The organism is Paenibacillus sp. sgz302148 (assembly GCF_056120465.1).
In genome coordinates this window covers 57,672-115,342 of the sequence record NZ_JBVYOJ010000017.1, presented here as the reverse complement: position 1 = coordinate 115,342, position 57,671 = coordinate 57,672, and the positions used below count along the sequence as shown (strand labels likewise).

General features: G+C 55.1%; 45 protein-coding genes and 2 pseudogenes (1 of these 47 only partly in view). 33 read left to right on the top strand and 14 right to left on the bottom strand.

The features are described from left to right. Window positions 1-436: 436 nt before the first annotated feature. From AC0LWM_RS23535 to AC0LWM_RS23465, 15 genes are all read left to right on the top strand, one after another. Window positions 437-1,312, top strand: a complete 876-nt coding sequence (locus tag AC0LWM_RS23535; RefSeq protein ID WP_474677441.1) for a MurR/RpiR family transcriptional regulator — start codon at window positions 437-439, stop codon at window positions 1,310-1,312. Between the two features lie 13 nt (window positions 1,313-1,325). After that, on the top strand, window positions 1,326-2,003 hold the full coding sequence (locus AC0LWM_RS23530; RefSeq protein WP_474677440.1) for an N-acetylmannosamine-6-phosphate 2-epimerase: 678 nt from the start codon (window positions 1,326-1,328) through the stop codon (window positions 2,001-2,003). A gap of 40 nt (window positions 2,004-2,043) precedes the next feature. Beyond that, entirely contained in the window at window positions 2,044-3,027 is a 984-nt protein-coding gene (locus AC0LWM_RS23525; RefSeq protein WP_474677439.1) for an N-acetylglucosamine kinase, read from the top strand. Beyond that, window positions 3,024-3,779, top strand: a complete 756-nt coding sequence (locus tag AC0LWM_RS23520) for a sugar isomerase domain-containing protein (protein ID WP_474677438.1) — start codon at window positions 3,024-3,026, stop codon at window positions 3,777-3,779. The genes AC0LWM_RS23525 and AC0LWM_RS23520 overlap by 4 nt, the downstream gene beginning before the upstream one ends. A 98-nt stretch (window positions 3,780-3,877) precedes the next feature. After that, the gene (locus AC0LWM_RS23515; protein WP_474677437.1) at window positions 3,878-4,927 is read left to right on the top strand and encodes a hypothetical protein; all 1,050 of its coding nucleotides are present in this window, start codon (window positions 3,878-3,880) and stop codon (window positions 4,925-4,927) included. Between the two features lie 48 nt (window positions 4,928-4,975). Further along, window positions 4,976-6,445 (top strand): ABC transporter substrate-binding protein, encoded by a 1,470-nt coding sequence (locus AC0LWM_RS23510; RefSeq protein WP_474677501.1) that lies wholly within the window; start codon window positions 4,976-4,978, stop codon window positions 6,443-6,445. A gap of 124 nt (window positions 6,446-6,569) precedes the next feature. Continuing rightward, window positions 6,570-7,673 carry an ABC transporter ATP-binding protein gene (locus tag AC0LWM_RS23505; protein WP_474677436.1) on the top strand — a complete coding sequence of 368 codons (1,104 nt, stop codon included), beginning with the start codon at window positions 6,570-6,572 and terminating at the stop codon, window positions 7,671-7,673. A gap of 32 nt (window positions 7,674-7,705) precedes the next feature. After that, window positions 7,706-10,552 carry an extracellular solute-binding protein gene (locus tag AC0LWM_RS23500; RefSeq protein WP_474677435.1) on the top strand — a complete coding sequence of 949 codons (2,847 nt, stop codon included), beginning with the start codon at window positions 7,706-7,708 and terminating at the stop codon, window positions 10,550-10,552. After that, window positions 10,549-11,523, top strand: coding sequence for a carbohydrate ABC transporter permease (locus AC0LWM_RS23495; protein WP_474677434.1), 975 nt, complete (start codon window positions 10,549-10,551; stop codon window positions 11,521-11,523). Before AC0LWM_RS23500 ends, AC0LWM_RS23495 begins: the two co-directional genes overlap by 4 nt. A 5-nt stretch (window positions 11,524-11,528) precedes the next feature. After that, window positions 11,529-12,404, top strand: a complete 876-nt coding sequence (locus tag AC0LWM_RS23490; RefSeq protein WP_474677433.1) for a carbohydrate ABC transporter permease — start codon at window positions 11,529-11,531, stop codon at window positions 12,402-12,404. Window positions 12,405-12,426: 22 nt separating this feature from the next. Then, complete coding sequence (locus AC0LWM_RS23485; RefSeq protein WP_474677432.1) at window positions 12,427-13,866, top strand: SMP-30/gluconolactonase/LRE family protein; 1,440 nt, start codon at window positions 12,427-12,429, stop codon at window positions 13,864-13,866. Then, the gene (locus tag AC0LWM_RS23480; protein WP_474677431.1) at window positions 13,863-14,489 is read left to right on the top strand and encodes a YIP1 family protein; all 627 of its coding nucleotides are present in this window, start codon (window positions 13,863-13,865) and stop codon (window positions 14,487-14,489) included. Before AC0LWM_RS23485 ends, AC0LWM_RS23480 begins: the two co-directional genes overlap by 4 nt. Continuing rightward, window positions 14,482-16,794, top strand: a complete 2,313-nt coding sequence (locus AC0LWM_RS23475; RefSeq protein ID WP_474677430.1) for a DUF5696 domain-containing protein — start codon at window positions 14,482-14,484, stop codon at window positions 16,792-16,794. The genes AC0LWM_RS23480 and AC0LWM_RS23475 overlap by 8 nt, the downstream gene beginning before the upstream one ends. Further along, window positions 16,784-17,689 carry a carbohydrate ABC transporter permease gene (locus AC0LWM_RS23470; RefSeq protein WP_474677429.1) on the top strand — a complete coding sequence of 302 codons (906 nt, stop codon included), beginning with the start codon at window positions 16,784-16,786 and terminating at the stop codon, window positions 17,687-17,689. Before AC0LWM_RS23475 ends, AC0LWM_RS23470 begins: the two co-directional genes overlap by 11 nt. Before the next feature lie 13 nt (window positions 17,690-17,702). Beyond that, window positions 17,703-18,698 (top strand): carbohydrate ABC transporter permease, encoded by a 996-nt coding sequence (locus AC0LWM_RS23465; protein ID WP_474677428.1) that lies wholly within the window; start codon window positions 17,703-17,705, stop codon window positions 18,696-18,698. Between the two features lie 142 nt (window positions 18,699-18,840). On the opposite strand, the gene AC0LWM_RS23460 is transcribed toward AC0LWM_RS23465, so the two are convergent. Next, the gene (locus AC0LWM_RS23460) at window positions 18,841-19,641 is read right to left on the bottom strand and encodes a hypothetical protein (RefSeq protein WP_474677427.1); all 801 of its coding nucleotides are present in this window, start codon (window positions 19,639-19,641) and stop codon (window positions 18,841-18,843) included. Window positions 19,642-19,841: 200 nt separating this feature from the next. On the opposite strand from AC0LWM_RS23460, the gene AC0LWM_RS23455 reads away from it, so the two are divergent. After that, window positions 19,842-20,474, top strand: coding sequence for a hypothetical protein (locus AC0LWM_RS23455; protein ID WP_474677426.1), 633 nt, complete (start codon window positions 19,842-19,844; stop codon window positions 20,472-20,474). Between the two features lie 506 nt (window positions 20,475-20,980). On the opposite strand, the gene AC0LWM_RS23450 is transcribed toward AC0LWM_RS23455, so the two are convergent. Next, window positions 20,981-21,514 carry a DinB family protein gene (locus tag AC0LWM_RS23450; protein ID WP_474677425.1) on the bottom strand — a complete coding sequence of 178 codons (534 nt, stop codon included), beginning with the start codon at window positions 21,512-21,514 and terminating at the stop codon, window positions 20,981-20,983. A gap of 348 nt (window positions 21,515-21,862) precedes the next feature. On the opposite strand from AC0LWM_RS23450, the gene AC0LWM_RS23445 reads away from it, so the two are divergent. From AC0LWM_RS23445 to AC0LWM_RS23425, 5 genes are all read left to right on the top strand, one after another. After that, on the top strand, window positions 21,863-23,611 hold the full coding sequence (locus tag AC0LWM_RS23445; RefSeq protein WP_474677424.1) for a sensor histidine kinase: 1,749 nt from the start codon (window positions 21,863-21,865) through the stop codon (window positions 23,609-23,611). A 4-nt stretch (window positions 23,612-23,615) separates the two neighbouring features. Continuing rightward, on the top strand, window positions 23,616-25,253 hold the full coding sequence (locus AC0LWM_RS23440) for a response regulator transcription factor (protein WP_474677423.1): 1,638 nt from the start codon (window positions 23,616-23,618) through the stop codon (window positions 25,251-25,253). A 151-nt stretch (window positions 25,254-25,404) separates the two neighbouring features. Beyond that, the gene (locus AC0LWM_RS23435) at window positions 25,405-27,105 is read left to right on the top strand and encodes an extracellular solute-binding protein (protein ID WP_474677422.1); all 1,701 of its coding nucleotides are present in this window, start codon (window positions 25,405-25,407) and stop codon (window positions 27,103-27,105) included. A 76-nt stretch (window positions 27,106-27,181) separates the two neighbouring features. Next, window positions 27,182-28,081 carry an ABC transporter permease gene (locus tag AC0LWM_RS23430; RefSeq protein ID WP_474677421.1) on the top strand — a complete coding sequence of 300 codons (900 nt, stop codon included), beginning with the start codon at window positions 27,182-27,184 and terminating at the stop codon, window positions 28,079-28,081. Between the two features lie 15 nt (window positions 28,082-28,096). Beyond that, window positions 28,097-28,978 (top strand): carbohydrate ABC transporter permease, encoded by an 882-nt coding sequence (locus AC0LWM_RS23425; RefSeq protein ID WP_474677420.1) that lies wholly within the window; start codon window positions 28,097-28,099, stop codon window positions 28,976-28,978. 88 nt (window positions 28,979-29,066) lie between these two features. On the opposite strand, the gene AC0LWM_RS23420 is transcribed toward AC0LWM_RS23425, so the two are convergent. The 4 genes from AC0LWM_RS23420 to AC0LWM_RS23405 form a co-directional block, all read right to left on the bottom strand. Further along, complete coding sequence (locus AC0LWM_RS23420; protein WP_474677419.1) at window positions 29,067-29,981, bottom strand: helix-turn-helix transcriptional regulator; 915 nt, start codon at window positions 29,979-29,981, stop codon at window positions 29,067-29,069. 230 nt (window positions 29,982-30,211) lie between these two features. Beyond that, window positions 30,212-30,757 (bottom strand): PadR family transcriptional regulator, encoded by a 546-nt coding sequence (locus AC0LWM_RS23415; RefSeq protein WP_474677418.1) that lies wholly within the window; start codon window positions 30,755-30,757, stop codon window positions 30,212-30,214. Between the two features lie 37 nt (window positions 30,758-30,794). Further along, on the bottom strand, window positions 30,795-32,267 hold the full coding sequence (locus AC0LWM_RS23410; RefSeq protein WP_474677417.1) for an MDR family MFS transporter: 1,473 nt from the start codon (window positions 32,265-32,267) through the stop codon (window positions 30,795-30,797). A 106-nt stretch (window positions 32,268-32,373) separates the two neighbouring features. Then, on the bottom strand, window positions 32,374-34,560 hold the full coding sequence (locus tag AC0LWM_RS23405; RefSeq protein WP_474677416.1) for a LuxR C-terminal-related transcriptional regulator: 2,187 nt from the start codon (window positions 34,558-34,560) through the stop codon (window positions 32,374-32,376). 133 nt (window positions 34,561-34,693) lie between these two features. Here AC0LWM_RS23405 and ilvB point away from each other — a divergent pair, with 133 nt between their 5' ends. The 7 genes and pseudogenes from ilvB to AC0LWM_RS23370 all read left to right on the top strand — a co-directional run bounded on the left by ilvB (window position 34,694) and on the right by AC0LWM_RS23370 (window position 42,061). Then, on the top strand, window positions 34,694-36,433 hold the full coding sequence (ilvB, locus tag AC0LWM_RS23400; protein ID WP_474677500.1) for a biosynthetic-type acetolactate synthase large subunit: 1,740 nt from the start codon (window positions 34,694-34,696) through the stop codon (window positions 36,431-36,433). Then, entirely contained in the window at window positions 36,430-36,906 is a 477-nt protein-coding gene (ilvN, locus tag AC0LWM_RS23395; protein WP_474677415.1) for an acetolactate synthase small subunit, read from the top strand. The genes ilvB and ilvN overlap by 4 nt, the downstream gene beginning before the upstream one ends. Before the next feature lie 240 nt (window positions 36,907-37,146). Continuing rightward, a complete protein-coding gene (gene cysK, locus AC0LWM_RS23390) occupies window positions 37,147-38,082 on the top strand; it encodes a cysteine synthase A (protein WP_474677414.1) in 936 nt (311 codons plus the stop codon). Between the two features lie 272 nt (window positions 38,083-38,354). Then, window positions 38,355-38,813 (top strand): annotated as a pseudogene (locus tag AC0LWM_RS23385) (hypothetical protein); the annotation flags it as partial. Window positions 38,814-39,482: 669 nt separating this feature from the next. Next, on the top strand, window positions 39,483-40,154 hold the full coding sequence (locus AC0LWM_RS23380) for an HAD family hydrolase (protein WP_474677413.1): 672 nt from the start codon (window positions 39,483-39,485) through the stop codon (window positions 40,152-40,154). A 425-nt stretch (window positions 40,155-40,579) separates the two neighbouring features. Next, a pseudogene (locus AC0LWM_RS23375) lies at window positions 40,580-41,299 on the top strand (DUF3900 domain-containing protein); the annotation flags it as partial. Then, entirely contained in the window at window positions 41,276-42,061 is a 786-nt protein-coding gene (locus AC0LWM_RS23370; protein ID WP_474677499.1) for a DUF3900 domain-containing protein, read from the top strand. The pseudogene AC0LWM_RS23375 and the gene AC0LWM_RS23370, both read left to right, overlap by 24 nt. Before the next feature lie 129 nt (window positions 42,062-42,190). Here AC0LWM_RS23370 and AC0LWM_RS23365 read toward each other — a convergent pair whose 3' ends face one another. After that, the gene (locus AC0LWM_RS23365) at window positions 42,191-43,003 is read right to left on the bottom strand and encodes an alpha/beta hydrolase family protein (protein ID WP_474677412.1); all 813 of its coding nucleotides are present in this window, start codon (window positions 43,001-43,003) and stop codon (window positions 42,191-42,193) included. 147 nt (window positions 43,004-43,150) lie between these two features. Here AC0LWM_RS23365 and AC0LWM_RS23360 point away from each other — a divergent pair, with 147 nt between their 5' ends. Continuing rightward, window positions 43,151-43,315, top strand: coding sequence for a hypothetical protein (locus AC0LWM_RS23360; protein WP_474677411.1), 165 nt, complete (start codon window positions 43,151-43,153; stop codon window positions 43,313-43,315). 147 nt (window positions 43,316-43,462) lie between these two features. Then, on the top strand, window positions 43,463-45,577 hold the full coding sequence (locus AC0LWM_RS23355) for an arginine--tRNA ligase (protein WP_474677410.1): 2,115 nt from the start codon (window positions 43,463-43,465) through the stop codon (window positions 45,575-45,577). Window positions 45,578-46,082: 505 nt separating this feature from the next. Here the strand turns inward: AC0LWM_RS23355 and AC0LWM_RS23350 are convergent. The 3 genes from AC0LWM_RS23350 to AC0LWM_RS23340 all read right to left on the bottom strand — a co-directional run bounded on the left by AC0LWM_RS23350 (window position 46,083) and on the right by AC0LWM_RS23340 (window position 50,795). Then, on the bottom strand, window positions 46,083-49,334 hold the full coding sequence (locus AC0LWM_RS23350; RefSeq protein WP_474677409.1) for an ATP-binding protein: 3,252 nt from the start codon (window positions 49,332-49,334) through the stop codon (window positions 46,083-46,085). Continuing rightward, the gene (locus AC0LWM_RS23345; protein ID WP_474677408.1) at window positions 49,331-50,005 is read right to left on the bottom strand and encodes a response regulator; all 675 of its coding nucleotides are present in this window, start codon (window positions 50,003-50,005) and stop codon (window positions 49,331-49,333) included. The genes AC0LWM_RS23350 and AC0LWM_RS23345 overlap by 4 nt, the downstream gene beginning before the upstream one ends. Window positions 50,006-50,132: 127 nt before the next feature. Continuing rightward, the gene (locus tag AC0LWM_RS23340) at window positions 50,133-50,795 is read right to left on the bottom strand and encodes a response regulator (protein WP_474677407.1); all 663 of its coding nucleotides are present in this window, start codon (window positions 50,793-50,795) and stop codon (window positions 50,133-50,135) included. A 205-nt stretch (window positions 50,796-51,000) separates the two neighbouring features. Between AC0LWM_RS23340 and AC0LWM_RS23335 the strand changes: the two genes are divergently transcribed. Beyond that, on the top strand, window positions 51,001-52,140 hold the full coding sequence (locus tag AC0LWM_RS23335) for an HD-GYP domain-containing protein (protein WP_474677406.1): 1,140 nt from the start codon (window positions 51,001-51,003) through the stop codon (window positions 52,138-52,140). Continuing rightward, window positions 52,128-52,586: a hypothetical protein gene (locus AC0LWM_RS23330; RefSeq protein WP_474677405.1), complete on the top strand. Its 459-nt coding sequence runs from the start codon at window positions 52,128-52,130 to the stop codon at window positions 52,584-52,586. The genes AC0LWM_RS23335 and AC0LWM_RS23330 overlap by 13 nt, the downstream gene beginning before the upstream one ends. Before the next feature lie 13 nt (window positions 52,587-52,599). On the opposite strand, the gene AC0LWM_RS23325 is transcribed toward AC0LWM_RS23330, so the two are convergent. Both AC0LWM_RS23325 and AC0LWM_RS23320 read right to left on the bottom strand, forming a co-directional pair. Beyond that, a complete protein-coding gene (locus AC0LWM_RS23325; protein ID WP_474677404.1) occupies window positions 52,600-53,559 on the bottom strand; it encodes a helix-turn-helix transcriptional regulator in 960 nt (319 codons plus the stop codon). A gap of 136 nt (window positions 53,560-53,695) precedes the next feature. After that, window positions 53,696-54,067 carry a hypothetical protein gene (locus AC0LWM_RS23320; protein WP_474677403.1) on the bottom strand — a complete coding sequence of 124 codons (372 nt, stop codon included), beginning with the start codon at window positions 54,065-54,067 and terminating at the stop codon, window positions 53,696-53,698. A gap of 242 nt (window positions 54,068-54,309) precedes the next feature. Between AC0LWM_RS23320 and AC0LWM_RS23315 the strand changes: the two genes are divergently transcribed. Then, window positions 54,310-55,182, top strand: a complete 873-nt coding sequence (locus tag AC0LWM_RS23315; protein ID WP_474677402.1) for an SDR family oxidoreductase — start codon at window positions 54,310-54,312, stop codon at window positions 55,180-55,182. A 922-nt stretch (window positions 55,183-56,104) separates the two neighbouring features. Here the strand turns inward: AC0LWM_RS23315 and AC0LWM_RS23310 are convergent. Together AC0LWM_RS23310 and AC0LWM_RS23305 are read right to left on the bottom strand one after the other, a co-directional pair. Continuing rightward, window positions 56,105-56,332 carry a hypothetical protein gene (locus tag AC0LWM_RS23310; RefSeq protein WP_474677401.1) on the bottom strand — a complete coding sequence of 76 codons (228 nt, stop codon included), beginning with the start codon at window positions 56,330-56,332 and terminating at the stop codon, window positions 56,105-56,107. A 13-nt stretch (window positions 56,333-56,345) separates the two neighbouring features. Next, window positions 56,346-57,671, bottom strand: partial view of an ATPase domain-containing protein gene (locus tag AC0LWM_RS23305; protein WP_474677400.1) — the 3' portion only. 96 nt of this gene lie beyond the right edge of the window; 1,326 of the gene's 1,422 nt are visible here — the last part of the coding sequence; its start codon lies off the right edge, out of view; it ends in the stop codon at window positions 56,346-56,348.

Sequence of the window (57,671 nt, the reverse complement as noted above, 5' to 3'; positions counted from 1 at the left end):
AACCTGCCTCGGTGCAAACCCCGAACCCCGTAGTTTAAAAGCCCTTTAAGCGCCCTTAATGCCCTTTTAGCCCTTTATTTCCGGAACCCGTTCGATTTGGCGAAGTAAATTAACGGCTTTGACGAAGAGTGGCGAGGTAGACAGATTTATAGACAGATTCTAGCAGCACGCGGTGTGAAAATGTGATAGACCATCGTCCTGCGACGTTATCCTGCTCGCTGGGAGCAGCGAGCGGTGCGCAAGCGAGAGATTCTAGCGGCGAAGAAACCCTAGCGATAGATGGTTTTTCGCTTTTTTTTGCGCGGAAAGGGCGATGTCCGAAAGTTGTCGAAAAAATATTTTTCACGAATAAAAATATAGAAAAAAATTTCTTGCATAAAACAAACCCCATCCTTATAATGGAATTAACTTCACCTAGGTAGGAAGGATCTCACATATGACCGACAAAATGATCAAAGAAATCGAGATCGCGTCAAGCGATTCGACGCTATTCTCAAAAATTCAAAGCACTTATGGCAGCTTGAGCGCAACGGAGAAGCGCATCGCTGACTTCGTGCTCAATTCTCCGGAGAAGATTGTGTACGCTTCCGTCACGCAGGTGGCAGAGGAGTTGGAAATCGCGCAATCGTCCGTCACGCGGTTTTGCCGCACGATCGGTTTTCGCGGATTTCAGGAATTGAAAATTCGTCTTGCGCAGCATTTGGAGCGAATGAATCCGGCGAACGACGAGTCCGAGCAAGAGATGAGCTTGCCGAAGAAGATGGCGCAAATCTCGGCGAACAGCGTCATGGATGCCTCGATGAGCATCGATCACGAATCGCTCGAGCAAGCGGTGGAACGGATCGCCGCCGCCCGCAAAATCATCCTGTTCGGACTCGGCGAATCGGGGCCGATGGCGCAGCTTTTGAAGATTAAGCTGATGGGACTCGGCCTTACGGTGGATGCGCACGTTGACGTCCATCTGCAATCGATCTCGGCCGCTCATGTCGACGAGCGTGATGTCGTGATCGGCATTTCGCAGCAGGGAAGCACGAAGGATATCGTCGCCGCACTGCGCGCCGCGCGGGCGAACGGGGCGAAGACCGTATGCATCACCGGGCAGGGCAAGTCTCCGATCAGCGAAGTGTCGGATATCCGGCTCGTCTGCGTGCAGCGCGGCATCTCCAACATCGTGGAGAGCTTCAAGAGCAAAGCGTCGATCTTGTATGTCATCGAGCTGTTGACCGTGACGCTTTCGCTTCATTTGATGAAGCAGACGGAAGGGTCGAAAATTTGGCGCACGACCGAATCGATTTTAGACAAATTGTACTAGGAGCGAAAAGCGGATGATTGCATCGCTGAAAAATAAGCTGATCGTGTCCTGCCAAGCGTGGGCAGGCACTCCGTTCTACGGCGACCCGGGTTTGATGCGGGCGATGGCGGAATGCGCCCTGATGGGCGGCGCAGGAGGAATCCGGGCGAACGGCCCGGACGATATTCGCGAAATTAAGAAAACGGTTCCGCTCGCGATGATCGGGATTTACAAACTGCCCGACAAGCGCGGCGTCAAGATCATTACGCCGGATTTCGAAAGCGCGAGGCAATTGGTTGACGCCGGCTCGGACATCGTGGCGATCGACGCCACGTTCGAAGCGAGGCAGGACGAAAGCGAGCTGCACGAGCTGATTCAGGCGATTCGAGCGGACCTTGGCGTACCGGTCATGGCGGATATATCCAATGTGGAGGAAGCGGTTCGCGCCGAGAGGCTTGGCGCCGATCTCGTCGCGACAACGATGGCCGGCTATACACTGAATACGGCTAACACCAAGACGAAAGGACCTGACCTTGATCTGATCGAACAGCTTGTTCGAACGGTCCGCGTGCCGGTCGTCGGGGAGGGTCGGTTCTCCAGGCCGGAGGAAGCGCATGAAGCGATTCGCGTCAGAGGCGCGCATAGCGTCGTCGTCGGCACTTCGATAACGGCCCCGTGGGAAGTGGCGGCTCGTTTCGTGCGGGCCATCTGAAAATATAAGAAAGTCATTGTCTGCGAAGTGGAGGAAACGTATGGTTTTACTTGGCATAGACGGGGGACAAACTTCGACGAAAACATGTCTATATGATCAACAGAGCGGCACCTGTGTCGTTGCCGACGGACCGCCGATCGACCATATGCTGACGCTGAACGGACAGATCAAGTCGAAGCAAGGCATCCAACAGGCGCTGCAAGCGCTGCTCGGGCGGACGACGCTGCCGCGCAAGGTCGAGATGGCGTTCGTCAGCATCAGCGGCGTGCATAAAGAACATGAGGATATGATCAAGAACTGGATTCAGGAATGCATTTACGTCGAGCGCATCGTCATTGAGGGAGACGTCAAGGCCAACTTGGCAGGCGCATCCGCGGGGCGGAACGACGGCGTGTTGATTATAGCGGGGGGTGGTAGCATAGGGTATTGCTCCGTCGGAGAAAGCGAATTTGTCGCGGGGGGATACGGGCATATTCTTGGAGATGAAGGAAGCGCTTACTGGATTGGCATCGCAGCTATTAAGGCGGGCATCCGGCACAGCGACAAACGCGGTCCGTCGACGGTTTTGCACGACCGCGTGCTCCGTTATTACGGAGAAACGTCCTTTTGGGGCATCAAGAAACGAATTCATGCCGACAAAATCGGCCGGGAAGACATCGCGGACGCCGCACGGCTTGTAGACGAAGCCGCTTCCGAAGGCGATGCCGTCGCGCAGTCGATTTTGCACCAAGCCGGCGTGGAGCTGGGGCAGCTAGCCATTTCAGTGCTGAAGCAGCTGGAGTCATCCGGTCTTCGCTCCGAAGTCAGCCACGTCTATCCGACCGGGGGCGTTTTTCAATCGGCGCAATGGGTACGTCTTAGCATGGCGGAAACGCTGCGGGACTATGACCCGGCGGTCGAGGTTCGTCTGCCTCTGTACCCGCCGATCGTCGGTACGCTGTTTCTTGCAGTCCGGGAGCTCGGGTGCGAGATCGACGGGGAACAATTGAAGAAGGCATGGAACGAAGGGGGGCAAGCAGGATGAGTATCGGAAATATCGGAACAGAAACGATTTTCGAAGCGATCAAGGGCATTGTGTCCCAAGTGGAGAAAAGTCAGACCGGGAACATGAAGACGGCGGGCAGTCGTTTGGCCGACAGCTTGCTTGAAGGCGGCATCATTCATGTGTTCGGTGCCGGGCATTCCCGGGCGTTCGGGATGGAAATGTGCGGCCGTGCGGGCGGTCTTGCGCCGATGAAACTGATCGGCCTTGAGGATGTCGCCGCCGCGTCCGTAGGGCAAGGGCTCAACTTAGTGGAGCTGGAGCGGGATCCGAACACGGCGCACCGATTGATGGAGCTGCACGACATGCGGCCGGAGGACGCCTTGATCATCGTATCGAATTCGGGACGCAACGGTTCGTCCGTCGAGTTGGCGCTTGAATGCAAGCGGCGCGGCATACCGGTCGTGGCCGTCACGTCGATGGCGCATTCGGGGCAGACGGACAGCCGCCATCCTAGCGGCAAGAAGTTGTATGAAATCGCCGACGTTGTCATCGACAACTGTTGTCCGTACGGCGACGTTCTGCTCGATATCCCGCAACTGCAGGAGAAAACCGGCTCCGCCTCCAGCGTTGTCGGGGCGATGATCGCGCAATCGCTGACCGCGGAAATTATCGGACGCTTCATCCAAGCGGAACGTACGCCGCCGGTATACATTAGCGCCAACGTAGACGGAGGCGACGAGCACAACCGCAAAATCGTGCAGGCGTACGCGCATCGCAGAATCACGTATTAACCACAACCCGCCAGCGTAAGTTTGCCATCGAATGCCGTTAAGGCACGAGCGAATCGAACCGTTCGATCATGGCTGCTTACGGCAAAGGAGGCATGTGCATGGGGAACAATAAAAGTCCTGACGTCGGGCCGAAGTCGGTAGCATATATCGATATCGTGCACCGGGAAGCCGCCTGGATCGCGAGCCTGCAATTTGAAAGCGGTGCCATTCCGAACTACGGCGAGCCGCTCCCGAATTATGACGGAGCATATAAAGTCGTCCCGTATTTCGCGCATTTCGGCTTGCTCGGGCTGCTCGAAGTGCCGGAGCACGCGCCGGTCGTCCGCAAGTACATGAACTGGTACTTCGCGCGCTTGAACCGGACGGCGACGGACACGGTGCCCGCCGGCTCCGTTTTCGACATCGCTATCGCGGCGGATCGGCACACGGAAACGCCAACCGGGGACTTCGACTCGACCGACTCGTACGCCTCGACGTTTCTGAACGTGCTTCGCAAATACGCCGAGAAGACAGGCGATACGGCCTACTTGCAGGCGCGCCGAAGCGATATCGAGCTGATCGCGGGCGCAATGCTCGCGACGAAGCAGGCTGACGGATTGACGTGGGCGAAGCCGGACCATAAGGTGAAGTATTTGATGGACAATGCCGAGGTGTACGAAGGACTGGCCGACATGGAATGGATCTGCGAAGCCATATTCGGCGACGCGGTCTCGGCGGCCGTATACCGGAGGCATAAGGAAGACGTATACGCGGGCATCGAAAACGAGCTGTGGAGCGAATCCAGGCAGGCGTACGCTTATGCGAAGATGGAGGACGGCACGCGGATCTACCCGGATTGGAACCGCTTCTATCCCGACGCGCCGGCGCAGCTGTTCCCGATCTGGACCGGGATGCTGGATCCTTCGGGCGAGCGGGCGCGGAAGCTGTACGAGACCTTCAACGCGCATCACCCGGGCTGGCCGCAGCTGGACAAGGGCGACGCCTTTCCGTGGGCGATCATCGCGTATACGGCGGCGCTTATGGGCGATCGCGCGCGGGTTGACGAGTTCCTCCGTGCAGTCCGTACCGCTTATATCGATAACGGCCATCCGTGGCCGTGGTATGTGATGGAAAGCGGCTGTACGATGCTTGCTGCTACTTCCGAATAAAGGAAATTACCGTTTATTTTCACCAAATAGGAGGGGTAATTCTTGAAAATGAGAAGATGGTTTTCCGTAACGATAAGTTTGGTACTGGCCGCGACTTTGTTCGCCGGCTGCAGTGGCGGTGGCTCTTCGAGCTCGAACGGCGATACGCCGAAGCAATCGGGCAGCGATACGCCGCAATCGTCCGGAGGCGACGATACGAAGAAGCCGGAAGGGACGACGGACGCGCCAAAAACCGTGGATGACGGGCTGATCCCCGACGTCAAAGGCGAGCTGTCGATCCTGGTCGTGCAAGATCATATGAATGCGGCTGATCCGGATCAAGGCGGCATCTACGATTATTTTAAAGAATTCTACCCAGATCTAAAGATCAAGCAGCAGGACATCAAGCACGAGGAGTATGCGCCGGAAACGCTGACGAAAGCGATCGCCGCAGGGGATACGCCCGATGTGTTCGTGACCGTGCCTGGAGACATTCCGGAGTTGTTCGACAAGAAATATATCGAACCGCTTGACGACTTGTTGAAAGCGGATCCGCAATACATGGACACGTTGAACCCGGCCGCCCTGAACATGAACAAATACAACGGGAAAACGTACGGCATTACATGGATGACGCTGCCGCAGACGTGGATGATCAACACCGACCTGTTCGAAAAAATGGGCGTGCCCGTTCCGACCGACGACTGGACGATCGACGACTTCATCGATATCAATAAAAAAATGGTCGACAAAGCAAACGGGATTACCGGCTCCATGCCGAATGTGCAAGACCCTTGGGTATTGTTTTCCTGGCTCGAGGCCTACGGCGTGAAAGGGGTTAAAGAGGTTGACGGGAAAACCGTATCCAACTTCGCCGATGATCCGAACGCAATCAAAGCGCTGGAGAAGTGGATCGAATATACATCCAAGAGCAACATCGGCCTCACGGGCGACGAGCTGGCCAAGTTCGGCCTGACCGATACGTGGTCCGCCTTCTGGACCAAAGGGCATGTCGGCATGGTGCCGTGGTCGCTCTGGGGACAGCCGTACAACGTCGACACGAAAGTGAATCAATTTAACTGGACGGTTGTTAGACCTCCTCAAGGACCGGGTGGCCGAGCTGCGATTGCATACGGCATTTCGTTCGGGATCTTCCCGACGTCTCAGAAACAAGATTTGGCGATGAAATATATCAAGATTATGACAAGCAAGCATTTCTACGAGCATGCCCATAGCAAGGATCCGAAGACCGGCAGAGTAAATCCGCTCACGTTAAGCCCAAGCGAACCGATTTTCCCGATTGGCATTCCGGCCATCAACGAGAAGTTCCAAACGACGCCGGAAAACCAGTCGGCGCTGGACGGATTCGTCCGCGCGATGCAGGATGCCAAGCTGGCCGACTACGGCGGCTTCGGGCAGACGGCGCTGAATGAATTAACGGCGAAGCTGCCGGACGTCGTGGCGGGTAAGGTGCAAATCGCCGACATGCTGAAGCAACTGGATCAAACGATGAACACGAAATATTACAGCACTAGATAACGGCAGAATACGCCCGAGTTTGTTCGCGGCAGTGGATCGCATGACGGTCCGCTGCCCGCGGACGGCGGCAACGCCGCGCAAGAAGCCGCGGCATCGCCCAAACACGTGCAAAGGGGAGAGAACGTTGGCGAGAGTCGTATTGAAAAACTTATGGAAAAGTTATCCCGGAGCGAAAAATGTCGCACCAGCGGTGCAGGATTTCCAGCTGGACATCGCCGACCGGGAATTCGTCGCTTTGATCGGGCCTTCGGGCTGCGGCAAATCGACGACGCTCCGCATGATCGCCGGGCTGGAGAGCGTCACCAGCGGCGAAATATATATTGACGAAGAGCTCGTCAACGATTTATCGCCCAAAAAGCGGAATATCTCAATGGTCTTTCAGAATTACGCGCTTTATCCGAGCCTCAGTAATTTCGAAAATATCGCCTTCGCGCTGCGGGTCGGCCGGGCGCAGAAATATATCATTGAAGAAAGCGTCAAGCGCACCGCCCGAAAGCTGGAAATCGACCATTTGCTGGATCGTTATCCGCGCGAGGTGTCGGGCGGACAACGGCAGCGGGTGGCGCTCGGACGCGCGATCGTTCGCGACCCCCGGGTGTTTTTGATGGACGAACCACTTTCTAATTTGGACGCCAAAATGCGCGTGCAGATGCGGCTCGAAATCATCAAGCTGCACCGTTCCCTGCATGCGACGACGATATACGTCACCCACGACCAAATCGAAGCGATGACGATGGCGGACCGGATCGTCATTATGAATAAAGGCGTGATCCAACAGGTGGGAACGCCAGAGGAGATTTACAACTATCCTGCCAACACGTTCGTCGGCGGGTTCATCGGCAATCCGCCGATGAATTTCATCAATGGGACGATCGAGCATGGGGATGTGTTCAGCAACAAAACGATGGGGCTCCAAATTCCGCGCGAAATGGGATTACGCCTGCAGGAGTTAAATGTCCACTCGGTGATCGGCGGCATACGGCCCGAGCAGCTGACGATCGAAAGCGGCGCAAGCCAGGTAGCGGACAATTCGTTCGTAGGCACCGTCGACGTGACGGAGCTGATCGGCGCCGACCGGCATGTTCACGTCGATCTCGGCAAAACCGGCAGCGTCGTCGTCCGGACCGGGGCCGAAACCCGTTTCCGCGAAGGAGACACCGTCACCGTCAGGGCGAACATGGATAAGTTTCTGTTCTTCGACCCGAATACAGGGGTCCGCATCCAATAGCGCATCGGTTTCATCGAAACGGAGTGAGAAGGTTGATCGATTATAGAAGAGCGATAGCCGTTGTTTGCATCCTCGCACTCGGTTTGGTGCTGCCGCTCCGGTCCATCGCGCTGTCGGCGCAGGGTGACCCGGAGAACAAAGCGTATCAAGCCAAGATCGGCGAACTTACGCAAGCGGGGGCGGCCGATACGGCGAATCAATCCGTCGAAGTTGCGGGAGCCGGGTATGCGCGCCTATCAGGGGACGGCATACGTGCGGGCGACTTCGAAGGGAAGAAGGACGTGCTCGTCTGGGAGAACGCATCGGGCCAAGTGGACTACGAGATTTCGATTCCCGAGACGGGATTCTACAACATCTACGTGGAGTATATGGACGCGGGCGCGTACCCCGAGGCGTTGGAGCGGGGGCTGACCGTCAACGGCGAACCGCCTTATGCGGGAATCGATACGTTCGTGCTCGGGCAGCATTACCGGTACGATGCGTACCCGTTCGCTTCGGATGCCGACGGGAATGAAAAGCGCCCTCAGCAGCTTGCCGTGAAAGCATGGTATACGGAGCCGATCATGGACAAAACGGGGATGACAAGCGCTCCGCTCAAATTTTACATGAAGCAGGGGACGAACCGGATTTCGCTTACCGGTGCGAGGGGGGCTCTCGCAATCGGCAAAATCATTGCGAAATCGCCCGAGCACATTCCAAGTTATGCCGAGTACGAAGCAAGCATAAAGTCCGGAAATGCCAATGCAAACGCCCCGACCGGCTTCCTTCAGACGGTTGAAGGGGAAAATCCGGCCGAGATTTCATCCCCGGGCATTCAATTGTTCAGCATTTCCGAGGCCGGCATCAGCCCGGAAACTTACGGGAAACGCAAGTACAACGCCATCGGCGGCTTGTCCTGGCGATGGCCGCAGCAGTGGGTGGAATGGCAGATCGACGTGCCCGAGGACGGGACGTATCAGATCGGCATCAAATACGAGCAAGCCGACAACAACGCGCTCAGCTCCTACAGAACCGTCGAAATCGACGGCAAAGTTCCTTTTGCGGAAATGGCCAGCGTCGCCTTTCCTTACAGTACGTCCTGGCAAAATAAAATTCTGGGGGACGAGAAGCCGTACGGATTTCGCCTTGCCAAGGGCAAGCACCGGATTCGGCTGACCGTTACGTCGGAGCCTTACACGGACGTGTATCAGTCGTTATGGCGGACGTCCGAGGCGATCAGCAAGCTTGACGTCGAAATCAAGAAAATAACCGGGGTCACAAGCAGCAAGCAAATCGATCTGTTCAAACGGTACGACTTGAACAAATATATGCCGGACCTGGATAAGCAGCTCAACGAACTGGCAGGCGGCATCAGAGAGCAAATCGCAAGTTTGTCCCGTCTGACAGGCTCCGCCGAAAGCGGCTTCGACGTGCTCCTCGCGGAGGCGGAACGGCTCGAAGACTATGCGGAACGGCTGGACGACATTCCGAAGAGCGTCGACTCGCTCACCCGCGTCGAAGCGAACGTTGCGAATTTCGCCGCAAGCCTGGCGTTCCAGCCGCTGCTGGTCGATACCGTCATGGTGAAAAGCACTGAAGCGAGCTTCCCGAGCGCGGGTGCCGGCTTCTGGCAGGCGCTTGGATTTTTCTTCAAAAGCTTCTTCGCTTCTTTCACGAACGATTACGACACGAAACAAGGGGCGGAAGGCACGATCGAAGTTTGGGTGCAGCGCAACCGCGATTACGTCGATTTGATGCAGCAATACGCGAATGAATATTTTACGCCGTTAACCGGCTACAAGGTCAACGTGAACTACATTCCGGGGCCGGACGTGCTCGTCCTGGCGAATGCCGCCGGCAAGCAGCCCGACGTCGTAACCGGGATCGGAATAGATACGCCCTTTAACTTCGCGCTGCGCAACGCGGTCGTCAATATGAACGAATATCCGGAATACACGGAGTTAAGCAAGCAGGTCCCGCCGGGCACGCTCATTCCGTTCCGCTATAACGGCGGCGATTACGCGCTTCCCGAGGAAGCGACGATGAACATGATGTATTACCGGGAGGACGTGCTGAACCAATACCGCATCCCGGTGCCGCAAACGTGGGAGGACGTCAAAAAGATCATTCCTTCGCTGCAGCAGAATAACTTGAATTTCTGGGCGCCGCAAGGCGACTGGCTGACGTTCTTCTATCAGAACGGCGTCGACATTTATACGAAGGACGGCTCGGACGTCGGTTTCGATACGCCGCAAGGGTTCGCCGCTTTTAAATATATGACCGACCTGTACGTGAAATACAATCTGCCTCAGGTCATCACGAGCTTCTACCAGCATTTCCGGCAAGGGGACGTTCCGATCGGCATTTCCAGCATTAGCGATTACGTCTTGCTCAAGCTCGCGGCTCCCGAATTGTCCACCGCATGGAAGATCGCTCCGATTCCGGGTACGACGGACGGCAGCGGGACGAACGTCAGGTGGCACGGCGGCGACGTGCGAGGGGTCATGATGATGAAAACGACGCAGGAGCGGCAGGACAAGGCTTGGGCATTCGTCAAATGGTGGATGTCGACGGAGACGCAGGCGCAGTTCGCAAGCGACCTCGAAAACAATTACGGCATCGAGTTCCGCTGGTATTCCGCGAATCCGGAAGTCGTGAAGCGGACGCCATGGGAGCCGCAGGACAAAGCGGTGATTCTGGATATGCTCAAATGGTTCAAGGGCGTTCCATACGTGCCGGGAGGCTCTTACATGACCGGGCGGGAGCTGGCGAACGCGTGGACCGGCACGGTCATCGACAAGGGCAATTACCGCGAGAGGCTGGAACAGGCGCTAAGCAGCATTCGGCGGGAGATAGCAAGGTATAGGCGGGAATACGGACTGTCGGGGGGATCACAATGAACGGCGCAACGGAAACAGTCGCAGGCGCGATCGGTACGCAGCCGCGCAAGCGAAGCGGCAAAGCCGCCTACATCTGGCGAGAGATGAAACGGAACAAACTGGCCTATCTTTTTCTGGCCCCGTTTCTGATCTGCTTCGTCTTGTTTATCGTGCTGCCGGTATTGTCTGCGACGCTGCTCGCCTTTACGCGGTATAACTCGATCGAGGCACCGGTATTCGTCGGCTTGCACAATTTTAAAGTCATGTTCACGGAAGACATCATTCTTATGAAGCACGTCATCGCCAACACGTTCAAATTCGCCGTGTTCGTCGGACCGGCCGGCTATGCGCTGCAATTTCTGATGGCTTGGCTCATCTTGCAAATTCCGAAACGGCTGCGGTCCATCTTTACGATGGCCATCTACGTTCCTTCCATCGCCGGGGGCGTCATGATGTCGGTTGTATGGGTTATCGCCTTCAGCGGCGACCGGTACGGTTATTTGAACCAATTGCTGCTTTACATGGGCTTTATCGATACGCCGATCGCGTTCACCCAGTCGAGCGGATATTTGATGGGCGTCATGATTTTCGTGACGCTGTGGAGCAGCATGGGGGTCGGCTTCCTGTCGCTGCAGGCGGGGATGATGACTGTCGACCCGCAGCTGTACGAGGCCGGGAAGATGGACGGCATCCGCAATAAAATTCAAGAGGTGTGGTATATTACGATTCCGGCGATGAAGCCGCAAATGCTGTTTTCGGCCATTATGGGCATCGTCGGCGCGCTGAAGGCGGGCGGCATCGGCGTCCAATTGTCGGGCTCGAACCCGACCCCGAATTATGCCGGCCAGCTGCTGCAGAACCATATCGAGGACTTCGGTTTTATCCGGTTCGAGCTTGGCTACGCGACGGCGCTTTCGTTCATGCTGCTGATCCTCATGTACGTCATCAACCGGGCATGTTTCCGGCTGCTTGGCACGAAGGAGGATGAATAAAGGCCATGCTATTGATGAAAAAAAGGGCACGCAAACTGGATCCGTTTACGGTATCAAGCGGGGTAAGGCTGCTGTTCGTCGCCTTCTACGCCTTGATCTCCGTCGCGCCGATCGTATATATCGTCAACACGGCGTTTAAGCCTTTGCCGGAATTGTTTTTGTTTCCGCCTTCGTTTTTCGTGAAGCACGCTTCGCTCAGCAATTTTTACGATCTGCTGTTTGCGCTGAAGCTGTCGATATTGCCGTTTTCGAGATATTTGTTCAACAGCCTGGTCGTAACGGCCGTCACGATCGTACTAGCCGTGTTGATCAGCACCATGGGGGCTTATTCGCTGTCCCGCATGCGGTTTCCGGGGAAGGATTGGATTTTCGGCGGCATTATTATTTCGCTGATGTTCTCGCCGGAGGCGGTTCGCATTTCCCGCTATTTGATCGTCACGAAGCTCGGGCTCATGAATTCGTATGCCGGCCACATTTTACCGCACCTAGCGCTTCCGGTCTGCATCTTTCTTATCAAGCAGTTCATGGACCAGATTCCAAGCAGCTTAAGCGAAGCGGCTAAAATCGACGGGGCGAGCGAGTGGCGCGTATTCGCCTCGATCATCGTGCCGAACGTCAAGCCGGCGATCGGAACCGCCGCCATTCTGACGTTCCAGGCGGTATGGGGCGACACGGAAACGTCGACCTATTTCATGACGGACGAGGCGATGAAGACGCTCCCTTATTTCATCCAGACGCTCACCGGCGGGCTGACGACGGTCGTCGCCAGGCAGGGAGCGGCGGCGGCGGCAGGGCTGCTGCTGTTCATCCCGAATTTGATCATCTTCGTCATTTTGCAGAAGTCGATGATCAATACGCTCGTGAACTCGGGAATCAAATAAGGCCATACGGGGGGAAGCCAAATTGCATACTAAATGGATTGCCGCTTCGGTGCTCGCCGCCGTCTTATGGTTATCGTGCTGGAACGGCCACGCGGCCGCATATGTCCCTTACCATTCTTTTGGGTATTTCGACGGTAAGCCTTACCGCGTCCAGTCACTTTATGCGCCGGAACGCGTCATCGGCGACCAGCTGTTCGCGGAGGCGAACGGCGTCCGGGAAAGCGTGCCCGGGCTGAACGGCCCGACCGGCTTATTCATCGATAACGACGATTACGTCTATGTCTCCGATACGATGAACAACCGGGTCGTGAAGATGGACGATCGCGGCTTGCTCGTCCGCGAGTTCGGGGCCGGGGCGGAGGAGAAGGCGAAGCTGAACGCGCCGGAAGGGATTTACGTCGCTGCAAACGGGGACGTGTACGTTTGCGATACGGGCAACAATCGGATCGCCGTGTACAACCGGGATGGCGAGTGGATCGACGAGATCGTCAAGCCGGACGCCGTCAGCCTGAAGGACGTGACGTTCATCCCGTCAAGAGTGTCGATGGACATTCGGGGATTCCTGTATATTGTCGCGAAAGGCGTCAACGAAGGGCTGATCGTCATTTCGCCCGACAAAAGCTTTGACGGATTTTTCGGCTCCAACAAGGTCCATCTTACGCCGCTCGACCGGCTGAAGCGATTGTTCTACACCGACGAGCAGATGAGGGCGTCGGCGGCGGGAGCGGCCAGCGTGTCCGACGTCTTCATCGACCGGGAGGGCTTCGTCTATACGACGACGATCAGCGCCGCAACGGAACAAATCAAAAAATACAATGTCGGCGGCGAGAACCTGTTCGCGGGGAAAAGCATGCAGGTCACGGATTCGCTTGCGCAGAGCGGCTCCTATTCGGGGGTTACGGTTGACAGCCTCGGCAACATCTATGGCATGGACGCCGGAGCAGGAAGAGTGTACCAGTTCGACGCGAACGGAACGCCGGTGTTCTCCTTCGGCCGCAAGCTGGACGACACCCGGCTCAGAGTCGGCATTTTCGGCGATCCGGTCAGCATCAAGGCGAATTCGAAGGGATATTTGTTCGTAACCGACCGGTTGTTTAACGGCGTACAGGTGTTTCGCCCGACCGAATTTTTGCAGAAGATTCATCAGGCGGATGAGTTGTTTAACGAGGGCCAGTACAAGGAAGCGATGACAAGCAGCGAGGCGGTGCTGAAGAGCAACGTGTTCTACTACAAAGCGCATTACATCATCGGCAAAGCGCTCTATCGGCAAGGGGAGTGGGAACCATCAATGGAGAGGTTCAAGCTGGTCTATGATACCGACGATTATTCCGATTCGTTCTGGGAATGGAGAATCCGCTGGGTTCAGGACTATTTCGGCTATGTGGTTGCCGCATTTGCCGTGGGGGCCGTCGCTCTTCTGATCGCGGGCAAACTGAAACGAAGGCGGGGGAGCGCGTCATGAGAAGATTAGGGGAACAGCTGGCCTATACGTGGACGTTTTTGCGACATCCGATCGACGGTTTCTACGATTTGCGATTCGCGGGCAAAGGCAGCGTCCTATCCGCATCGGTCGTACTCGCGCTGTATTATGTATGCCGTATTCTGAAGCTTGCGTGGACGCATTTCGTGTTTAATCCGTTCGGGCTTCGCGGTACCTCGCCGTTGCAGGAATTGTTTGTCGCCTTGCTGCCGGTTCTGATCTGGGTGCTGGCCAATTATCTCGTCAGCTGCATCACGAAAGGGCAGGGCACGTTCAAGGCCGTTTACATTTCGACCGCGTATTCGCTGCTGCCGTTCATTTATTTCGCAGTTCCGGTTGCGATCGCGTCGAACGTATTCTCGAAGGCGGAAGGGACGATTTACGGTTTCTTCGATTATGCCATCTGGGCGTGGATCGCCATCCTGTTCTACATTCAGGTGAAAGAGGTACATGGCTTCGAAGTGACGGAGACATTCGCCAACATCCTGTGGATGCTGTTCGCCGGCGTCGCGATCATCGCCTTTGCCCTCGCGCTGTTCGGCATCGTCGTCCAATCGGTCAATTTTGCGGTTTCGTTCTTGAGGGAGGCGATCGGTTATGTCTAGAAGCGCGTTGCTCCGCAAAGCGAAAATCGTAGGCGTCCTGGCGGCCGTCGTTGCGGTCCTGTTCGCCGTCAGGCTGCTGATCGTGGGCTCGTCCCAAATCGCTGTCTCCGAGGAGGCGGCCGAAGAGGCCGTACATGCCCAAGTAACGAACGATACGTTGAGCCGAATCGAAGGAAGCGGTCTCGTCAGAGCGGCAGAAAACGAGAAGCTCGCGTTGTCGATCGATACGAAGGACGGCAACATCGAGGTGCTCGATAAGGCGGGCCAGTCGGTTTGGCGCAGCAGGCCAACGACGGAGGAAGTAGAGCGGGACACGTCCAACAACTTGTGGAAAAACAATTTGCAGTCGCCGATTATCGTTGAATACGTCAAAGATTACAGCGAAACGATCCCGACCTACGCCAATGTGTTCACGCAAAATACGAAAGTGAGCATTTTCCGGCTGGAGAACGGAGCGAGAGCCTTTTACGATTTCGAGAGCCTCGGCATCCAGATCGCCGTCGATTATTATTTGCGCGAGGATCATCTGGAAGTGGACGTCCCTCGGTACATGATCCGGGAACCGGACGATGCGAAGGCCGCCGCAGGACAATCGGGCGCGGGTGCCGCGGGGGCTGCCGGAAAGACGAGGAAGATCGTCGGCTACAACGTGCTGCCTTTTTTCGGCGCCGCGCAGAAAAACAGCGTGCCGCAAGGCTATTTGATGGTGCCGGACGGTCCAGGGGCGTTGATCCGGTTCGACGGGCATAAGAAGTATAACCTTGCTTTTAGCGGCAGGGTATACGGGAGCGATTTATCTTACTCCAACAAGTTCGACTCCTCTTTACGTGCCGATTTGTCTCAATCGATGGTGTTTTACCCGGCATTTGGGATCAACCGAGGCGCCTCCTCCATGTTCGCCGTTATCCATAGCGGGGAAAGCGCGGCGGAAATTATCGGCAATCCGGCCGGCGTCAACACCAGCTTTTATAGCGCTTATCCGCATTTTATTTATCGGGAGAAATACAAGAAGCTGACCGACCTGACGGGAGCAGGGGTTTATCTGTACACCGAGTTTCCGGTCGGCGTTTCGGGCAACATCCGCTATTATTTCATGAACGGCACGAAGTCGAATTATGCCGGCATGGCTGAAGCGTACCGGAACTATTTGATGGGCGAGAAAGGACTCGCCCGCCTGTCGGAGCGCAAAGGCGATTTACCCCTCGAACTCCGAATTATGGGCGGAGCTGAAGCGGACGGCTTCCTGAAGCCCAGCTTCGTTCCGATGACGACGTTCAATCAAGCGGCGGAGATGCTCGGTTATTTCCGCGACAATGGCGTTCGCAGTATGACGGCTGTGTACGAAGGCTGGGCCAAAGGGGGAATCTCGGTGGAATATCCGAACCGGTTCCCCGCGGAGGAAAGCTTGGGAGGCATGTCTGGGCTGAAGAGCCTGGCAGATCTGGCGCGTCAGTCCGGCTACCGGCTGCTGCTGGAAGACGACAATATGCTGGCGCGAACGGGCAAGGGCATCTCGGAGCGCAGCGACATCGTGCGCAACATTTTGAATGCTCCGCTCGATATCGGCGACGGGAAGCGCGAGCAGGTGCTGAATGCGGCGGCCATTGCGCGGACGTTGGACGATAGCATCCCCCGGTATCGGGAGCTGAATGTGGACGGGATCGCGGAATACGGGCTGAATCTCCTGAACTCGGATTTTAACGCATCGCACCCGATGAACCGGGAGCAGACGAAACGGAGCTACGCATCCTTCATCTCGAGGATGGTCCACGAGCTCGGGACCGTCAGACTGTCGCGAGGGATGGCTTACCAACTGACGAGCGGGGTTTCCGTCGAGGACATCGCCGCCGACTACAGCTTCTCGCCGATTGTGGACGAAACCGTCCCGTTTTATCCAATGGCGCTGCACGGGCTTGTCGATTACGTTTCGATCCCGTATAACCTGATGGATGAACCGGATAAAGAGCTGCTCAAGGCGATCGAGTACGGGGCCAATGTCAGCTTCAAAGTGACGGCGGAGCCGACAGAGCGGCTCAAAGATGTGGCAACGAAACTATACAGCTCGGAGTTCGAGGTATGGAAGCAAGATATTTTGCGGCTGTACGGCAAAGTGAAGGATGCGCTCGGCGGCGTATCGGATGCGTTCATCACGGCGCATGAGCAGTTGGCCCGGGATGTGTACCTCACGGCCTACGATAACGGCACTAGGGTTGTATGCAATTATTCGGACGCACCTTACGATTATGAAGGGAAATCCGCTAAGCCTATGGATTTTATCGTCGTGAAAGGAGGGGATGGCGATTAAGAAGCTGACCATCGAAACGAAGCAAAAGCTGCAGGGCCTCGGGTTCATGTCGATATGGATCGTCGGCTTGCTGCTATTCTGGGTATACCCGCTTATTTATTCGTTCGTTATGAGCATGAACAAAATCGCCATCCAGGCCGAAGATTTAATCTGGACGTTCGTCGGTTTCGCCAACTATGGCCAAATCCTCCTGAAGGACACCGCGTTCTGGGACCAGTGGATTCCGTATTTCATGAAATCGGTCGTCATGATCCCGATCATCATTTTGTTCTCGATCATCTCGGCGCTGTTCTTGAATCAGAAATTTCCGGGACGCTCGTTTTTCCGCGCCGTGTTTTTCCTGCCGGTGCTGTTCACGACGGGAGGGGTCATCATGAACCTGCTCGCGGCGAACACGGGAGGCGGGGCGGCGGCCGGCATGTCGAACACGATGACGCTGCAATTTTTGCAGGATCCGAACCTGCTGTCGTTCATCCATTCGTATTTCGATCCGAAAATTGCCGGCACCGTCACGGACATTCTGAATTCATTCGTCATTATCCTATGGTATTCCGGCGTACAGACGGTACTGCTGCTGGCGGGGCTGCAGAGCATTTCGCCCACCGTGTACGAAGCGGCGTCGATCGACGGAGCCAACGGTTGGGAGACGTTGTGGAAGATCACGCTGCCCGGCCTCGTTCCTTTTATCCTGATTGTCGCCGTCTATTCCGTCGTCGATCAGTTTACGATGCCTTCCAATCCGATCATGGGGATGATCCAGCGCAATATGTACGAAGGTACGCGGGGCATGGGCTACGCCAGCGCGATCGGATGGCTGTACGTCACGTTCGTCATGCTGATCCTGGGTGTCATCTTCCTCATTTTCCGCAAAGCGTTCGTTCAGAGAGAAAGGTAAGGAGGTGTCCGACATGAATATAATCCAGAAAATCCGGCACACCGTGACGAATGCGGCGATACGGAAAGGAAGGGTCCAGTACAAAGCGAAGGCCGTCATCCTCGGCACGAACAAAGAAAAGCAGGGGCTGCTGAAGTATGCCTTGATCTATTTCGTCCTGATCAGCCTGGCCTTGATTTATATCGCGCCGATGGTATCGATGCTGAGCACCTCGCTCAAGACGTTCTCGGATTTGATCGACCCGACGACCAAATGGATTCCGAAAAGCTTGAACTTGATCAATTTCAAATTCGCGTTCGACGCGCTCAAGATCGCCGTTACGTTTCACGACGACTTCAGCCTGTGGGACAACTTGCGCAGGTCGACCCTTTTTAATACGTTGTCCATCGTCGTTCCCTCGGCCATATTCCAGATGTTCTCGTGCGCCATCGCGGGGTATGCGTTCGGCCGGATGAAGTTTCCCGGGCAAAAGCTGTTTTTCGCCCTGCTCATCCTGACGTTTGTCATTCCGCCGCAAACGCTCATGATCCCGCTCATCTGGACGTACAAATCGTACGGCCTGCTCAATTCGCCGTTTGCGTTCGTCGGGCCCGCACTGTTCGGCCATGGCCTTAAGGGTGCCTTGTTCGTCTTCATGTATATGCAATATTTCAAGAAGTTCCCGAAGGAGCTTGAGGAAGCGGCGATCATCGACGGCGTCGGCGTCGTCAAAATGTTCTGGAAGATCATGTTCCCGCTTGCGAAGCCGGCCATCATCGTCGTGCTGCTATTCTCCATCGTGTTCCACTGGAACGAAAGTGTCCTGACGACCTACTTCTACCCGAAGCTGCAGACGCTGCCGATCATCGCGGGCGCGCTTCAGCCGGAGGGCGACTCGACGCAGCAGCTGTTCCTGCTGCCGGTCAAGATGGCCGCGGGCATTATCGAGCTTGCGCCGCTGCTCATTTTGTACATGTTCACGCAGCGCTGGTTCACGGAAAGCATCGAGCGGACCGGGCTTGTGGAGTGACGTGAAGCCGGTGGGACTAGCTGAACCGTGAATCCGAGGCATCATTTACGAGCGAAAAAGCGAATAGGGTTGTTAGAATGAAAAAGAGAAAAGGGATCGCGTCCGAAGACGCGATCTCTTTTCTCTTTTTGGGCTTCCCCTGCTACTGCTTCTGGATCTTCCCGGGGTTGTTGATTTTGTAAGCGACAGGATGCTTGGTCAGCTTTTTCGCCACGATCTTGCCTTCGAACATGATCGTGTCGCCGATTGCGAGCTCCAGCTTCTTGAGCGTCGCGCTGTGGCTGGACCATGCTAAGCCGACCTCGATCGCCGGATCTTCGATAGCAACGGCCTCGTAAATAATAACCTCGTCGTCCGTGTCGGAGAAGTTGTTCGGCACCGTCGTGAACTCTTGGACGGTTGCGGTCATTTTTACTTTTTCCTCGGGGAGTTCGAGCTTTTTCGCTTTTTCTTTGGTCGCCTTCGTTTTGGCCGGCTTTTCGGCCTTGGGCTCGTCCGGTTCGGCTGCTTCCACGGCTTTCGCAGGCTCTACAACCTCCGCAGGGGCAGCCTCTGCCGCTTGCTTCTGCGGTTCACTTGCCACTGTGTCAGGCGCCACGGCCTTCGGAGCATCCGTCTCCGTGGCAGTGTTCGCATCGGCCGGGGCTGTCTCGTCGGCTTCCGCCGTGGCGCGCTGCCCGTAATTGGCCGCTTGCATCTCCTTCAAATACGAAGGGTGGATGCAGTGACGCTGCTTGTTGTCGAACTCGATGACGGCCGTCATTTTGTCGACGTAACCTACGATGCTGCAGGCGACGTTTACGCCGTGCCCTTTGTAGAAATAAGTTTTTGTTTTGGTCGCTTTCTCGGACAGCAAACCCCATTCTTTGCATTTGTCGAGCTGTTCCGCCTCGTTCTCGAAGGCGATGTATGTGTTAGGTTCAATGATGAATGCGTAATCCATAGCTTCTCCACCTTTTGCTTCAACTTGGTTTCAATTTAGTTTCAATTGATTAGCGTTCTACCCGCTTGTCTTCGGTTTCCTACAAGTATTTTATCATTATTTCGCATATTTTGCGGTTTCTTTCACAATCCCGAATCAAAATATTTCTACAGTGGAACATATTGGAGGCATTCCGCGTCTTGTACGATGAGGTGGTTGAGATGGCAGAGTTGAGAAGAATACGCCCAGTCTTGCTAGGCATAGGATTCGTATTGCTGTTCGTTGCATTTTTCACGATAAAATCGCCGGTGGCTCACGCATGTTCCTGTGCTATGCCTCCTACGGCGAAGGAGGAGCTGGAGCGGAAAAGCGCGATTTTTAAAGGGAAGGTTACCGGCATCAATATGCCTGAGACGGGCGAGTTCATTTCGAGCGCCGATCTGGTCGCGATAACGTTCCAGGTCGATCAAGTATGGAAAGGCGCGCTTGATGAAGAAACGACGATCTATACGGCAAGGAATTCGGAGAGTTGCGGTTACGTGGGGTTCCAGGAAAACAAGGAGTACGTCGTATTTGCCTATAAAAGCGAGGACAAGCTACAAACCGGCATGTGTGAGCTCACGAAGCCGGCGTCGTCGGCCGGGGAGGAGTTGATTGCTCTCGGCAAAGGATATGCGCCGACGGCAGTGACCGTCAAGAACAAGGCAGCGCCGCTGTCCGGTGAAGGCGCTTCGGGGCAGGAAGTACCAGTGAATGGGAGTTCTGACGTTTATCTGATCGCGGGTGCATGCTTCGCGTTACTTGTTCTAGGTGGGGTTGTGTTGGCTGTGCGGAAGAGTAGGAACGGAAAGTAGGTTCGGGGAGTAGGAATGGAAAGTAAAGTTATAACTAGAAATTGTTGCAAAAAAATACAACAATGCCGAGCTATTGCGTTGCGTGATAAGGGAATGTTGTATGGCGTACAGCAATTTCGCCCGTGAAGGGCCGTTTGCAGCGAAATTGTTGTAGTTGCTGCAACAATAACGATTTGCCGCCATACAACAATATGGTATCAATAACGGGTAACAGAGCTGATTAGAGAACCTTAAAATGACAGGATGGGGCAATGCGATGGTGAAAACAAGTTGTTTGCACATCTTGCATATCTGACTGATTACCCTGAAATAAGGAACAGCCGTCTTCTGCAAGAAGGCGGCCGTTCTTCTGTTCTCGTAGAAGGGCAAACGCTTGGCAGCAGCATCTTCGGAACAGGCGATGCCCCTCTCAATGCGATGCTATCGTAAATGTGCACCTTTCTTCGCCCAAGCTTCGCTAAGCGGTCGGCATAAATGCCGCTACATGCCAGCTCTCTGCGTTTTCGTTAAACAGTCGGGGCTTCTTCCGCAGCGTCCTGCGCAGCGCCTCGATACCAGAACAACGCGTAGTCCGTCATCGTCGAGGAGTGGCCCAGTTGGCGAAGGATTGCTCCCACGTGGCCGCGGTGGTATGCTCCGTGTGTCGCAATCTGCATGACCATTTCCGCAAATGAAGTATCGCGGACACCAGCGTAAGGATTATCCAGCACGATCACCTCCTCCAGATCAAGCCGACCGAGCAATGCCTTGCCCCGCTTAGCTAGCTCACCGTACAGCGCTTCAAGCTCTTCAAGGCTCATGGCCTCCATCTCCTGCAAAAACGAGCGCGCGAAGGCCAACGCATCGTTCATGCTTTTACCCTCCAAAATTTCCATCCAACTGTGATCGACAAAATAAATGTGCGCCATCGCTTGAGACACGGAGGAAAACACGCTCTGCACCTCTTGATGATAAAGCTCCCGCGGCAGCGCTTTTAAGTGGTTAAAAAGGGTTTGGTTAGCCCAGGCATGGTAATTGTACATCGTCATCGCATTTGACATATGGATCGTCTCCTTTGTTTTACATCTCGTATTGGTTTATGAATCCATTATAAAAAAAGAAGTATGACAGCAGCGTGTCATACTTCGGGGCAGCATCTTCAATTTTTTTATAACGGACTGCCTCTCGGATCGAAGCGGTATCGTACCCGACAAGCTGCGGCGTTTCGGCCAACAGCTGCTTGTACTGATCAGAAGTCATGAGAAGACAAGAATTGTAATGAATATGCAATAGAGGTGGCAAGAGAAACGAGAGGAAACGCAAAGTGCCTTATCGAAAATAAAGAGTTATCATCTTCAGTCGATACAAAGGATGTGTTCACCATGCGGTTCCTGGAGGGCTTACGAAGCATGAAAATTTTCCCTAAGATGATTCTGATGTTTCTGATCGCAATCGTACCCTTGTTCGTCGTCAGCTTGCAGTTCAACCGTCTTGGCATGGATAGCTTACGCAAAGAAATATGGAGCTCTATGGAGGCGCGGGTTCGTTTCAATATCGGCTCGCTCGAAGCTGAGATGGCCCGGCTTATTCGGCTGCATACGCAGTATGCGCTTGACAACGACGTGACCAAGTTGAGTATGATTTCGTCGATTTTGCCTTATTATGAGGTCATGCTGATGCAAAAGCGGGTTCAGAACAAGCTCTGGATCATGGAAACCTCCAGTCTCTACATTTCGGAAGCCAGGGCGTACATTCCGTTAATCGGAAAAACGCTACTGCCTTTGACCGATGAAGCGGCCATGACGGAAGCGGAAGTGAAGGAACTGCAGGATCTGAACAGAAAACAGCTATCGCCGATAGTCTACTGGCAGGGGAAGCTGCTGCTGAACACCATATATCCCGATCCTTCTTCTTATACGACCAAACCGCCCCTCTATATTTTGCAGTCTGAGATGGACCAGCGCGGCTTGCAATCCTTTCTGCGGCAGATGGCGGGCGACAACGGCGGGGGTTCTTTGTTATTTAATGACAATCAGGATTGGATGCTGAGGAGCAATCCGGGAAATGCGACGATAGATGAACGAGTCCAATACTTCGTGAAAACACTCCCGATAGATCGGAATTTCGGCAAAGGCATCTTGAAGGAGGACAATCAATCCTATTACGTCACTTACGAGAGATCGGAACTGCTGAATATGACCCTGGCGTTATATATCCCGGAAGAGCAGGTACTTGGACCGCTGCACAAATACCGGGTCTGGTTCCGGGTCTTGTCCGGTGTGGCACTGGCCGTAGTCATCGGCTTCTCCTATTGGATATTCCGTTCGATCCACTCTCCGCTGCGCAGCATGGTGCGGGCCTTCCGCAAGGTGGAGAAAGGCGATCTGACCGTGGCTATCGCCCATCGGAACTACGATGAATTCCAGTATTTATACCGCCAATTCAATATCATGGTCAGCCGGCTGCAGCAATCGGTGCAGGATGTGTACGAATCGAAGATCATGGCCCAGCAGTCGGAACTGAAGCAGCTCCAGTCGCAGATCAATCCGCATTTTCTATACAACACGTATTATATGGTTCATCGCATGGCGTGTGCTCATGATGTTGATAATGTTGCTAAGGCGACGAAGTATTTGGGAGACTATTTTATATATATTACACGAAATTCTTCAGACTCGGCATTGCTGGATGAGGAGTGGAACCATACGGTCGCTTATTTGGAAATTCAGCAGTTGCGATTCCAAAATCGGATCGAGGCGAGCATTTCCTGTCAGTCCACCCGGCTTAGATCTGTACGCATTCCCCGGCTCATTCTCCAGCCTATCGTGGAAAACGCCTATCAGCATGGGCTTCAGTCCAAGAAGTCGGGCGGCATGATCGCCTTGTCCATCCAAGATTCGGAGGAAGAAGGGGCTATCATCATTTCCGTTGAAGAGAACGGGGAAGGCTTGGCCGACGAAGAACTGCAGAGTCTGCAGCAGAAGCTGGAGAGCGTCATGGAAGGCTCGTTCGAGAAGACGGGAATGATGAACGTGCATCAGCGTCTCCGTCTTAAATTCGGAGAGCCTTGGGGCATGAGGGTATCCAAAAGCGCTTTGGGCGGTTTGAAGATCTCCTTGTATATTCCTTTAGGCAAATCAACGAACATGGAGGATTGAGGCTATGCGTCGAATCTTAATTGTAGATGACGAGTTGTTTATTCTGAACGGCCTGAGCGGAATCATGAAGGAAGCCGATTTCGTCGATCTGGAAGTGTGCAAGGCTTCCTCGGCCGACGAAGCGATCGAATGGCTGCATAGAGCCACGATTGATATCGTGTTGACGGATATATGCATGCCGGGCATGGACGGGCTTGAGTTGCAGCAACATATTATCAGGCAATGGCCGAGATGCAAAGTGATCTTTCTAACGGGACATGACGAGTTCTCTTATATCAAGGAAGCGATTCATCATCGGGCCGTAGATTATATTCTGAAGACGGAGGGCGACGAAGCGGTGTTGGGTGCAGTTCGCAGGGCGCTAGGCGAGCTCGACAGCGAGATGGAGAGAGAAGCCCAGCTCGAGCAGGCGCAGAGCAGGCTGCAAGTCGCGCTGCCATCGCTGCAGAACGAATTCCTGACCGAATTGCTGCAGGGCGAATTTCCGATGGGAAGGCGGCTGCAGGAGCAATTCGACGCTTTGAATTTGCAACTCACGGATAGCCGCCCGGTGCTGCTGCTGCTGGCTCGTGTCGATGAATGGCTAGCTTACGGCACCGCGGACAAGGCGTTGCTGCTTTTCGCTGTGCAGAATATCGCGGATGAATACTTACACGACGCCGTGGCGACCCAATCCTTCGTCTACGAGAAGACGCGGATTGCCTGGCTTATCCAACCGATGGGGGAATCGCAAAGAGAAGAGGAGCTTCCCCGGCTGATTCGATTCGTACACGGCACGGCGGAAAGAATCCAACAGACCTGCAAGGAACTGCTGAAGCTGAAAGTATCCTTTGCTGCATCGAGCGCATTCTGCACCTGGTCGCTTGTTTCTAACCGGCATGATGCGCTTAGACGGGCGATGCGCAGAAGTTTCGGAGCGGGCTATGAGCTGCTGATGACCGAACAATCGGCCGAGGAACTTCTTGATAACGCGCCTGTCGAATGGCAGATGAAGCGGGTATGCAAGCTGACCGATGAATTGGGGCTGTTGCTGGAGAGCGGACAACGGGAAGTGTTCAGGCACAAGCTGGCTGAGCTGATGAACGATGAGCTGCTTATCGGCGATGCCGACCTTCGTCTTGCGGCGGCATACCGACTGCTCTCCATGTTCATGACTTTTCTAGCCAATGAAGGCTTGCTTAAGCCGCTGCTCGGCAGTAGAAACATGGATAGTCTGCTTAAGCTTGAGACGCATGTTAGCTGGGAGCAGACGATGCTGCTGTTTGCCGAGCTGGGCGAGACCGTTTTTCTGAGAAAAGACGGCATTTCGAAGCAGTACGGTAAAAGTCTCGTTCACCGGCTCAGGCAATATATCGACGCAAATTTGTCCGGTGATCTGTCGGTTATACGGCTAGGGGAGGTCGTTTCTCTTAACGCTTCTTACTTGTCCCGATTGTACAAGCAGCTTACCGGCGAGAGCCTGTCAGACACCATTATGTCGACCCGGTTATCCACCGCGAGCAGAAAGCTCAGAGAGACGAACGACAAGGTGCAGGACATCGCAGCGCAAGTCGGCTTCGAATCGGCGGCTTATTTTAACCGTTTTTTTAAGAAAGCAAGCGGCCTTACTCCACAGGAATACCGCGAGCAATCCCGCATGTAACTTCTTGCACAGTGACCGTCCTTGTTATCCTCAAGTTGTAATGAGAAGTCAATAATAGTCGAAATCATCTAATAGTGTCTTCTGCGATTCGAATTTATACTCAAAACAAGAAGAGATATCTTCTGAAAATTTCACTAGGGGGAACCATCGCATGAAGAATTTGAGAGCGGTTGCATCAAGCATTGCAGTTATCATGCTGCTTGCCGCCGTACTGTCGGCATGCATTTCGAACAAGGGAAACAATGAGACGAGCCCAAACACCGGTTCGTCGTCGACTGCATCGACCGAGTCAAGCCCGTCGGCCAACGAGCTGGCCGGAGCGATCGATCCGCTCGGTAAGTACGATCCACCGATTGAAGTAACGGTTATTCGTCCGTACGATGAGAACGTCAAATACGCCGAAGGCGAATCCGCTACCGATAATCTATGGACTCGTCTATATGAAGAGAAACTCGGCATCAAGATTAAATATAACTGGACGCTGCAAGGCCCGATCGACCAATACTATCAGAAGCTGAACGTTGCGATTGCGAGCAACGACTTGGCTGATATCGTGACTGTCAACAGCAACGAGTTGAAGCAGCTTGTGGAAGCGGGCCAACTGGCGGATCTGACCGAAACTTACGACAAGTATGCTTCGGATTTCACGAAGAAAGTGTTTGCGGACGACGGCGGCACTGCGATTAGCTCCGCGACTTTTGGTGGGAAATTGTTTGCCCTTCCGCGTATCGGCTCCGACATCGACGAGGTTCCTCTCTTGTGGGTACGCGCTGATTGGTTGAAGAAGCTGAATCTGCCTGAACCGAAGACGATAGCGGACGTGCTGGCGATCTCCGAAGCTTTCGCGACCCAGGACCCTGACGGCAATAACAAAGCCGACACCTACGGCCTTGGCCTCTCAAAAGATTTGAACGGTGGCTTTCCCGGCTTTGAAGGTTTTCTGAACGGTTATCACGCATATTACAACGCATGGTTAAAGGACGCGTCCGGACAATTGGTGAACAGCAACATCCAGCCGGAGATGAAAGCGGCCTTGGCCGATCTGCAGAAGATGTACAGCGGTAAGCAAATTGACAAGGAATTCGGCACGAAGGACAGTGGCAAAGTCGCGGAAGCGGTCACAGGCGGTAAGCTCGGCATGTACTACGGCGCGATGTGGACACCGATCTGGCCGATCCAGGACGGCAAAAATCTCGATCCGAACATGGAATGGAAGCCGTTCTTGCTACCTTCCATTGATGGCAAACCGGCTAAAGGCCAAGTTCCTTTTACCGTTTCGCAGTATTATGTCGTGAAGAAGGGCGCAAAAAATCCAGAAGCGGCAATCAAGCTGATGAATTTCTGGTTCGACGCCAACTACCTGCAGCCTCCTCAACCGCCGAATAGCAAATATGACGGCGTTGAGACTTTCAAATATGTTATTCTGTCTGGCTCGCCAGTTACGGAAAACATGGATGTGTACAAGAAAGCGACCAAGCTGATTGAGGCGAACGACGTCGAAGCGATGAAGACGGCCAGAGAAGGCCAGATTAAAGAGGTTTCCAAATATTTGGAAGGTGATCAGAAGAACTGGGGCTACTACAGAGTATTCGGCCCTGAGGGCAGCTACGCGGTGATCGAGCAGTTGGTGCAGCAAGACCGCATCCAGCGCAGCGAGTTTTTCGGACCTGCTACGCCGACGATGGGTGAAAAAGGGAGCACGCTCGATACCCTCCTGAAAGAAACGTTCACGAAAATCATCATGGGCGCGGCGTCGATCGACGAATTCGACAAGTTCGTGGAAAATTGGAAGAAGCTCGGCGGAGATCAAATTACGAAGGAAGTTAACGAGTGGGCCGCTTCAAGAAAATAATAGACTAAGAACGAGGAGTAAGGAGAAGTATCCTTCATTGCTTCTCCTTCTTCTTTTCTCAAGGATGTGGATAAACATGCTGTCTAAAAAGTCAATTCGGGAAATTCCGCTACATTTAATGCTGTTGCCGGGGCTTCTGCTAGTGCTCGTATACAGCTACGTACCCTTGTTCGGCTTATCGATGGCGTTTATTAAATTTTTGCCTGGGCGTCCCTATTTCGATAATCCTTGGGTAGGGCTCGATCATTTCAAGTATGTATGGGAAATGCCGAATTCCTTGCGTGTGCTGGGAAATACGTTCTATATTGCGGCGCTCAAAATTGTGGTGGGGCAAATCGTGCCGATCATTGTCGCGCTGCTGCTGAACGAGCTTTCCAAAGATTGGCTGAGGCGGGGCGTGCAAACGCTTATCTATTTGCCCCATTTTCTATCGTGGATTATTCTGGGCGGCATTCTGATTGATATATTGTCTCCTTCTCAAGGCATTGTTAACCAGATTCTTAAATCCTTGGGGTTAGAGCCGATCTATTTCCTGGGCGACAACCGTTGGTTCCCGTTCACAATCGTCATTACGGATGTGTGGAAGGAATTCGGATTTAATACGATTGTGTACTTGGCTGCTTTGACCGCGATCAATCCTTCACTCTACGAAGCGGCGCTCATCGATGGTGCAAGCCGCTGGAAGCAAACGTTGCACGTTACATTGCCAGGCATACTGCCGATTATTATTTTGCTCGCAACGCTCAGCTTAGGAAACGTTCTGAATGCCGGGTTCGATCAAGTATTCAATTTATATAGTCCCTCAGTTTACGAAAGCGGCGATATTATCGATACGCTTGTGTATCGAACGGGCCTGGAGCAGGCCCAATACAGCGTCGCGACGGCTATCGGGCTGTTCAAGTCTCTCGTATCGTTCGTTATGATTTCGCTGTCATATTTTCTGGCTTATCGCCTCGCAAATTATAGAATTTTCTAGATTGGAGGTTTCGGCATGATTCGAACAAGCGGAACCTATCGCATTTTTAATGTGTTGAACATCATGTTTTTATCCGCTTTGGGGTTGGTCTGCATTTTCCCGCTCGTACATGTGCTTGCCCTATCCTTCAGCAATAATAGCGCCGCTGCTGCTGGGCTGGTGAAGCTGTGGCCGGTAGGGTTCACGACAAGCTCCTATGAATTTATTTTGAGGAAACCGGCATTTCTGCAATCGATCGTTATGACCGTTGAGCGGGTAATTCTCGGTTCTTTCGTGAACCTGCTGCTTACGATGCTTATCGCGTATCCGTTGTCCAAGGAAGTTGCCGCTTTCCGTTATCGCACGGTATATGCCTGGATATTCGTATTTACCATTCTTTTTAACGGCGGACTGATTCCGTGGTATATGACGATTAAATGGACAGGCATTATGGATACGGTGTGGGCGCTCGTTCTTCCCGGAGCCGTCCCGGTGTTTAACGTCATTTTGCTGCTCAACTTTTTTCGCGGACTTCCGAAGGAGATGGAGGAGTCCGCTTCAATCGACGGAGCAAGCCATTGGACCATTTTGTGGAAAATATATGTGCCCTTGTCGCTTCCGGCTATTGCGACGATCTCTCTCTTTACCATCGTCGGCCATTGGAATTCATGGTTTGACGGGTTGATTCTGATGAAATCGCCGGAACACTTTCCGTTGTCCACCTATTTGCAGACGATTCTCGTAAACATGGATCTCACTTCAATGTCGGGCAAAGATTATGAAATCTTGCGCGAGGTATCGGATCGGACAGCCAAAGCGGCACAAATTTTCCTCGGAGCGCTGCCAATCATTGCCGTATATCCGTTCTTGCAGCGGTTTTTCGTGAAAGGAATCGTACTGGGCAGTGTGAAGGGATAAGAAGCTTGAGGCCAATACAATCGATTCGCGAAATAAAAAGATTGTTTACAGGGTAGCTGCTTTAACGGTATTGATCGCGGCCTGCAAATTATACTTCGGCGTACCTTCTTAACATTTTTTCAAGCTTCTCCTTCATCGCCGTTCGGAGCTCGACAGGCTCCACAACCTCGACGCCTTCACCCAAGCTAAGCAGCACGGACTTCAGCCACGCGGCCCGCGCGGGATGTGGGACATGCAGGGTGAGCAGCAGCGAGCCGTCATCGTTGTAGCTTTTGTCCGCGCCGTAGAATTGGTCCATCGCGATGGCAAGCGCATTCGGCGAAACGTGCAGCACGACCTTCTCCGGCTCCGCTTGCCGGTAGCCTTCGCGTGTGCGTTCTTCACGTTCCGCAGCATGATTGCGGTGGTACCGTTCCTCGGTCAACGCCAGATTGTCCATCCGCGATATCCGAAATTCGCGGTAATCCTTGCGCGTCCGGCAAAAGCCGAACACGTACCACGTGGCGTATTTGTACATGAGCCGGACCGGCTCGATGCTGCGGTTCAGCCGCTCGTTCTTGGCGCTGACGTATTCGAAAGCGACGACGCGGCGCTGCTGAATGCCCGCACGCAGCAAACGCAGCGATTCGTTGTGCGGCCGCCAGCCGGCCATGTCCATCGAAACGCTCGGCGTGTCGTCAGGCTGAATCGTCTGCAGCTTCTGGATCGTCTCCATCGCGCGTTCGTCCTCGAATACGGTCGACATGCTGTGCAGCACGGTGATGAGCGAGCCGACATCATAAGAGCCGAGCAGGCTCCGATCCATTTTGTATTCCTCGATAATGCCGTAGCCGCCGTGTACGCCTTGGTGCGAAACAACGGGAATGCCCGCCGCGCAAATGACGTCGATGTCCCGGTAAATCGTCCGCTGGGAAACGTTGTACCTTTCAGCCAAAGCGGACGCTGACAGCACCTCGTTGTTCAGCAGCATATAAATCATCGAAATGAGCCGTTCCAGCTTCATTCAAGCACCTCACGGGGAAATATTTATCCGTTTACTTATTCGTCTCGTTAAATATCAACATTCCTAATCACGAGCGGTTGCGAATCGGCAAGTTTGTTTTTCGCTACCCGATAAACACCGAAAATTATATCACATCTTCTGCCGCCGTTGGTGATATGACCAACGTCAAAAGGACTGTTCCCAAGTCCGACAAGACTCGAAAACAGTCCTTTAAAGCACGCGCCCCTTCGCTATTCCTGTAGCGTTTCCTCCACCCAATCGCACCACTCGATATTTGACTTCGTGTTGGAAATCGCCTTGTGCAGCAGCAAGAGGGCTCCGTAATATTGCGATCCGAAGCGTATCTCTTCGCCCTTGTCCCGCGATAACTGCAAGACGCGCTCGAGCTTCTGCTCCATCTGATCCCGCTTGGCCGCGTACATCTCTTTGCGTTCCGCGACCAGCTTGCGGGCTTTGGCCCGGTCGGTGATGCCGACGCTGTACACCTTAAACGAGAATTCGTCGCGGGTAACCGGCATGGCCGAAGGGGCGTCGATCCACTCTTGCAGCGCCGTTTTGCCGGCCTCGGTGATCGAATATATTTTTTTATCCGGCTTATCCGATTGCGGGACAAGCACGAATTCGACCAGCCTGCTGCGCTCAAGCTCCGCCAGCAGCGGGTAAATCTGACTGTGCTGGGCATGCCAGAACGGTTGTATTTTTTGCATCAAATCGTAGCCGGAGTACGACCCCCAAGCCAGCATGCTCAACAAACCGTAAGATAATGTATTCAACACAGTCCCCCCATAGAATTGAGTCCGCTTGTGCCGCGGACTAGGCTAATTTGGTTTCGAGCTTCGGTCCGGCGGCTTGCGCCGGTTTGGCCCGGTTTTTGCGGATGAAATATGCAAAAGGCAGCGCTGCAAGCACAATCACGGTCGCGACAAGATAAACGTCGTTGACGCTCATCGTGAAGGACATCATCTGCATATGCGTTTTGTCGTAGTCGCCCGCGGCGGCCAAATCCTTGAAATGCGCCGTCGTGCGCGACGTAAGCAGCGATGTGAAAATCGCGATCGCAAACGAGCCGAACACGTTGCGCAGCCAGTTGCTGATCGACGAAGCGTGGCCGCTCAGCTGCGGCGGAATTTGCTCCATGCCCGCATTGCTCGCCGGCATCATCGTCAAGGCGATCCCGATGTTGCGGACGACCATGCACAGCAAAATATATTCATGCGAAATGTTAATGCTAAGCCAGCTCAAAGGCAGCGTACCCGCAGCCATGACCACAATGCCGACAAGCATTAAGACGCGCGGGCCGATGACGGTGTACAGCTTGCCGACGAATAAAGTGATGATCGCCATGGCGAGCGAGGACGGCAGCAGGATGAGCCCCGTATCCATCGGGGTGACCCGCTGAATATTTTGCAGGAATACCGGCGTCAGCAGCATCCCGGAATACAAGCTGATCGTAATGATGCTGGTTAGGATCAGCGTGATCGAATACCTGGCGTTGCCGAACACGCGCAGGTTGAGCAAAGGCGTCTCCGCCGTCAGCTCCCGCCATACGAACAAGGCCAGGAAGACGAAGCCTGCAATGAACAGGGAGAGCGTTTTGCCTGATGCCCAGCCCCATGCATTGCCTTGCGACAAGGCGACAAGCAGCGTGGAACTGCTGACGATAACGGTGATGAAGCCGATCAGGTCGAACGATTTCGGGACTTGCAAACGGTAATACGGAATAAAAGGGAATACGAGCAGGATCGAAATGATTTCGATCGGTACGTTGATCCAGAACAGCCAATGCCAGCTGAGGTGCTCCAGCAGCCAGCCCGCGAACGTAGGCCCGACGGCGGGCGCCAGCATCGAGGAAGCGGCCCAGATGCTCATCGCGATCGGTTGTTTTTCCTTCGGGATCACTTGGAAAATAATCGCCATCGTTGCCGGCACGATGAGGCCGCTGAACATCCCTTGTACGATTCGGAACGCAATGAGCATCGGCGCGGTCGTGACGACGGCGCATAGGACGGAAGCCAGCGTAAATCCGATCAGGGCGAACAAATATAGCCGTTTGTAGCTGAACCGCTCGCCGAAATAGCCGGTCACCGGGGCAACCGTGCCCATGGCAAGCATAAACCCCGTCAGCACCCATTGGATGGTGCCGAGCGTTGTGTTGAAATCATGCTGCAGTACGGGAATGGCGATATTCATCGTGCTGGTCGCCAGTGTCGAGACAAAGCTTCCGAAAAAAATAGCGGTCAAGATCGGCAAAAGCTTCACTTGAGGTTTAACGGTCGTACTGCTCATGAATGCCGGTTCCACTCCTTTATGTCTAAACTTACATATGAAAAACAAGGAGACTATACTGTTTTTCAGCTCATATGTCAATTGTGACATAAGGGAGATAAATGGCTTAATTATGCTCTAAAATGGCTTTTAGCAGCTGAGTCCGGTTTTTAACGCCAAATTTGCCCAGCATCGAGTTGATATGCTTTTTGACCGCCGCTTCGCTGACGAACAGCCTCGCCGCAATCTCCGCATTCGTCAAGCCTTCGGCCAGCAAATCCGCAACTTCCTGCTCGCGCGGCGTGAACGCTTCGATGTGCCCGAACTTGGCGGGCGGCGCTTGGGGCAGCCCTTCGACCAGCCGGTTCAGCAGCGGGATCAGCCCTTTGCCGCGCGTGTTCATGACGAATGTTTGCGTTGGCGTTGCGCCGTCGTAATCGCAGTGGACCAGATCGGACACGACGTCAAAACCGAGGCTCCTATGCACTTCGATGTAATGCGGAAACGGCGGAGGAGAGGAGAGCAGCAAGCCTCCCGCCAAAATTTGCTCCAGCATTACATGCACGATGTCGGATCGCAGTTCCTCTTGCTCGACGTTCTCAACGTCGACCGTAAGGATGAACCAGCCGGCCGGCTGGGCGCTCGGGACATGCAGCGCCGCGAGCTGCTGTGGGGTCAGGCTGCCGAAGTAAGCGCGCGACAGAAGCGCCTGCTTCAAATAGGCGATGGTGCCTTCATGGATCGGTACGATCGCGGACAGCCCGACGATACGTCCTTCCGGGTTGCGCATCAGCCGAACGGCCTTGTCCTCCAGGCGCAGCAGTTCCTTCAAGTCGATGCGGCTAATCCGGTACAAGCTTTGCTCCGCCGACATCGTGTAACGGAACATGGTGCCGCTCTCCGGATCAGCGCAGCGGATGTGGCATTCCCGAGCGTCGGCGTGCCTTCTGCGGACATATTGTTCTGCCTCCGCCAAGTTTGCCTCGTTTAATGTTTCCCAATAGTTCGCAGACATGCGGGAATGCCGGTAGTGCGCACGCAAAATCGGATTGCCGGCGAATTGCAGCAGTTGGCCGAGCACTTGAAACACTTCCTTGTTATGCTGCAGCTTCTCGACGATGCGCTCGTAGCCATGCCGAATCGACCGGGAGACGTATTCGGCGTATTGTCCCGGCGTCCGGCTCCGAAACATGTGGCGTGCCGCTTCCCGGACCGTGTCGTGCAGCTCCCAGCCGCCGGACGTCCGCTTGACGAAAGACAGCCGAACCAAACGGTCGAACAAGGAAGCGGGAACGTCGCGTTCCGTCAACTGGGCCAGCAGCTCCAGGTTGAACACGCGCATCAGCGACGCCGCCTGGACCAAATCGCGCAGCGCTTCGTCCGGCACCTCCCGCAGCCAGCTGTCCAGCACGTCGTCGAGCTGCCTCGCCTGTCCGATGGAAGCCGGTTCCGGGGAGTCGTGGGCGATGAGCGCCACCATAAGCGGATGCCCCATCGTCTGGAGCCAGACTGCGTCGATGACCGATTCCGAGGCAACGCCGCACCGGTGCATGTACAGCTGGACGTCGCTGTATTGCAGCTCGTTCAGGGGGAGGAATACGATCAGTTTCCTCCATGCGGGGGATAGCTTCCACGGGCCTTGGAGCGGGTAACGGCCTGCGATGACGATGAGCAGTTCGGTAGATAGCCTCGCCAGCAGCTCGTCTCTCAGCCACTGGTCGAGAGAGCCGATTTCCTCGTAATGGTCGAATGCCAGAACGATTCTGCGGCTTCCCGCCGCTCCGTTTAATGCGGCGGAGCATTGTCCCGCGACAGGAATATTCGCCATTGTCGTACCTGTTAGCGGCGAATCCGCGACGGGCATATCCGCCATTGGCATACCGGCAATCGGGATACCCGCCGGCATATCCGCCACCTGCGTGTCTACCCTTTGCATATCCGCAATCGACAAATCCGCTGCCGGTTTTTCCGCCATTTGAATTCCCGCCGTCGGCATATCAAGCATCGGCTTGCCCCCAACCGCGCCGCTTCCTTGCAGCAAGTCCAAGAGGTAAGCACATAACGCTTCGGCCGTGCGGAAATCTCGGACATCCACGAGCAAGAAAAGAGCGTCCGCGGCCATCGCACGGTTGCGGAACCGGTCCAGTAGAAAGCTTTTGCCCATGCCGCCCGTGCCGTAAATGTTCAGAATGCGTTCCGTCCGTTCCGGCAGATGGAGCAAATATTGTTCGAATAAACGGGTTTCGAATTCCCTGCCGACAAAAAATCGATCCTCGCCGCGGTCGATCCAATCCCCTAATTGTTCTGGAACCATGAAGAATCCCCACTTTTTGCTAACTTTATCTCAAAGTATACTACCGAAGTGATCGTATGGATAGTTCATCGCGCGGCGGCGCCATGGTAAGTTTGTGTCACGACTTGTAAGGAAGGTGATGCGAATGAACTCCATGTACAACGGCAGTGCGATTCACGACGAATCGTTCCGAAGCAGACTGAAGCAGCGGGATATGATCAGCGGATCGGATATTTTGCTCCGATCGCTGCTGCTGGAAGGCGTCGAATGCGTTTTCGGCTACCCAGGCGGCGCAGTGCTGTATATTTACGACGCGATGCACGGCAACCCTGATTTTCGCCACGTGCTGACCCGCCATGAGCAAGGGGCCATTCATGCGGCCGACGGGTATGCTCGCGCAACGGGCAAAGTCGGCGTATGCATCGCGACGTCCGGTCCCGGCGCGACGAATTTGATCACCGGCATTGCGACGGCGAATATGGATTCCGTGCCGCTTGTCGTCATCACGGGCAATGTGGCGACTTCATTGATGGGCACGGATGCGTTCCAGGAGGCGGACATCGTCGGCATGACGCAGCCGGTGACGAAGCACAGCTACTGCGTGCGGCGGGTCGAAGACCTGCACCGCACGATCCGGGAGGCGTTCCATATCGCCTCGACAGGCCGCAAAGGCCCGGTGCTCGTCGACATCCCGAAGGACGTCTCGGCGGCGCTGTGCGAATTCCGCTATGCGGAGGCGATCGCGCTGCGCGGGTACAAGCCAGCCGCCGAAACCGCCCCGGCGCAAATTGAGAAGCTGCGGCTCGCCATCGAAGGAGCGGAGCGGCCGCTCATCCTCGCCGGCGCCGGCGTCGTCCATGCCGATGCGTCGGCCGAGTTGACGGAATTTGCCCGCAAGGCGCAAATTCCGGTGACGACGACGCTGCTCGGGCTTGGCGGGTTCCCGAGCGCCGACGAGCTTTGGCTCGGCATGCCGGGCATGCACGGCACGTACACCGCGAACCGGGCGCTGACGCAGTGCGATCTGCTCATCTCGGTCGGCGCCCGGTTCGACGATCGCGTGACGATGCGGCTCGACGGCTTCGCGCCGCATGCGCTGATCGCGCACATCGACATCGACGCCGCCGAGATCGGCAAGCTCGTGCCGACCGCGATCCCGATCGTCGGTGACGCCAAATCGGTGCTGTCGGCGGTGAGCCGCGACATGCCGGCGAGAGAGGGCAACCGCGAATGGCTGGAGGGCTTATTCGCGATGAAACGGCAATTTCCGCTCGTCATCCCGGATTCGGAGGACGAGCTGAAACCCCAGTTCGTCATCGATATGATCTATCGGATGACCGGGGGGCAAGCGATCGTAACGACCGATGTCGGACAGCATCAGATGTGGGCGGCGCAGTTCTACAAATTCGCGGAGCCCCGCGCTTTCATCAGCTCCGGCGGCCTCGGCACGATGGGCTTCGGCTTTCCGTCCGCGATCGGCGCGCAGCTCGGAAGGCCGGGCAAGCTGGTCGTTTCGATTAACGGCGACGGCGGGATGCAGATGTGCGCGCAGGAGCTGGCGATTTGCGCCATACACCAAATTCCGGTCAAAATCGTCGTCATCAACAACCAGTCGCTTGGCATGATCCGGCAGTGGCAGGAGCTCATCTATGAAGGGCGGCGCAGCCATATCGATCTGTCAGGCAGCCCTGATTTCGTCAAGTTGGCGGAAGCCTACGGAGTCAAGGGATTGCGGGCGACGAACAAAGCGGAGGCGGAGGCTGCCTGGAGACAGGCGATGGATACGCCGGGGCCGGTGCTCGTCGATTTTGTCGTATCGAAGGACGAATTCGTTTTCCCGATGATTCCGCAGGGCCAAACGTTAAACGACATGATGCTGGAGGTGCCGGAATGACGAAACAAACGATCTCCGCCATAGTCAACGACGTTCCCGGCGTATTGCAGCGCATTGCGGGGTTGTTCGGACGCCGCGGCTACAATATCGAGAGCATTACGGTCGGCGCCTCCGAGGAAGCGGGCATCTCGCGCGTCATCATTGTCACCCGGGGCGATGACCGGCTAATCGCGCAAATGTGCCATCAGCTGTCCAAGCTGATCGACGTCATCGACGTTCGCCATCTTAGCGCAGGGCCGCTCGTCTCGCGCGAGCTGATGCTGGTGAAACTGTTCGCCGCGCCAGACCGCCGTCCCGAAATTTTCGACATCGTCCAAACGTTCCGCTGCTCGGTTGTCGACGTCGGCATCGATTCGATCATGATCCAGGCGGTCGGCGACACCGAGAAAAACAACGCATTCGTGCAGCTGCTGCAATCGTACGGCGTGCTGGAGCTGACGCGGACCGGCGAGACGGCGATGAGCCGGGGATAACAAGCGGAGCTGGGCCTATTAATGAATGGATGGCCGATGAAAACGAGCAGCAGCTTAGGCTTGTTAGTAGACTGAATGCGATGAAAGCGGGTCCGAGCAAGAGCCGGCTGAAGCTGCTGAAAAGCCGCCGTTTGTTGGTCTAAGGACCCAACATTGTTTCCATGTGCCAACTATGCTACAGTGATAATACCCTACTATATTGGTAGGGTATTATTCATGTTTGTCATGGAGGAATTTACATTGCCTAACATTGCGAAAAATTTAACGGAACTTATCGGGAACACCCCGTTGCTGGAGCTATCCAACTATATGAAGGCAGAGCAGCTCGAAACGAAGCTGATTGCGAAACTGGAATATTTCAACCCTGCGGGCAGTGTCAAAGACCGGATCGGTTATGCCATGATCAAAGACGCGGAAGAGCGCGGATTGCTAAATAAAGATACCGTCATTATCGAACCGACTAGCGGCAATACTGGGATCGCACTCGCATTTGCCGCGGCCGCCCTTGGTTACAAGCTGATCATTACGCTGCCGGAAACGTTCAGCATCGAACGCCGGAAGCTGCTGAAGGCTCTAGGGGCGGAGCTGGTGCTGACGCCGGAAGCGGAAGGGATGCGCGGGGCGATTCGCAGAGCGGAGGAGTTAGCCGCCGAAACCCCGAATTCTTACATCCCGCAGCAGTTCGCCAATGCGGCGAATCCCGAAATTCACCGGAAAACAACGGCCGAGGAAATATGGCGGGATACGGACGGGGACGTCGACGTGTTCGTTGCGGGCGTCGGGACAGGAGGAACGATCTCCGGTGTCGGCGACGTACTGAAGCGGAAGAAACCGTCCGTCCACATCGTTGCGGTCGAACCGTTCGATTCGGCGGTGCTTTCCGGCGGAAAGCCGGGCCCGCATCAAATTCAGGGGCTCGGCGCGGGCTTCGTGCCCGACACGCTCGACGAATCGGTCGTCGACGAGATCGTGAAGGTCAAGAACGAGGCTGCGTTCGAGACGGCCCGCAAGCTGGCTCGGCACGAGGGGCTGCTCGTCGGCATTTCGTCCGGCGCCGCCGTGTTCGCCGCGACTCAAATCGCGCAGCGCCCGGAATATCGCGGCAAGTCGATCGTCGTCCTGCTGCCCGATACGGGAGAGCGGTATTTGTCCACCGCCCTGTTCCAGGCAGACTAACGGATATCGGATGAAGCCGGGACGATTTTGCCCAAACGCCGCATTCCGATTTCCGACGCCGCTACCCGCCCCATTCAACCGGATTCTTACATAGGTCAGCGAAACAGACGAAAGAGCATCAATGGCAGGGTTAGGCTGATGGGCAAGGCCGCGGGAACGAGAAGCCTTTCCGTCCCGGGACCGATGACACGGGATAACCCCCATGTTACGATGGTTTCAGTTCAGTCATTGCCGCTTCGGCGGAACGGACATTTTCGGGAGGTTAGGTTTGGATGAACAGCAGTAGGGCGATTTTAGGGATCATCCTGATCCTTGCAGGCGGATATTTATTTATCAACAAAGGCGTTTCGATGGACACCGGCGATATTTTCGCTTATTTCTGGGCGAGCATGTTCGTCATCCCGTTAGGCGTGTTTTTCCACTGGATGTACTTCTCCATGACGGCGCGCCGGGCGACGGGGCTGCTCATTCCGGGCGGTATTCTACTGGTTGCAGGTATCGTATGCCAGATTTCGATGCTGTTCGATCTGTGGCATGTGATGTGGCCGGGCTTTCCGCTCGCGGTCGCTTTTGGATTGGCTGAGTTTTATTGGTTCGGGAGCCGCAACAAATGGCTGCTCATTCCGATTTATTTTCTCGGCATCATGTCTTTCATCTTCTTCGTCGTTTTTTCGGCGGGAACGGTGTTGGGCGATCCGATGATGAGTCCGGTTCTCGCAGTTGTGCTGATCGCCATCGNCGGCATCATGTCTTTCATCTTCTTCGTCGTTTTTTCGGCGGGAACGGTGTTGGGCGATCCGATGATGAGTCCGGTTCTCGCAGTTGTGCTGATCGCCATCGGCCTGCTGCTGGTGGTCGGGAAAAAAAGGGACGTCCATATGTAATGAGGGAATGCAGATTGGAATATTGTTCGAAGATTGAAGGAAGCGGCCGTGCGGTCGCTTTTTTGCATTGTTTTGTTGAGTACGGACGCGTGGAAGATAAGATGATAAAAATAACATAAAATACCGTTTTGAATTTTATGTTAGAAGCCCGCTTTCCCTTTTTGCCGAAATCCCCTTCGTTCAGGAAATGGAATGTTGTTGCCGAGGGAATCCTGATCTTAAAGCTTAAGTAGAAGTTCCCTGCAAAACAGCTATCCTGAGCCAAAGGGATTTCGACAAAGAGGATGCATTTGAACGGAGAAAATCTTGACTGCCTGATTACATTTCTATTGCAGAAAATAATAATTTGTGGAGAGTTTCCTCCAAACGCTGCTATCCTGAGCTAAGGGGATTTCGACATAGGAGATGTATTCGAGCGGAACCTTGAAGTTCGCCGATTTGTTTAGATTCCAGCATTGACTTTTGCCCGTGGAAATGGTTGTATAAAGTTCAAATGGTTCGGGAGGAAGGCAATCGATGACAACAGCTTGGAGCAAACCGGAAGCGATGATTTTTGACCTGGACGGCACGTTGTTTCAGACCGAAACGCTGCTGCTGCCGGCTTATCACGCTTGCTTCGATCAGATGCGAAGCGAAGGCGTATTTCAAGGTGAGACGCCGCCGGAGGAACGAATTTTAGGTAGTCTCGGCATGCTGCTGGAGGATATTTGGAAAAACGTGATGCCGGAGGAGCCTGTCGACACGCGCCAACGTGCGGATGTGCTGCTGCTGCAGCATCAGATGGAAGGGCTCAAGCAAGGCGTCGGCGCGATGTACGAAGACGTAGAAGATACGCTGCAGGCGCTGAGGGACAAGGGCGTTAAGTTGTTTGTCGCTAGCAACGGCCTGGAGGATTACGTGAAGAAGGTCATCGAGCACAAGGGGCTTGCTCCGTTGTTCGAGGAGCTCTACAGCGCCGGGGAATATGAGACGCGTTCCAAGGTCGATCTCGTGCGCATTTTGCTGGACAAGCATGGCATAAGCAGCGCCTGGATGGTCGGCGACCGCTCTTCCGATGTGGAAGCGGGCAAGAAGAACGGCTTGACCGTCGTCGGCTGCGACTATGCCGGCTTCCGCAAAAGCGGCGAGCTGGACGGCGCGGATATCCGCATCACCTCGTTCGGCGAGCTGCTGAACTACGTAAAATAAGCGACGTCAACGCGGACGTCCGCAATAAGCCGGTTTGGGCGATTTTCCGCCCGGATCGGCTTTTAAAATTTCGAATTCGATTCGAAACTACATTGCAAAATGTGCAATAGAAATCTTTTGATCTCGCGGAAAATGGTCAGTCTATTGTACGATGTACAATGGAACTGGATTTTTTCGACTAAATTGCTTGTCAGAACGAATCACGATTGCACAAAATGCAACGGAATGGAATCCAGTGGCGCTCTTACGCCGGTTCCATTGTACAAAGTACAATCTTCATCCTATTATGATCGGGCCGCGCGGGGGAGGGGCAATCGCTTGTTCCCGCGGTTCATAAAGCGGTTTGACAGACTGCCGATTACCTTGTACATTATGCGTATCCTCTTTTGGGAAACCGTGAACGAGTTCGAATATTAGGAGGCCTTATGGACTTTTCGATACAGTATTTATCGTTTTTCGTCATTCAGCCGGAGGGCGGCGGAAACGCCGGCGCCAAAGCCTATAAACACTATCAAACGCTCGATGGAGAAGCGTACGCGTACAGCGAAATCAAGCATTTCCTCGACGGCGAATTTGCGCGGATCGCGAAGCGCAAGGTGGAGAAAAATCCAAGCTCCGAACATGCGCCGACCAAGATCGGCCGTTTTATCGTGGAGCCGGGCCATGAGCCGGGCAGCAATCCGAATTATAATTTGTTCCAAAGGCTACGGACGGCCGTAACCCGGGATGAGTTTTTGTGGGGCTGCGACGAAATGGTGCGCATCTACATGGATACGAGCGCGGTGCGCGGCGGGGCGATGATTTTTGCCACGGCGAAGCTGAACCAATATTTCGACGAACCGTTCGTGTTCGTCATGAAGTGCGATTTTGAGCCGAAGGTGGCGCGGATCGCCGATGAGAAAAGCTTGATTGCGCAGGTCGACATGGCGATCAGCGCCCGCAACATCAAGTCGATTCAATATCCGTTCATGCCCGAGGAGGGCATTCTGGAGGAGCTGGAGCTGAAGGTCCATCAGGCATCGCATGCGCGGTATTTCGAGGATTTCCTGAAATACGTCTCGTACGAGAAATCGATGCCGGAAATCGTGAGCGAGCAGGTGCTGACGATGGTCAATCAATTTATGGAGCATAAATGGCAGGGAGCAGACGCGGGAGACGAGGCTTTACGGAATGTTGCGGGTTATGGAGCGCAGTCGTTGCAGTCGTCGGACGGCGGGTATGGCGGGTATGGCGAGCAATCGGTGGACGCAGGCTACGAAGCGCAGTTCCGGCAACCCGACGGCAGCGGCTACGACGGGTTTGCAGCGGGGGAACATGGAGCGGCATTGCATGCCGACCCGTCCCCGATGACGGGCGGCGCCATGCACGCGGTCGACGAGGAACCGGGCGGCGGAGCGCAGGATCGCTTGCGTATGCAGCAGCCTCCATGGGACGAGCATGCGGTTGCGTCCGGCGGTTATGCCGCTTCCGGCTCCGCACCCGCCCCGAACAGCCGCCTGCAGCAGGAGAAGCAAAGCTTCGAGGTATGGGCGGCGCGCGACAAGCGGGACTTGCAGGAAACGTGGGGGCACGAGCAAGTGCTGGAAGCCGCGGCGCTGCTGACGGGGCAGAAGGATGACTTGGAGCTGAAGTTCAAGCTCGGCGGCATTTCGGTCAAAGCATTGCTCGCCGATTACGGCTGCAGGCTCCATATCGCGCGTCATAACGGGAAATACGTCGTGCTGATCGAAGGCGACCAATTCGAGTTCGACAAAGGCATGTCGCCGATCGAGCTGTTGTCGCCGGGGCCGATCGAGCAGGTCATTAACCGCATTGGCGAGTCGGATGGGGACGCGGGGGCCGATACGGCTGGATCGCAGTATGCGCAATCGCAATCGTCATATGAGGGCGATAAGCCGCCTTGGTGATGAGAGAAGCGCAGTGCGGCGTTACGAATAGTTTAGGGCAAGAACAGCAGTAAGCCGCGGGCTACGGCCCCTTCTTCCGGATGACTCGGTTACGGCACTTCCCATAGTTCAAGGCTAAACTGGCACAAGTTAAATAAGCTTACTTCGAATCCAGCGGTCGATTTGAGCGAGCGCGGCCGCGTCAGTTTCCGGCGGGAACCGATGCTTCATCCCTTCATATATGGATATGGCGAAGTCCTTGCCGTGCCGCTCCAACTCGTGCGCGAGCCGGTGCGCATGCTCTACGCTCACTTGGTCGTCCTGATCACCGTGAACGATCAGCACAGGGCGGCGGATTCGATCCGCCCAGCATACGGGCGAGCGGTCGTGATACGCTGCGGCTTGCTTGACTGGGTGGCCGACGACGCGCTTCAGCATCCGCCGCAGGTCGATGCGCTCTTCGTACGTCAGCAGCAGGTCGCTGACCCCGCCCCAGACGACGATCGGCCCGGCTAGCGGGCAATCGCGCGCCGCCAGCGCGGCCATGATCGATCCGCGCGAGAAGCCGATGAGCGGGATAGGCAGCGGCGCGACGCCAGGCAACGAGCGCACCAGTGTCAGCGCGTTGTACACATCGTGCCGGTCCTCGCCGCCGAACCCGTCGATGCCGTGCCCGCCGCTAGACGAGCCGCGGTAATACGGGGCGAACACGATGTACCCTAGGGCGGCCAGCGTTTCGATGCGTTCCGGCTGCACCATCCCGACTCGCCCGATGCCTCCCCTGCAATAGAGGAGCCCCGGACAAGGCTCGGCCCGCTGCGGTTCGGCCAATAGCCCTTGCACCGGCAGCCCTTGGCTTGCATAAGTGATATGGTACAGCCGAATCGGAGCTTGTTCGTCCGATAGACGCTTGCGGTTAATGATCTCCCCGTCTCTCCAGTTGCTTGTTTCCGTTGTCGGCAATGTTCGTGCTCCTTTATGTAGTGTCGTTGACAATCATCATAAAGTAGTGTATAACCTAATACAAGTTTACAATCGTATAGATCAACATCGAGGAACAGAACAGTAATTTCGAAGGGAAGCCCAAGCGAGCCGGGAGGGTGGGAGCCGGTGCGGAAGTTCGGAATGAAGCGGGTCTGGAAGATGGTCTTCGGAACTTCGAAGCTTGTTGCAAGCGCTGATGCTGGAAGCATCGGACGCATCCTGCGGCGTAGCTTGGAGCAGTATGAAGGCTCGGCGATAACGCCGTTATGTCGTGAAGGGGCCGGACGCTAACGTTCGGCACAAAGGGTGGTACCGCGGGAATGAAGCTCTCGTCTCTTATTTGGAGACGGGAGCTTTTTGGCGTTATTCGTGATGTTTTTCATGCGGTGCGGTGTGTCAGGGGTTTTCGAAACCAACGAAAGCGAAGGTGAGATTCGAATGCTGCGAAACGAATTGCTGGAGCAAGTCATTCAAGAACATGCGGAGAAGCTGGTGAAGGAAGCCGGCGAGTCGTGGCCGGAAAAGCTGGAGGCGATTGTGGAGCATCCAGGCAATATGGAGCATGGAGAGTATTCGACCAACATGGCGATGAAGCTGGCAAAAACATTGCGCAAACCGCCGGTGGCCATTGCCGAACAGTTAAAGCTGCGCCTGGAGGAAGACGATCGGCTCGCCGTTATTCAGCGGATTGAGGTGGTTGCGCCGGGTTTCTTGAACATGTACTTGGATTGGAGCGTATGGGCGAACATGGCTGAAGCGGGAGCGGATGCCGATGCCGAGGCGATCGGTCAAGCCGCAAGAGGCGAAGATCCTCGTATGGGCACCAGGGGTGGCTTGTCTGCAAGAGCCGGCACAAAAGCGAAAAAAGCCGTTATCGAGCATACGTCGATCAACCCGAACAAATCGGCTCACGTCGGTCATTTGCGAAATTCCTGCATCGGGGATACGCTCGCGCGAATGCTGAACAGGGCGGGCTACCGCGTCGAGGTGCATAACTACATCGATGACCTCGGCAATCAGCTGGCGGATACGGTCGTCGGCTTGCTGCAGGCGGAGCAGAACGGCTCGCATGCGAGATTCGGCGATTTTTGCTGGGATGTGTACGCCGCCATTAACAGAGCCTACAAGCAGCAGCCGGAGCTGCAGGAGGAACGGACGAAGGTGCTGCATGCGCTGGAGGAAGGGGAAGGCAATCTGGCATGGATCGGCGGGCTGACTGCGGAACGGATCGTTCGGGAGCACGTAGAAGAAATGAAGCAATTCGGCATCCGCTACGATGTGCTGGTATGGGAGAGCAACATCGTGCGGGAAGGCTTCTGGCAGGCGGCCTTTGATTTGCTGTGCCGGACGCCCGTGTTTCGCCGGGAAGAGGAAGGCAAGCTGGCGGGCTGCTGGGTGCTCAAACAGCCGGAAGATCAGCAGGCGGAAACGATCGCAGCGGAGCGTTTGGCGGAGCGCGAACAGCAGCAGTCGTCCGGGCGGACGGACGAGTCGAAGCCGCGGGTGCCTGCCTTGGCTATGGATGAAGGAGCGACGGAGCCTGCATCGGTCTCAGCGGGAGCGGCTTCGGGAACGGGGCCGTCGGATCACCATGCCGACAAGGTGCTCGTCCGGTCGAACGGTATTTTGACTTACACGGCCAAAGATATCGCCTACCACTTATGGAAGTTTGCCCTGCTCGGCAAAGACTTCCGGTACAAGAAGTTCGACGACGGCCTATGGACGACCGATCGCCGCGGAATCAAGAAGCCGTTCGGGCAAGCGGACCTTGTCATCAATGTGATCGACCGCAGACAGGAGTATCCGCAAGCGATGGTGAAGCAGGCGCTGCACGCGCTCGGGTATAACAAGCAAGCGTCGGAGCTGCGTCATGTCGGCTATGGCGTCGTTTCGCTAAGCCCCGATACGGCTGCGAGCCTTGGCATGGATACAAGCGATGGAAAAGGCGCGTACGCGATGTCCGGACGGCAAGGCATCGGCATCAAGGTGTCCGATTTCCTCGACCGGATGGGGCAGGCGATCGACCAGAAGCGCTCGCGCCGCACAGGACTATCCAGCCGGGCGATTGCGGCGGCGGCGGTGCGGTATTATCTGTTGCGCTTCCATCTGCAAACCGAAGTCGTGTTCGACCTGCAGCAGGCGACCGAAGTATCCGGCAACACCGGCGTATACTTGATGTACTCTTATGCCAGGGCAGCCAGTCTGCTGCAAAAGGCGGAGAAGGAGCGGGGATTCAACGCGGGCGAGGGAACCGGCCTAAGCGCGGAAAACATCGCCGTTCCAACGCTCGAACCGTCGGAGCATGCGCTGCTGCGGCACATGGCCTATTGGCCGGAGGTGCTGAGCGCGGCTGTCACGGAGCTGGCGCCGAATCAGATTTGTACGTATGCCCATGAACTGGCGACGGCGTTTAATCATTTTTATGCGGTATGCCCGATTTTGAAAGCGGACGATGCGGCCCTGAAGTTCAGGGTGTGGCTGACGGCCCGGTATGCGGCGACGATGCGCGACGCGCTGCAGGTGCTTGGCTTGCCTGCGCCGAACCGGATGTAGGGCAAACCGGCTGCTGCCCGAGCCGATCCAAAAATCCGAGGCCGCGACTTATATAGGGGGAACGTTAATGGACGTTAAAACAATGGAAAGTTTGGCGGCGGCATGGGCAGCGGAACATGCGGAGATGCTGCGGCTCGAGAACAAAAACGAGATAGAGCAATATGGCGGAGCGTTCTAACGTGATTTGATTCGATAGAGATATGACACGGATTTTTCCGTGCTTCTTCTCTATCGTTTTTTTTCGTTATTACCGTTCCAAGACCGTTGCCATGCAGCATATACCGTCAGAGGGCAAGATCGCCTGCTGGCGGTTTTTATGCGTATATATAAGACTCGTGATGCCGGACATCACGGGAAAAACAACACCGCACCCGGACTGCCGGACAATCCGGCGCAGGGAGCGGTGTGAAAACCACCTATAAGCAGATTCATCCAAATCCAATTATTATAGGCGGCATGTGAAAGGTGGCGAGCGAAGGGATTGCGTATACAGATACCTAGGCAGTTACGCGACTGGCAATTCAATCGTCAGCAGGCAGCCTTCTTGGCCATCGTCCTCCGAGCTAAGAACCAGCTGTCCGCCGAGCTGGCGAACCCGTTCGCTCATCGTTTGGAGGCCGAAGCCCGGCGTGGCGGACTCGTATTTTTTGCCGTTGTTCCATAGCTGGAACAACAAACGCCCGTCTTTGTGCTCCAGCAGGAAGTGGAACATGGTGCTCTGGCCGTGGCGCATGCCGTTCGTGAGCCCTTCCTTGAGCGCATGGTACAATACTTTCTTCTGCATCGACGTAAGCAGAGGCAGCGGCTTCACCGAATACTGGATATCAAGGCCCGCCGCTTGAGCCGTTTGATCCATGAGCTGCATCATCGCCGACTCCAGCGGGAACTCGGTGCCTTGCTGCTTCATCATGCGCACCGACTCGCGGATGTCGTCCAAGCCTTGGCGGACGAGATTTTGCGACAGGTTCAGCTTCTCCATGCCGCGTTCGTCGCCGCGTGCGAGCAGCATTTTGGCGGCTTCCATCTGAACGATCGTCGTCGTGAGCGTATGCCCGACATTGTCGTGGATTTCCTGCGCAATCCGGTTCCTTTCCTCCATTACGGACAAATCCGCCAGCGCTTCGGCCGTTTCATGGATCGATTCCTCCAGCCGCTTCGTCGTTTGCTCCAGATCGGCGGTACGCTCCTGCACCATCAGCTCCAAGCTGTACGTCAGCCGCGACAGCCGCAGCTGCACGTCAACCCGGGCGAGCAGCTCGTGCTTGGCGACCGGCTTGACGATATAATCGTTGGCGCCGGCTTCGAAGCCTTCCACCATGTCGGTCAGCCGGTTTTTGGCCGTCAGCAGAATGACCGGCAGCGCGCTGGCGTCATACCTTTGGCGAATGTCCATGCAAACCTCGTAGCCGTTCAGATCCGGCATCATGACATCAAGCAGCACCAGGTCCGGCTTGCGCAGCGCGATCGCTTTCAGGGCATCTCTTCCATTGGATGCACGGACGATGTCGAGCGGCAGATCGGTTAGATAATTTTCAAGTACCTGCAAATTCACGGGCTCGTCATCCACGAGCAGAATCGTTGCTTTAGGCGGCGGCCCAATCTGTTCCGCACGCGCTGCGGCATGCGGCAGGCCTTGCCCGCCGTTATCCGAGCCGGTCGAAGGGGTGTCCGACAAGCTCTCTCCGGCCACTTCGGCTTCTTTGGCTTCTTCGACGAGCGGCTTACGGAGCGTCTCGAACGGAGCGGCGTCCGCAGGCTTCTCTGCTGCCGATCCGTCGGCCAGCGGCAGCGTAAACGTAACGGAGGTGCCGATGCCCTCCACCGAATCGATCGTCAGCTGCCCGCCATGCATCTCGACCAGCTTGCGCGTGATCGATAGCCCGAGCCCGGTGCCGCCGCGGCGCGAACGATTGTCCGCCTGCACGAACGGTTCGCCGATAAAGGCGAGCCGGTCCTTCGGAATGCCGATGCCGGTATCGGCGACGCGAACCTGCACGAATCGGTCCAGCCTTACGGCGTCGATGCGGACTTGGCCGCGATCCGTAAATTTAACGGCATTGCCGAGCAAATTGTACAAAATTTGCTGAAGCCGGTTCTCGTCGGCGCTGACTTGAGGAAGAGCTTCGCCGATATCGCTCGCAAGCTGGATGTTCTTCTGCGCGGCGAGCGGCTCGAAGGCGGCCAGAACGCGGGCGGCGACATCCCGCACGTGAAGAGCCGAAGGCTCGAAAGCGATCTCCTGGTGTTTCAGCTTGGATAAATCCAGCAGATCGTTGATCAGCCGCGACAGCCGTTTGCCGCTGGTGCCAATCAGCTCCAGGTTATGCCGCATCTGCGCGTTAATCGGCCCGGCGACGCCCTCCAGCAGCGAATCGGACAACCCGATCATGCCGTGCAGCGGCGTGCGCAGCTCGTGCGAGACGTTGGCCAGAAACTCGTCCTTCAGGCGGTCAAGCTCTTGAAGCCGCTCATTCTTCTCTTGCAGCTCCGCCGAGAACAATTGCACCTTGTCGTGAATGCCGCGCAATCGGGCGATTAACACCATGCCGAGGCAAAGCACGGCGAAGAAGATGCCCATAATCGTCGTAGCGTCCATCCAATAATACGTGAAGCTCGGAAGCAAGCTGCCTAAAGAGGTCTTGAAATTTTGAAACAAATAAAGTGAATAGTGAAGCGCCAGGCCGATTAACAATCCGACGATTCCGGCTACGAGCCATTCGGCCTCGCTGTCGCGCTGCTTGATTTTTTTAAGCATTGGCATCGCCAGCAGGATTGCGACCGCAAACATCGTCGGGCCATAAACGAAGAGGGTGACGATGTTGCTCCAGCCGGGGTTGAAGCTGACGACAGCCGCGCCAAGGATCGCCAGCCCGAGCAGGAAATGCCTGATCTTGCGGAATCTCGCATGATAGGATGGCTCTGAAAGCTGCTCGAAGATGCCGACAAACGCAAACGCGCCGATCGGAATGACCAGGCCAAAATAATCGGCGATGAAGGGAAGGTTCACGAACAGGTTCACCACGGAAGACCGGGCGATCGAAGCGTAACCTGCGCAAAACGTCATCAGCGCAAAATATATATACAGTCGGTCCCGGTTGTATAAAAAATAACCGCCGATCGCAATGAAGAACAAAAACAAAAAGCATGCTGTCAAGAACAGCTTGATCGCGTCCATGCGCAGCATTTGCCAGACCCAGTCCTTGCCTTCGCCGACGATGAGCTGGCCGTTCGAAAGCTCCGCCGATTCGGACATAATCCGCATATGCATCGTTTTGCCCGTGGCCTCCGGGGGAAGGGGTACCAGGTTCCAGTCGAGCAGGGAGCCCGTCGAATCGGTATCGTTCATATGATAGGACTTGATTAATCGGTTATCGACGTAAATTTCATAATGGTTTACGCCGACCACTCTCATTTGCGGATCGCGAAGCCCGGCCAACTGTTCCGGCAATGTACGCCGCAACCAGAACGTCCCTTCCTCCGGCGGACCGGAAGAGGATTGCTCCAGAAGAGAGGCGTACGGTTGCCATGCGGCCTTGTCGTCTTGAACCCGGCCGGCTGCAACGGGCAGATCGCCGAGGACGGCTTCCCATTTCGAAGGTGTTTGGATGGCGACCACATGAATTGAATTCAACTGCTTGGAGCCACCGTTGATCATGATCGTAAATCCGGTTATACCGGCCAGGAAAAAGAGGACCATGACCGCATAACCCGGCATTCGGCGTTTCACCGGCTTAGGGTCCGCAGCGATGGACGTCATGTAATGCCCTCCAGCTGTTCCTTCAAGGTCATCATGGCGATCGTCCGGTCGTTCGTGCCGATTTTCGCATAGATCGAGCTGACGTAATTGCGGACGGTTCCTTCGCTCATGAACAGCCTGCCGGCGATTTCGCGGTTCGATTTCCCTTCGATCATGAGCAGGGCTACCTCATATTCTTTGTCGGACAGCTTCACGCCTTCGTGCTTCACGCGATTCGTGCCGATCATCATTTGCAGCGATGCGGTCTTGGAAGACAAACGCGCCGCGAGTTTGCCCGCAATAACGGAGGGGAGCAGCAGCTCGCCCTTTACGGCATCGCGGATCAATTGGGCCAGCTTGTCGCCGGCCATGTCCTTAAGCAGAAATCCGGCCGCTCCGCTCGCGAGCGCCTCGATGATGTAATCGTCGTCCGCGAAGGTGGTCAGGATCAGCACGATCGTGTTGGGGGAGAACGATTTGATTCGTTTCGTGCACTCGATCCCGTTCAAATACGGCATTTGAATGTCCATCAAAATAAGCTGCGGGGCCAAGCTTTCGGCCATCTGCAGCGTCTCTTCCCCGTCCTTGGCCATGCCCACGACCTGCATGTCTTCTTGTAAGCTAATAATCGTGTGCAGTCCGTCCCGCATCAGCGTTTGATCGTCCGCAATCAGAATCGTAATCACGCCCATCGTCTCCCAGTCCCTTTGATTGGCATAAGTATACACCGTGGAAATTAGCCGCACAACGAAAAGGTTACGCTCTGCGACAATTAATGACATGTCAGCAGGGAGGCCGTGACAAACGTCACTGCAAGGCCTATTTCTCCACCAGTTCCTTCAGGACGCGGATCGCCTCCATCCGATCGTTCGTGCCGATTTTATTGTAGATGGCGCTAATATAGTTACGAAGCGTTCCTTCGCTCACGAACAAGATCCCGGCCATTTGTTTGTTGCTCTTATTGTCGATCATGAGGCGGATCAGCGTTTTCTCGCGATCCGTAAACGAAATGCCGAGCCGCTTCAGCGCAGGCACGTTCACCGCCGGATGGGAGCCGGGCGATAAGTAGGAAAGCCTTGCCGCGAGCTTCGACGCGATGACCGCGGGAAGCATCAACTGGCCGCCGACGGCGTCGCGGATCGATTGGATGATCGTTTCCCCGGGCAAATCTTTGAGCAGGAAGCCGCATGCGCCGCCGACCAATCCGTCCACGATATAATCGTCATCGGCGAAGGTCGTCAAGATGAGCACCTTGGTACCGGGAACATGCTGCTTGATGAGTTTCGTTCCTTCGATGCCGTCCATCAGCGGCATTTGAATATCCATAAGAACAAGATCCGGCCGGAGACTTGCGGCAAGCTCGTAGGCCTGCCTGCCGTTTTCGGCATGCCCGACGACTTCCATATCGTCGGCAAGGCTGATCATCGTTTGCAACCCGTCGCGCATTAGCCGCTGGTCGTCGGCAATTATGATTTTGATCATGGGTGGCTAGTTCCCCCTTTGTTGTTGCAGTACCGTTCCTTCCGTCGTTTCCAATATACCGAATGTTCCCATACTCGGCAAGCGGTTCGGGCGATAAATCGATGACAAATCCGATTACACATGTAACTGGTCATATGACCTCTCCGTTCCATAAGATAGGAAGCGAATCTACAAGCTCAGCTTGACGGCAAGAAAGGTGAATAAGATGAGAGAAGTAGGCGTTTCCTTATTGAGGGACGGTGATATATTGCAGTGTCCGGTGAGGACAAGCAACGGAACGGTTTTGCTCAAAGCCGGAACTTGTCTGACGGAAAGCTACATAGAACGGCTCAAAATGCACGGCATCGACAGCGCATATATCGAGGAGCGACGTAACGGCGGATTTGCCGTCTTGGCTGCGGCTTCGGGCAAGCTGAAGAAGTCCGAGCGCGGCGAAGATACGGAGGAACTGGGCAAGCGGGTCTATAACGCGTTAACGAAGCTGACCGAATCCGACTTTATACGTGGGCGCACCTCGGTGCCGCTGATGGAGCACCGGTACCGGAAAACGTTTCGACCGATTCTGTTCGACGTCGCCTCGCACAATACCGTGATCGACGGATTAACGATCTTGTACCGGAGCGATCCGCTGCTATACGAGCATGCGATGAATGTCGCCTTTTATGCCGGGGTCATCGGCCTGGCATCGGGGTATTCCTCCTCGGATTTGCTGGAGCTGACGATCGGCGCGTTGTTGTTCGACCTCGGCATGGCCGAAATGCCGCGAGATTTGCTGACCAGCGCAAGGAAGCTATCCGCCGCGGACCGGACCTTGCTGGAATCGCACGCGCGCATCGGCTTCGACCTGCTGATCGGCATGCGCGACATTCCGACTCGATCGGCAAGGTGCGCGCTTCAGCATCATGAACGGTTCGACGGTTCGGGTTATCCTTACCGGCTGAGCGGGCAAGAGATCGATCCGTTCGCGCAAATCGTTGCGATCGCGGATACGTACGATGCGCTTGTGTCGCCCCGTCATCACCGCAAGGCGTTTGCCCGGGGCGAAGCGATGGAATTTTTGCTTGGAACGGGCAATCAGTTTTTCGACTTGGAGCTTGTCCGGTGCTTCCATAAGCATATCAATATTTATCCGGTGGCGAGCAGGGTGCTGCTCAGCAACGGCCAAGTGGGAGTCGTATCACAAGCCGGCGAGATTACGCACCGGCCGATCGTCAGGGTCGTTCGCGACACCGGGGGGAAATTTATGAAAGTACCGTATGAGCTGGATTTGAAAATAAGAACGGATATTACGATCGTGTCGACGATCGCAAACGAGAAAGGAGCCGACCACTCATGGATGGCATAATCGCCTTGCCGCTCATTACCGCATTGCTCGTGACCGTGCCGATGTACTTCGGCCATATGATTTACAGCAATCGTCGGACGATCGGCGAATTAAGGAAGCTGGTGCGGTGGAACAATACGCTGAATAAGGTGTCGGCAGCAGGTGCGTCGCTTGTCGTCGTCTCCGCTGTTACAGTACTTCTGTCGAAGGATGGAAACGGTTTGCGGGCCGACTTATGGATCTTCGGTTCGCTGGCCTTTTATCTGGCTTTGCAGGCTGTCTCCGTCCACGTCGCCGGGCCGGTCTCCAAGCAGCTTGGGCAGTGGCTGCAGGAAATAAAGCTGGACGACCGGATGCGGCTGCCGGAGCCGCAATCGGCGCTGATCGCCAAAGTCGACCATATGTATTACGTAGCGGCGATTATCGGAACACTGCTGTTCGTATTGATGATCTTGAAGCCCCTTTGATCGTGTTCATATGTCACCGTTCGCCGTATACAGCGGCAATCGCCTTGGCTTGAGCGATGACGGCGGCCCGCAGCTCCGCCGGTTCCAGCACTTCGATCTGCGCGCCGAGACCTAACACATATTCGCAAGCCGAATCGAGCGCTTGGAAATCGATATCGGCGAGCAGCCACCCGTCGTCCGCATGTTCCGTGCGGACGACTTTGGCGTAGCGGGCCATACGAATTCGCTGCAACAAGCTTTCTTTGATGCGCACGACCGCGGGGTAACGGGGCAAGTTCGCTTTGAAGGCAGCGGTTGACTCCGCCCAATACGTCGGCAGTTCAAAGTCCGCCGGTCGCTCGAACGTTTCATCCAGCAGTCGGGCTTCTTTCATCCGGGAAATCCGGTAGGAGCGCAGCCCGCCTTCTCCCGGCAATGCAGCCACCGCATACCAAGTGCTGCCTTTGGCGACAAGCCCGAGCGGGTGCGCGATCCGTTCCGTGCCGGCTTCGTCCTTGTCATACCGGAAGGCGAGCTTCCGCTGCTCCCATACGGCGGCATGCACGGTAGGCAAATGCGGGCACGCCTCGCCGGACTCATGCCATCCGGCCCCATCGACGTGGAGCCGCTGCCGTGCGAATTCGGCATCCTGCCGCAAGGCAGGCGGCAGCGATGCCAGCAGCTTCAAGAAAGCCGCCTCATAATCGCCATGCATGCCAAGATCGGCCAAGGCGCTGGACGGATTCGCAACGAGCAGCGATTGCAGCTCCAATCGATTCAGCCCGGTCAGCTGCGTGCGGTAGCCTTCGGCCAAATACCAGCCGCCGTTCGAGCCTCGGTCGGCGATAACCGGAATTCCGGCTGCCCCGAGCGCCTCCATATCCCGCAGCACCGTGCGCTCCGACACCTCCAGCTTTTCCGCAAGCTGACGTGCTGTCGTTTTCCCGCGCTGCTGCATGGTCAGCAGAATGTATACCAGACGATCGGCACGCATAATGTCAACTCCTTGTTTCCGGACTTTGTTCACAGTATTCATCATACATGATGTTAATCAATTCGTGGCAATATGTCACTCGTCCCCAAATAAAAAAAACCGTCCCTTGGCAAAACGATACCCAAGGGACAGTCTTCTATAGCCGGCCGCCGGCTTCCTTGACGACGTGAACCGCTATGTCGTAAATTTCATCATTCACAAGCGCCGTAAGCAAAACATCGAGCCCGACCGAATCGTCCCGGCTGCCGTCGCTCATGCCGCTCATGACCGGAAACGCCGCCGCCAGGATGGCCGTGTCTCTGCTCGGCGAAGTCGCGTTGTTCACGATAGCCGCCAAGCCGGGAAAGTCGCCCGTTATCGGGTTTTCGACGCGGTACGTTTCCGTCATGGAGAACGGATCCACCCGCTCGATCTGAACATCCGGCACTCGAAGAGCCCTCAGCTTCGCGGCGACGCCTTCCGCGTCGGACGGGCTGCGGAAATATGCCGAAATCAATTTATCCGTCAACCTGAACATCTCCTCGTCTATCCGTATATTTTTTGCGCCCGTCTGGCGAATATTTGCCAGTGCACCCACCTGAACGTAGCATTTGCGAAAAACGGCATTTTATACCCCATTCGAAAGCGGCGGACGAACCACTCGTTTTCGTTTTTTATCAACATGACAGTAGGTGTCATATATCGTTTGATATGCTGATGAGGAAGTAGTGAACAATATAGGAGAGATTCAGGTCAAGGAGGCGCAGCCGAATGAAACCATTGCAAGGGAAAGTAGCGGTCGTCGCGGGAGGAACGCGCGGTGCGGGGCGCGGCATCGCCGTATCGCTCGGGGAAGCGGGAGCCACAGTATACGTGACGGGACGCAGTACACGCGGCAATCTGTCGCCGATGGGGCGGCACGAGACAATCGATGAGACCGCGGAAATGGTGACGGCCAAAGGCGGCACCGGCATCCCGATGCGTGTCGACCACACGTCGGAATCGGAAGTGAAGGCGCTGTTCGAGCGCGTCGCCGCTGAGCAGGACGGCCGGCTGGATGTGCTTGTGAACGATATCTGGGGCGGCGATCCGTTAAGTGTCTGGGGAGAAACGTTCTGGGAGCATTCGCTTGCGAACGGCTTGCAAATCCAGCGCCAATCCGTACACACGCACATGATTACTAGCTATTATGGAGCGCCGCTTATGGTTGCGCGAAAGCAAGGGCTGATCATCGAAATTACCGATGGTGTAGGTTACCACTACCGGGGCAATCTATACTACAGCTTGGCCAAAATATCGGCCATTCATCTGGCCGAAGCGATGGCCGAGGAGCTGCGCCCTCATGGCGTCACGGCTGTGGCGCTAACGCCGGGTTTCCTCCGTTCGGAGGCGATGCTGGATCATTTTGGCGTGACGGAGGCGAATTGGAGGGACGCGACCCGAATCGACCCGAATTTCATTGCATCGGAGACACCCTATTATGTAGGAAGGGCCGTGGCGGCATTGGCGGCCGATCCGAATGTAGCCGCAAAGTCGGGCCAATCGTTAAGCTCGTGGGACTTGTCGGACGAATACGGATTCGAGGATGCCGACGGCAGCCGGCCGCATTGGGGCCGTTATTATGCGCAGCTGAAAAAAGGATGAGCCGATGCACTCGCATCGGTTTTTCAAAATATATGAAAGTATTCGCGGTAAACGATGTGCCATTAGGACGACGCAAGCATCGGTAATTGATGTGCGGAAAAGACGATGCAAGCTGTTAAGCTTGTAGTAATGTAATGCTATCGGGGCTGGCTTCAATACAAAATAAATGCCCTAAATTCGTTTCAATAGGGCTTCTGCAATTTTCATTAAGAAAGAGCTTCTGCAATTTCATTAAGAAAAAAGTTTCTGAAATTCAGAAATTTTTTCTTGAATTCAGGGGCAAAGAAGGGGAAAAAGCAGATTTCAGAAATTATTTTCTGCTTTTAGCCAAAATTTTCTTTATTTCAGAAAATTTTTTCTGAATGTTTCATTCAATAGGAGTATTCGTCATAATTTCAGAAATAATTTGCTGATTTTCAGCCAAAAATTTCTGAAAGTCAGTTCATCCATTTACAACGTGTCTGTACATGTTTGCAATGCTCCATTCATACAGGCGAATGGGGGCTGAAGCGCGATCATCATCTTTGAATGGCTTCGATAGAAGCTTTCCTTGACACCAAAGAATCAAATTATTGTTTCATTTGACTTAATACCATATTCTATGCTATACTAACACAGTCTTTTTATATGACCCCCCCATTAGTTCCTCAGAAGAATAATTTTTCTCCAGCCATTTCTTGTTTCAAATTCCGATGCTCACGAAGGATTTTGTTTGACGTATGACTGATTCACACTGGCGCGGTCTTCGGAGCCGCAAGGACAAAAGAGAGGTAGGGCTTTTGTTGTTTTAGCTGTACTAATGGTCGTTTTATTCATGTATGATACGGGAACTTTATCGTCTGTGTACGCCTGTACGCAGCGGGTTATATAAAATACATTTCGCGGGCTGCCGATATTTCGGCAGCCCGCATCCATTTCCATCCTAAATCACGCATACGTCAGGCAGGATGTAGCTATAAATCGCATGGGATCCTTCGCCGTCTTGCTGCAGGAAGCCTCGCGATGTCATGTTGCGCAGCACCGGCTCGATATCCGCAAGCTTGCGGCCGATCCGCAAGGCGATCCCATCCGCCGTTTCCAGCGTATACGGATTTTGCTGAAAGAATGCGGTGCACTCTAGCGCGATCGTTAACTTGTTTTGTTCATCCAACGGTTACGCCTCCTCACAACAAGCGGATAAACGGCTTATGCATTACGGATTCGACGAGCATCGGCGGCGAGATGTGCCCGAGGGGCGATTTCGTCACTTGCACGTATTGGTAAACGCCTTCAATCCATGTACGAATGATGCCGCTGCAATTCCGCTTCAAGAATGAAGCGGAATCATCGCTCATTTCGGCAAAATTGCATAGCATCACGTAAGTCAGGTTATACTCCAAAGCCCGGTGCAGCTCCTGCTTGAATAGCTGGGTGGCGAACTGCTGGCCTTGCTCGATATAGGCGGTGTACAAATCGAACTTGAGCAGCACATTCGGATTCACAGGCATCGTTTCGCCCACGAAAGCACCGGTCGCTTCATCGATCGAACGAAGCAGGGAAGCGCTGTCAGGGTTCAGTATCGTAACCCAAGGCCGGAGCTCGTCCGAGATCGGACGGTTGAAATAATCGATCAGATGAAGCTGCCCGGCCCGCAGCATATCGAGCGCGGAAATATCGAACAGCTGCATATATTGCGCAAACTGCCCGACCGATGTCATGCTCGACAACTGAACGAGGCACGGATTGCCCCGGGCCAGATGGGCGGAGAGCAATGAAGTGATCATCGGCCTGTATTGGACGCGGCTGTTCGTATCGATCGCGAAAATCGAACCGCGGGGGATTCCGCCTCCCAAAGCTTCGTCAAGCAGGTCGATGCCGGTCGAAAGCAATTGCATGTCGCTGCGTGTCGCCGGGTCGTCGTACGAGATGCTCGGAACGATATAGATGCCGCTATCCGTTATTCGATACGTATGCTCGCCCTCGATAATTTTGCGGTTGCGCATCTTCACGATTTCGACGATTCGCGTGCGGAAATCGTTCATAAACGGTTTGACCGACAAACGAATGACGCCGTCGGCGACATAGTTTTCGATGGGGGATTCCATCCCGAAGTTTGTGCCGGTTTCGCTGATCAGCAGCGAGGTTATCGAAAATTTGCGCAAAATATTGGTCAGCATATAGACCCTTTGCCGGAAGACGGGCCCTTCATCCGTCAAATGCTTGTATAGGCTGACGCTGTCGATGACGATCCGCCTGCAGCCCATACGATGAATCAGCCGCTCCAGCACGCCGCCCTCTTGCATCAACTGGTCGACAAACGCATTCGGCGAAATGCAAACGACCTTCAGCAAGTGGTTCCGCTCCAGCTCGCGAATATTCCAGCCGAACGATTCCATGCTCCGATAAATGGCGGCCGGCAATTCCTCGAAAGTGATGTAGAGGCCAGGCTCATTCAGCGTTGTTGCGCCATAAACTAGAAATTGCATGCCGAGTGTAGTTTTCCCCGTTCC

Coding starts and splice junctions, on each gene's coding strand:
- AC0LWM_RS23535 (WP_474677441.1), top strand. CDS start 437: ATGACCGACAAAATGATCAAAGAAATCGAGATCGCGTCAAGCGATTCG.
- AC0LWM_RS23530 (WP_474677440.1), top strand. CDS start 1,326: ATGATTGCATCGCTGAAAAATAAGCTGATCGTGTCCTGCCAAGCGTGG.
- AC0LWM_RS23525 (WP_474677439.1), top strand. CDS start 2,044: ATGGTTTTACTTGGCATAGACGGGGGACAAACTTCGACGAAAACATGT.
- AC0LWM_RS23520 (WP_474677438.1), top strand. CDS start 3,024: ATGAGTATCGGAAATATCGGAACAGAAACGATTTTCGAAGCGATCAAG.
- AC0LWM_RS23515 (WP_474677437.1), top strand. CDS start 3,878: ATGGGGAACAATAAAAGTCCTGACGTCGGGCCGAAGTCGGTAGCATAT.
- AC0LWM_RS23510 (WP_474677501.1), top strand. CDS start 4,976: ATGAGAAGATGGTTTTCCGTAACGATAAGTTTGGTACTGGCCGCGACT.
- AC0LWM_RS23495 (WP_474677434.1), top strand. CDS start 10,549: ATGAACGGCGCAACGGAAACAGTCGCAGGCGCGATCGGTACGCAGCCG.
- AC0LWM_RS23490 (WP_474677433.1), top strand. CDS start 11,529: ATGCTATTGATGAAAAAAAGGGCACGCAAACTGGATCCGTTTACGGTA.
- AC0LWM_RS23480 (WP_474677431.1), top strand. CDS start 13,863: ATGAGAAGATTAGGGGAACAGCTGGCCTATACGTGGACGTTTTTGCGA.
- AC0LWM_RS23475 (WP_474677430.1), top strand. CDS start 14,482: ATGTCTAGAAGCGCGTTGCTCCGCAAAGCGAAAATCGTAGGCGTCCTG.
- AC0LWM_RS23470 (WP_474677429.1), top strand. CDS start 16,784: ATGGCGATTAAGAAGCTGACCATCGAAACGAAGCAAAAGCTGCAGGGC.
- AC0LWM_RS23465 (WP_474677428.1), top strand. CDS start 17,703: ATGAATATAATCCAGAAAATCCGGCACACCGTGACGAATGCGGCGATA.
- AC0LWM_RS23460 (WP_474677427.1), bottom strand. CDS start 19,641: ATGGATTACGCATTCATCATTGAACCTAACACATACATCGCCTTCGAG.
- AC0LWM_RS23455 (WP_474677426.1), top strand. CDS start 19,842: ATGGCAGAGTTGAGAAGAATACGCCCAGTCTTGCTAGGCATAGGATTC.
- AC0LWM_RS23450 (WP_474677425.1), bottom strand. CDS start 21,514: ATGTCAAATGCGATGACGATGTACAATTACCATGCCTGGGCTAACCAA.
- AC0LWM_RS23445 (WP_474677424.1), top strand. CDS start 21,863: ATGAAAATTTTCCCTAAGATGATTCTGATGTTTCTGATCGCAATCGTA.
- AC0LWM_RS23440 (WP_474677423.1), top strand. CDS start 23,616: ATGCGTCGAATCTTAATTGTAGATGACGAGTTGTTTATTCTGAACGGC.
- AC0LWM_RS23435 (WP_474677422.1), top strand. CDS start 25,405: ATGAAGAATTTGAGAGCGGTTGCATCAAGCATTGCAGTTATCATGCTG.
- AC0LWM_RS23430 (WP_474677421.1), top strand. CDS start 27,182: ATGCTGTCTAAAAAGTCAATTCGGGAAATTCCGCTACATTTAATGCTG.
- AC0LWM_RS23425 (WP_474677420.1), top strand. CDS start 28,097: ATGATTCGAACAAGCGGAACCTATCGCATTTTTAATGTGTTGAACATC.
- AC0LWM_RS23420 (WP_474677419.1), bottom strand. CDS start 29,981: ATGAAGCTGGAACGGCTCATTTCGATGATTTATATGCTGCTGAACAAC.
- AC0LWM_RS23410 (WP_474677417.1), bottom strand. CDS start 32,267: ATGAGCAGTACGACCGTTAAACCTCAAGTGAAGCTTTTGCCGATCTTG.
- AC0LWM_RS23405 (WP_474677416.1), bottom strand. CDS start 34,560: ATGGTTCCAGAACAATTAGGGGATTGGATCGACCGCGGCGAGGATCGA.
- ilvB (WP_474677500.1), top strand. CDS start 34,694: ATGTACAACGGCAGTGCGATTCACGACGAATCGTTCCGAAGCAGACTG.
- ilvN (WP_474677415.1), top strand. CDS start 36,430: ATGACGAAACAAACGATCTCCGCCATAGTCAACGACGTTCCCGGCGTA.
- AC0LWM_RS23380 (WP_474677413.1), top strand. CDS start 39,483: ATGACAACAGCTTGGAGCAAACCGGAAGCGATGATTTTTGACCTGGAC.
- AC0LWM_RS23370 (WP_474677499.1), top strand. CDS start 41,276: ATGGAGCATAAATGGCAGGGAGCAGACGCGGGAGACGAGGCTTTACGG.
- AC0LWM_RS23355 (WP_474677410.1), top strand. CDS start 43,463: ATGCTGCGAAACGAATTGCTGGAGCAAGTCATTCAAGAACATGCGGAG.
- AC0LWM_RS23350 (WP_474677409.1), bottom strand. CDS start 49,334: ATGACGTCCATCGCTGCGGACCCTAAGCCGGTGAAACGCCGAATGCCG.
- AC0LWM_RS23345 (WP_474677408.1), bottom strand. CDS start 50,005: ATGGGCGTGATTACGATTCTGATTGCGGACGATCAAACGCTGATGCGG.
- AC0LWM_RS23340 (WP_474677407.1), bottom strand. CDS start 50,795: ATGATCAAAATCATAATTGCCGACGACCAGCGGCTAATGCGCGACGGG.
- AC0LWM_RS23335 (WP_474677406.1), top strand. CDS start 51,001: ATGAGAGAAGTAGGCGTTTCCTTATTGAGGGACGGTGATATATTGCAG.
- AC0LWM_RS23330 (WP_474677405.1), top strand. CDS start 52,128: ATGGATGGCATAATCGCCTTGCCGCTCATTACCGCATTGCTCGTGACC.
- AC0LWM_RS23325 (WP_474677404.1), bottom strand. CDS start 53,559: ATGCGTGCCGATCGTCTGGTATACATTCTGCTGACCATGCAGCAGCGC.
- AC0LWM_RS23315 (WP_474677402.1), top strand. CDS start 54,310: ATGAAACCATTGCAAGGGAAAGTAGCGGTCGTCGCGGGAGGAACGCGC.